This window comes from Shewanella nanhaiensis (genome assembly GCF_019457885.1).
GTDB lineage: Bacteria > Pseudomonadota > Gammaproteobacteria > Enterobacterales > Shewanellaceae > Shewanella > Shewanella nanhaiensis.
The window spans coordinates 1-57,671 of record NZ_JAHZST010000012.1 but is presented as its reverse complement, the minus strand read 5'-3'; the positions used below and the strand labels follow the sequence as shown (position 1 = coordinate 57,671).

The 57,671-nt window shown below is 43.0% G+C and carries 58 protein-coding genes and 1 tRNA gene; 7 read left to right on the top strand and 52 right to left on the bottom strand.

From position 1 onward, the window contains the following. Positions 1-28: 28 nt before the first annotated feature. From K0625_RS16120 to K0625_RS15875, 50 genes are all read right to left on the bottom strand, one after another. On the bottom strand, positions 29-433 hold the full coding sequence (locus K0625_RS16120; RefSeq protein WP_220110628.1) for a DUF2802 domain-containing protein: 405 nt from the start codon (positions 431-433) through the stop codon (positions 29-31). Positions 434-513: 80 nt separating this feature from the next. Beyond that, positions 514-999, bottom strand: coding sequence for a chemotaxis protein CheW (locus K0625_RS16115; protein ID WP_012324275.1), 486 nt, complete (start codon positions 997-999; stop codon positions 514-516). Positions 1,000-1,006: 7 nt separating this feature from the next. After that, positions 1,007-2,023: a chemotaxis protein CheW gene (locus K0625_RS16110; protein ID WP_220110627.1), complete on the bottom strand. Its 1,017-nt coding sequence runs from the start codon at positions 2,021-2,023 to the stop codon at positions 1,007-1,009. Then, positions 2,007-2,798, bottom strand: coding sequence for a ParA family protein (locus tag K0625_RS16105; RefSeq protein WP_220110626.1), 792 nt, complete (start codon positions 2,796-2,798; stop codon positions 2,007-2,009). Before K0625_RS16105 ends, K0625_RS16110 begins: the two co-directional genes overlap by 17 nt. A gap of 36 nt (positions 2,799-2,834) precedes the next feature. Further along, positions 2,835-3,461 carry a hypothetical protein gene (locus tag K0625_RS16100; protein ID WP_220110625.1) on the bottom strand — a complete coding sequence of 209 codons (627 nt, stop codon included), beginning with the start codon at positions 3,459-3,461 and terminating at the stop codon, positions 2,835-2,837. Next, positions 3,454-4,572: a protein-glutamate methylesterase/protein-glutamine glutaminase gene (locus K0625_RS16095; RefSeq protein WP_220110624.1), complete on the bottom strand. Its 1,119-nt coding sequence runs from the start codon at positions 4,570-4,572 to the stop codon at positions 3,454-3,456. Before K0625_RS16095 ends, K0625_RS16100 begins: the two co-directional genes overlap by 8 nt. 24 nt (positions 4,573-4,596) lie before the next feature. Continuing rightward, positions 4,597-6,798: a chemotaxis protein CheA gene (locus K0625_RS16090; protein ID WP_220110623.1), complete on the bottom strand. Its 2,202-nt coding sequence runs from the start codon at positions 6,796-6,798 to the stop codon at positions 4,597-4,599. A 15-nt stretch (positions 6,799-6,813) separates the two neighbouring features. Beyond that, complete coding sequence (locus tag K0625_RS16085; protein WP_220110622.1) at positions 6,814-7,551, bottom strand: protein phosphatase CheZ; 738 nt, start codon at positions 7,549-7,551, stop codon at positions 6,814-6,816. Between the two features lie 13 nt (positions 7,552-7,564). Next, positions 7,565-7,948, bottom strand: coding sequence for a chemotaxis response regulator CheY (gene cheY, locus K0625_RS16080; RefSeq protein ID WP_012324268.1), 384 nt, complete (start codon positions 7,946-7,948; stop codon positions 7,565-7,567). A 29-nt stretch (positions 7,949-7,977) separates the two neighbouring features. After that, positions 7,978-8,706, bottom strand: coding sequence for an RNA polymerase sigma factor FliA (locus K0625_RS16075; protein WP_012324267.1), 729 nt, complete (start codon positions 8,704-8,706; stop codon positions 7,978-7,980). Next, entirely contained in the window at positions 8,699-9,580 is an 882-nt protein-coding gene (locus tag K0625_RS16070; protein ID WP_012324266.1) for a MinD/ParA family protein, read from the bottom strand. Before K0625_RS16070 ends, K0625_RS16075 begins: the two co-directional genes overlap by 8 nt. 4 nt (positions 9,581-9,584) lie before the next feature. After that, positions 9,585-10,988, bottom strand: coding sequence for a flagellar biosynthesis GTPase FlhF (gene flhF / locus K0625_RS16065; protein ID WP_220110621.1), 1,404 nt, complete (start codon positions 10,986-10,988; stop codon positions 9,585-9,587). 11 nt (positions 10,989-10,999) lie between these two features. Then, positions 11,000-13,099, bottom strand: a complete 2,100-nt coding sequence (flhA, locus tag K0625_RS16060) for a flagellar biosynthesis protein FlhA (protein ID WP_220110705.1) — start codon at positions 13,097-13,099, stop codon at positions 11,000-11,002. Between the two features lie 190 nt (positions 13,100-13,289). Beyond that, positions 13,290-14,423, bottom strand: a complete 1,134-nt coding sequence (gene flhB, locus K0625_RS16055) for a flagellar biosynthesis protein FlhB (protein ID WP_220110620.1) — start codon at positions 14,421-14,423, stop codon at positions 13,290-13,292. 3 nt (positions 14,424-14,426) lie between these two features. Continuing rightward, positions 14,427-15,224, bottom strand: a complete 798-nt coding sequence (fliR, locus tag K0625_RS16050; protein ID WP_220110619.1) for a flagellar biosynthetic protein FliR — start codon at positions 15,222-15,224, stop codon at positions 14,427-14,429. A 76-nt stretch (positions 15,225-15,300) separates the two neighbouring features. After that, a complete protein-coding gene (locus tag K0625_RS16045) occupies positions 15,301-15,570 on the bottom strand; it encodes a flagellar biosynthetic protein FliQ (protein WP_012324261.1) in 270 nt (89 codons plus the stop codon). Between the two features lie 8 nt (positions 15,571-15,578). Then, positions 15,579-16,325: a flagellar type III secretion system pore protein FliP gene (gene fliP, locus K0625_RS16040; protein ID WP_012324260.1), complete on the bottom strand. Its 747-nt coding sequence runs from the start codon at positions 16,323-16,325 to the stop codon at positions 15,579-15,581. Further along, a complete protein-coding gene (gene fliO / locus K0625_RS16035; RefSeq protein WP_220110618.1) occupies positions 16,322-16,696 on the bottom strand; it encodes a flagellar biosynthetic protein FliO in 375 nt (124 codons plus the stop codon). Before fliO ends, fliP begins: the two co-directional genes overlap by 4 nt. Positions 16,697-16,706: 10 nt before the next feature. Continuing rightward, entirely contained in the window at positions 16,707-17,096 is a 390-nt protein-coding gene (gene fliN, locus K0625_RS16030) for a flagellar motor switch protein FliN (protein ID WP_220110617.1), read from the bottom strand. A 77-nt stretch (positions 17,097-17,173) separates the two neighbouring features. Then, entirely contained in the window at positions 17,174-18,202 is a 1,029-nt protein-coding gene (gene fliM / locus K0625_RS16025) for a flagellar motor switch protein FliM (RefSeq protein WP_220110616.1), read from the bottom strand. A 145-nt stretch (positions 18,203-18,347) separates the two neighbouring features. Continuing rightward, entirely contained in the window at positions 18,348-18,866 is a 519-nt protein-coding gene (gene fliL / locus K0625_RS16020) for a flagellar basal body-associated protein FliL (RefSeq protein ID WP_220110615.1), read from the bottom strand. A gap of 117 nt (positions 18,867-18,983) precedes the next feature. Continuing rightward, the gene (locus K0625_RS16015; protein WP_220110614.1) at positions 18,984-20,621 is read right to left on the bottom strand and encodes a flagellar hook-length control protein FliK; all 1,638 of its coding nucleotides are present in this window, start codon (positions 20,619-20,621) and stop codon (positions 18,984-18,986) included. 144 nt (positions 20,622-20,765) lie between these two features. Continuing rightward, positions 20,766-21,212, bottom strand: coding sequence for a flagellar export protein FliJ (gene fliJ, locus K0625_RS16010; RefSeq protein ID WP_220110613.1), 447 nt, complete (start codon positions 21,210-21,212; stop codon positions 20,766-20,768). Positions 21,213-21,249: 37 nt separating this feature from the next. Further along, positions 21,250-22,590 carry a flagellar protein export ATPase FliI gene (fliI, locus tag K0625_RS16005; protein ID WP_220110612.1) on the bottom strand — a complete coding sequence of 447 codons (1,341 nt, stop codon included), beginning with the start codon at positions 22,588-22,590 and terminating at the stop codon, positions 21,250-21,252. Positions 22,591-22,667: 77 nt separating this feature from the next. After that, on the bottom strand, positions 22,668-23,648 hold the full coding sequence (fliH, locus tag K0625_RS16000; RefSeq protein WP_220110611.1) for a flagellar assembly protein FliH: 981 nt from the start codon (positions 23,646-23,648) through the stop codon (positions 22,668-22,670). Continuing rightward, the gene (gene fliG, locus K0625_RS15995) at positions 23,648-24,697 is read right to left on the bottom strand and encodes a flagellar motor switch protein FliG (protein WP_220110610.1); all 1,050 of its coding nucleotides are present in this window, start codon (positions 24,695-24,697) and stop codon (positions 23,648-23,650) included. Before fliG ends, fliH begins: the two co-directional genes overlap by 1 nt. Beyond that, entirely contained in the window at positions 24,687-26,393 is a 1,707-nt protein-coding gene (gene fliF, locus K0625_RS15990) for a flagellar basal-body MS-ring/collar protein FliF (protein ID WP_220110704.1), read from the bottom strand. Before fliF ends, fliG begins: the two co-directional genes overlap by 11 nt. Positions 26,394-26,485: 92 nt before the next feature. After that, positions 26,486-26,818 (bottom strand): flagellar hook-basal body complex protein FliE, encoded by a 333-nt coding sequence (fliE, locus tag K0625_RS15985; protein WP_220110609.1) that lies wholly within the window; start codon positions 26,816-26,818, stop codon positions 26,486-26,488. A 212-nt stretch (positions 26,819-27,030) separates the two neighbouring features. Continuing rightward, a complete protein-coding gene (locus K0625_RS15980; protein ID WP_220110608.1) occupies positions 27,031-28,389 on the bottom strand; it encodes a sigma-54-dependent transcriptional regulator in 1,359 nt (452 codons plus the stop codon). After that, positions 28,382-29,494, bottom strand: a complete 1,113-nt coding sequence (locus K0625_RS15975; RefSeq protein ID WP_220110607.1) for a sensor histidine kinase — start codon at positions 29,492-29,494, stop codon at positions 28,382-28,384. Before K0625_RS15975 ends, K0625_RS15980 begins: the two co-directional genes overlap by 8 nt. Positions 29,495-29,735: 241 nt before the next feature. Further along, complete coding sequence (locus K0625_RS15970; protein WP_269902808.1) at positions 29,736-31,169, bottom strand: sigma-54 dependent transcriptional regulator; 1,434 nt, start codon at positions 31,167-31,169, stop codon at positions 29,736-29,738. 314 nt (positions 31,170-31,483) lie between these two features. Then, entirely contained in the window at positions 31,484-31,894 is a 411-nt protein-coding gene (gene fliS / locus K0625_RS15965) for a flagellar export chaperone FliS (RefSeq protein WP_220110606.1), read from the bottom strand. Positions 31,895-31,904: 10 nt separating this feature from the next. Next, the gene (locus K0625_RS15960) at positions 31,905-32,231 is read right to left on the bottom strand and encodes a hypothetical protein (RefSeq protein ID WP_220110605.1); all 327 of its coding nucleotides are present in this window, start codon (positions 32,229-32,231) and stop codon (positions 31,905-31,907) included. A 25-nt stretch (positions 32,232-32,256) separates the two neighbouring features. Beyond that, positions 32,257-33,627 (bottom strand): flagellar filament capping protein FliD, encoded by a 1,371-nt coding sequence (gene fliD / locus K0625_RS15955; protein WP_220110604.1) that lies wholly within the window; start codon positions 33,625-33,627, stop codon positions 32,257-32,259. A 49-nt stretch (positions 33,628-33,676) separates the two neighbouring features. Next, on the bottom strand, positions 33,677-34,066 hold the full coding sequence (locus K0625_RS15950) for a flagellar protein FlaG (protein WP_220110603.1): 390 nt from the start codon (positions 34,064-34,066) through the stop codon (positions 33,677-33,679). A 113-nt stretch (positions 34,067-34,179) separates the two neighbouring features. Beyond that, positions 34,180-34,998 carry a flagellin N-terminal helical domain-containing protein gene (locus K0625_RS15945; protein ID WP_220110602.1) on the bottom strand — a complete coding sequence of 273 codons (819 nt, stop codon included), beginning with the start codon at positions 34,996-34,998 and terminating at the stop codon, positions 34,180-34,182. 239 nt (positions 34,999-35,237) lie between these two features. Continuing rightward, positions 35,238-36,059 (bottom strand): flagellin N-terminal helical domain-containing protein, encoded by an 822-nt coding sequence (locus K0625_RS15940; RefSeq protein WP_220110601.1) that lies wholly within the window; start codon positions 36,057-36,059, stop codon positions 35,238-35,240. Between the two features lie 79 nt (positions 36,060-36,138). Beyond that, complete coding sequence (gene flgL, locus K0625_RS15935; protein ID WP_220110600.1) at positions 36,139-37,329, bottom strand: flagellar hook-associated protein FlgL; 1,191 nt, start codon at positions 37,327-37,329, stop codon at positions 36,139-36,141. Positions 37,330-37,340: 11 nt separating this feature from the next. Then, on the bottom strand, positions 37,341-39,254 hold the full coding sequence (flgK, locus tag K0625_RS15930; RefSeq protein ID WP_220110599.1) for a flagellar hook-associated protein FlgK: 1,914 nt from the start codon (positions 39,252-39,254) through the stop codon (positions 37,341-37,343). A gap of 46 nt (positions 39,255-39,300) precedes the next feature. Beyond that, entirely contained in the window at positions 39,301-40,311 is a 1,011-nt protein-coding gene (flgJ, locus tag K0625_RS15925) for a flagellar assembly peptidoglycan hydrolase FlgJ (RefSeq protein ID WP_220110598.1), read from the bottom strand. Between the two features lie 195 nt (positions 40,312-40,506). Then, positions 40,507-41,598, bottom strand: a complete 1,092-nt coding sequence (locus tag K0625_RS15920; protein ID WP_064791826.1) for a flagellar basal body P-ring protein FlgI — start codon at positions 41,596-41,598, stop codon at positions 40,507-40,509. A gap of 10 nt (positions 41,599-41,608) precedes the next feature. After that, on the bottom strand, positions 41,609-42,298 hold the full coding sequence (flgH, locus tag K0625_RS15915; protein ID WP_220110597.1) for a flagellar basal body L-ring protein FlgH: 690 nt from the start codon (positions 42,296-42,298) through the stop codon (positions 41,609-41,611). 10 nt (positions 42,299-42,308) lie between these two features. After that, the gene (flgG, locus tag K0625_RS15910) at positions 42,309-43,097 is read right to left on the bottom strand and encodes a flagellar basal-body rod protein FlgG (RefSeq protein ID WP_012324234.1); all 789 of its coding nucleotides are present in this window, start codon (positions 43,095-43,097) and stop codon (positions 42,309-42,311) included. A gap of 11 nt (positions 43,098-43,108) precedes the next feature. Further along, positions 43,109-43,852, bottom strand: a complete 744-nt coding sequence (gene flgF, locus K0625_RS15905) for a flagellar basal-body rod protein FlgF (protein WP_220110596.1) — start codon at positions 43,850-43,852, stop codon at positions 43,109-43,111. Between the two features lie 185 nt (positions 43,853-44,037). Then, positions 44,038-45,399, bottom strand: a complete 1,362-nt coding sequence (gene flgE / locus K0625_RS15900; protein ID WP_220110595.1) for a flagellar hook protein FlgE — start codon at positions 45,397-45,399, stop codon at positions 44,038-44,040. Positions 45,400-45,541: 142 nt separating this feature from the next. Beyond that, entirely contained in the window at positions 45,542-46,285 is a 744-nt protein-coding gene (gene flgD, locus K0625_RS15895) for a flagellar hook assembly protein FlgD (protein ID WP_333473864.1), read from the bottom strand. An 81-nt stretch (positions 46,286-46,366) separates the two neighbouring features. Next, positions 46,367-46,783: a flagellar basal body rod protein FlgC gene (gene flgC / locus K0625_RS15890; RefSeq protein ID WP_041417547.1), complete on the bottom strand. Its 417-nt coding sequence runs from the start codon at positions 46,781-46,783 to the stop codon at positions 46,367-46,369. A gap of 2 nt (positions 46,784-46,785) precedes the next feature. Continuing rightward, complete coding sequence (gene flgB / locus K0625_RS15885) at positions 46,786-47,184, bottom strand: flagellar basal body rod protein FlgB (RefSeq protein ID WP_220110593.1); 399 nt, start codon at positions 47,182-47,184, stop codon at positions 46,786-46,788. A gap of 274 nt (positions 47,185-47,458) precedes the next feature. Further along, positions 47,459-48,292: a CheR family methyltransferase gene (locus K0625_RS15880; protein ID WP_220110592.1), complete on the bottom strand. Its 834-nt coding sequence runs from the start codon at positions 48,290-48,292 to the stop codon at positions 47,459-47,461. A 123-nt stretch (positions 48,293-48,415) separates the two neighbouring features. Beyond that, on the bottom strand, positions 48,416-49,339 hold the full coding sequence (locus tag K0625_RS15875) for a chemotaxis protein CheV (protein ID WP_220110591.1): 924 nt from the start codon (positions 49,337-49,339) through the stop codon (positions 48,416-48,418). Positions 49,340-49,550: 211 nt separating this feature from the next. Between K0625_RS15875 and flgA the strand changes: the two genes are divergently transcribed. The 3 genes from flgA (at position 49,551) to K0625_RS15860 (ending at position 51,100) form a co-directional block, all read left to right on the top strand. Next, entirely contained in the window at positions 49,551-50,258 is a 708-nt protein-coding gene (flgA, locus tag K0625_RS15870) for a flagellar basal body P-ring formation chaperone FlgA (RefSeq protein WP_220110590.1), read from the top strand. Positions 50,259-50,342: 84 nt separating this feature from the next. Further along, on the top strand, positions 50,343-50,669 hold the full coding sequence (flgM, locus tag K0625_RS15865) for a flagellar biosynthesis anti-sigma factor FlgM (RefSeq protein WP_220110702.1): 327 nt from the start codon (positions 50,343-50,345) through the stop codon (positions 50,667-50,669). A 5-nt stretch (positions 50,670-50,674) separates the two neighbouring features. After that, complete coding sequence (locus tag K0625_RS15860) at positions 50,675-51,100, top strand: flagella synthesis protein FlgN (RefSeq protein WP_220110589.1); 426 nt, start codon at positions 50,675-50,677, stop codon at positions 51,098-51,100. A 267-nt stretch (positions 51,101-51,367) separates the two neighbouring features. Here K0625_RS15860 and K0625_RS15855 read toward each other — a convergent pair whose 3' ends face one another. Both K0625_RS15855 and K0625_RS15850 read right to left on the bottom strand, forming a co-directional pair. After that, on the bottom strand, positions 51,368-51,814 hold the full coding sequence (locus tag K0625_RS15855) for an LPP20 family lipoprotein (protein WP_220110588.1): 447 nt from the start codon (positions 51,812-51,814) through the stop codon (positions 51,368-51,370). Next, positions 51,811-52,437, bottom strand: a complete 627-nt coding sequence (locus K0625_RS15850) for a FlgO family outer membrane protein (protein WP_220110587.1) — start codon at positions 52,435-52,437, stop codon at positions 51,811-51,813. The genes K0625_RS15855 and K0625_RS15850 overlap by 4 nt, the downstream gene beginning before the upstream one ends. A gap of 343 nt (positions 52,438-52,780) precedes the next feature. On the opposite strand from K0625_RS15850, the gene K0625_RS15845 reads away from it, so the two are divergent. The 4 genes from K0625_RS15845 (at position 52,781) to K0625_RS15830 (ending at position 57,181) form a co-directional block, all read left to right on the top strand. Then, entirely contained in the window at positions 52,781-54,547 is a 1,767-nt protein-coding gene (locus K0625_RS15845) for a GSCFA domain-containing protein (RefSeq protein WP_220110586.1), read from the top strand. Between the two features lie 206 nt (positions 54,548-54,753). Beyond that, a complete protein-coding gene (locus K0625_RS15840) occupies positions 54,754-55,920 on the top strand; it encodes a flagellar assembly protein FlgT (protein WP_220110585.1) in 1,167 nt (388 codons plus the stop codon). Positions 55,921-56,011: 91 nt separating this feature from the next. Then, a tRNA-Arg gene (locus tag K0625_RS15835) sits at positions 56,012-56,087 on the top strand. A 647-nt stretch (positions 56,088-56,734) separates the two neighbouring features. Continuing rightward, the gene (locus K0625_RS15830; RefSeq protein ID WP_220110584.1) at positions 56,735-57,181 is read left to right on the top strand and encodes a hypothetical protein; all 447 of its coding nucleotides are present in this window, start codon (positions 56,735-56,737) and stop codon (positions 57,179-57,181) included. Positions 57,182-57,671 lie beyond the last annotated feature (490 nt).

Genomic DNA, 57,671 nt, shown 5'->3' with positions numbered 1-57,671 from the left:
TCGCAGGGCGAAGCCCCTCCTTCTCTGCTTACCCTTTGCCATGAAGGCGGATTAACAATTCAGCCTCAGCTTTAGGGATCTCACATTCATGTACTAGCTCCTCAATACCAGCGCCTAAATCGACCATTTTCATCGCACGGGTATAGAGCTTAGCTTGAGGGTCTTGTTGGTTCGCTTCATCTAATCTCGCATCATGCTGAGAAGCTCTCTTTTCAAGCTCCAACATACGCCTACCGACACCAATAGTACCACTCCTTAGCTCCTGCAGTTCACGCTTAACGCTCTCACGTTGGCGATCACTCTCCTTCACTAAAAGGGTTAACGCATCAACCTTACTCTTTAACTTTTTTGTTTGAATATGCTGATAAAGTAATAAACCTAAACAGGCAATTACACACACAAGTGCAGCGATTAAAATTTCATCACCAATCATGGCTATTAAAACTCTTATAAAGCAGAAACAAGAAATCAGCCCCTAATAGCTAGGGACTAAAATTCAGGATTAGGTGGCGTTTAGACTTGTGTTAACTCCATCCACTCTTCATCGGACAATAATTTATCCAAATCAACGAGAATTAATAACTCATTATCTCTATTGCTAACGCCTTGAATAAACTTAGCACTCTCTTCAGTACCGACATTTGGTGCATTGTCAATCTCAGAGCCACGTAAGTAAACGACTTCAGCAACACTATCAACCAAAATGCCGATCACTTGCTTCTCTGCTTCAATAATCACGATTCGAGTAGAATCATCCAGCTCTGAAGATGCCAAGCCAAAACGTGATCGCGTATCGATCACTGTAACCACATTACCTCGAAGGTTAATGATCCCCAACACATAGTGAGGAGCGCCAGGTACAGGGGCTATTTCCGTATACCTTAACACTTCTTGAACCTGCATGACATTGATGCCATAGGTTTCATTGTCGAGCCTAAAGGTTACCCATTGCAACACTTCGTCGTCTTTACTTACCGCTACTTGATTTGCGTCTGTCATATTTACCTCAGCCAACAGGATCCTGACTACCTAAACCTGAATTTAATAACTCAATGAGTGAATGCACATGCAATATGCCACACATCTGCTCTTTTACAACTCCAGCCAACCAGGGGCGCTTACCCGACCTGCTTCTCCAGTTGACATCCGATTTCATTATTTTTACCGAATTCACTAAGGATTCACACGTTAATCCCCAGTTACTATCTTCTAATAATACAACATATTGATAGTTTACGGATTCAGCTAATGCATCATCATACTTCTCAGGCATAACCCAAGCACAAGTATCGACCACATTTAACTGCGAATCTCTATGAGTTTGAACCCCTTTATACCACGAAGGCCTTCCCATAATATGGTTGAGCCTATCAAGTTTAACAATCCCACCTAAGCTAACTAACGGCACAGCCAATGTTAAGCCTGCCACTTTAAAGAATAGTACTTGAAACTCATCATCGAGAGTTTCAAGTAGATCTTTTGTTACTTTAGGCGGAATTTCTCCCGTTTTTGTCTCAAGCTTTGTTTCTACAGCTTGTTTTTGCTCATCAAGCACCTGCTCTCGAACTTCAGGCTTAGCTTTTCTCGCCTCAGAAGTCCCCTTATGCTTGCTATCTGTTTTAGCTACGGCAACATCTTTTACTTTTTCCTGTGTAGCTTCTTTTAATTCAGGCTTAAATAAAGGCTCAAGTAGCTGCTCTAATGCTAACTTATTAAGAAATGGATCTTGCTCTTTTGTATTAACGAAGCTCTCTGTTTTTAATTTAGCTTGTTTCTGAATTTGCAGGGCCTCTTCACAGACGCTATTTTTTAACGCTTCAAATTTGTCTATATCTGCTAAGTCACTCTTTTCTTCCTGTTCACAGATTTTAGCAACGTTGCTTTTAGACTCTTTCTGCAGAATTTGAACTGTTTTTTGCGATTTAGCCGTTTCAACAGGTAAATCAGTATTTGCTCTGCTCTCTTCATCTTCCAATAATAGCGAGAAGTAATCTAAAACCGCATCATCAACTGAGTTTGACATGAGGTGATGCTCCTGCAAGTAGATAATCTAACAGCCTTGCATATGCTTTTACACCACGGCTAGTCGCAGCAAAATGTGATGCCGGAAGATGAGCTAAACTTGCATCTCTAAACTTAGTGTCCACTGGTATTACATCCATCCATAACTGCTCCCCATAATCTTGACTTAATTGCTGTAATGCCGCAGATGAGGCTTTTGTTCGACGATCATACATAGTTGGTACTATGGTGTAGCCGTATTTGATATTTTTAGAACGCCCCATCAAAATCATGGTTTTAAGCATTCTATCTAACCCCTTAATAGCAAGAAACTCAGTCTGAACAGGGACTATGATATGTTGGCTCGCTGCCAAAGCATTCACCATCAACACGCCTAACACTGGTGGACAATCAATTAACGCAATATCGTAGCTCTCTTCAACCAACAATAGTATCTTTTTGAGTATCAGCCCCATACCGCCTTGGTGCCCTAATGAGCGGTCTAGCGTTGCCAATGCCATTGTTGATGGGAGTAGATCTATCCCCTCAACTTGAGTAGAAACTATATGCTCTTTTACTAACTCTGTAGTCAGTTGCCTATGCTCTAAAAAAAGATCGTAAAGAGATGAATTAACATCTTCAGAGTCAATACCAAGGTAGTAGCCTAAAGAAGCATGGGGATCGGTATCGATCATCAACACCCTCAAGCCGCGTTTAGCTAAGGTACCAGCTAAACTCGCTACAGTCGTTGTTTTACCAACTCCCCCTTTTTGATTCGCTATTGTCCAGATTTTCAAAGAAATCCCCTCAACTGCTATCCTTAAGTTGTCTGACTAATCATTTTCTCGGGTTGTCACTCTAATTCCACCATGTGGCAAAACGATGACTTTTACACCTTGTTCATCTTCTGAAATAGTTCTAGGGGCAACCAGTCTACTCTCATCCCCTTTGTCAGTACTTATTTTATTCTTTATCGTTTCTTGAAAAGGTACAACTGCTTCTTTAGGTTTAGGCAATACTTCACTCATATCGTCAATCGTATTTTCTGTTCGTTTTTCCTGCGGCAGATTTTCAGAAACAAATTGAGCTTCATCAACATGTTCATCACTCATCTCTAGTGCAGCCGTTTTACTATTCTTGTCAAAAGCGGGTGTGTTCACAACTGAATCAACGACTCCTGGCCCAACACTGACTTTCACTTCCTGTTTTGGCTTGGCTTGCTCTAACAGGGCTTTTGTTGCTTCTGGGTTTTCAGACATCCACTTAGCAACAACTTCAGCTTGCTCATCAGGAACCATAAGTAATACTTGACTACTTTCCAGCCGTTGAACCTCTAATACTAAGAGCTCATTTTTATGCCGGGTTTCAAGGTACAAGGAGGCAAATACGAATACTGCAACTGAAAGTAGAAAGATGATCAAAATAGAGAAAGTACTAAACTTTCCCTTAGACTTAGCCATTTGATGACTCTCGTAAAATAGCATCTGCCATCTGTTCAAGCCCTATAGACTGACTTGAAAGGCCAGCAGCAGTTACAGCTTGCGGCATACCATACACAATACATGAAGCCTCATCTTGTGCCCAAATTGTCGCTCCAGAGGTTTTCAACATACGTGAACCTTCTCTACCATCGGCTCCCATCCCAGTTAAAATAACAGCTAATGTATCTTTGCCTAGTACTTTAGACACTGAAGCAAAAGTGATATCCACTGATGGTTTGTAATTCATATCTTCACTTCCAGCAACAATCTTCAAGCGACCATGAGTACCGGCACGTTCTAGCATCATCTGCATTCCACCTGGGGCTAAATAGGCGTGACCAGCTTTTAATTGATCTCCTGACACAGCTTCCTTTACCTCTATTTTACATAAGGCATTTAAGCGAGAAGCAAAAGCAGGCGTAAAGGCTGCAGGCATATGCTGGATCAACAAGATGGGATGAGGGTAATTTTGCGGAAATTTAGTCAATATCTTTTGCAGCGCAACAGGACCACCTGTTGATGTACCTATCAATAATATTCTATATTTTTTACCGGAGGCACGATTAATAATACTAGGTTTAGGAGATGCTGCCGAACCACTTACAGCTCTTGGTGCGACAGATGTTGTCAAAGGCCTTGACACAGGTGTTGGCGCTGATTTAGTTACAGAAGGAGTAATTGGCTTATAAACCCTTCTACGCCCAATGGTTTTAATCCTTTGCTGTAATAGCCGTATTGCTTCATCTTTATTGGTTGCAATATCCTCGAAACGTTTTGGCAAAAAATCTAGCGCCCCCGCTTCTAAAGCGTCCAACGTTGCTTTTGCGCCATCATGTGTCAGAGAGGAAAACATCAAAATAGGAACTGGGGTATTTGCCATTATCTCCCGCACAGCAGAAATACCATCCATTACCGGCATCTCTATATCCATGGTAATGACATTAGGTTTTAACTCTGCCGCCATTTTTACTGCTTCAGCTCCATTAACTGCAGTGCCAATGACTTCTAAATCAGGGTCTTTAGAAACAATTTCACTCACCCTTCGACGAAAAAAACTTGAATCGTCAACAACGAGAACTTTAATGCTCATTCAATTTCCTATCCGCATTTAGTTTTATTTTTTTGCGTAATTACTTAATAAACCAGGAATATCAAGAATAAGAGCTATTCCGCCATCGGATGTAATTGTTGCACCAGCCATTCCTGGAGTGCCATGCAACAGGGTACCTAGTGGCTTAATCACCACCTCTTCTTGGCCGATCAAAGAGTCAACCACAAAACCTATCTGTCTGGTACCTAACTGAACAATAACAACATGTCCGTGCTCTTTATCTCCATGCACCAATGCGCTTGGGTCTCGGCTCAACCAGTGTTCTAAATAAAATAGTGGCACCGCTTTTTGCCTAACAATGACGGTCAACTGACCATCAACAATATTTGTTTTGGTTAAATCTAAATGGAAGATCTCACTCACACTCGATAAAGGCAAGGCGAAAACCTGAGTAGCAACCTCAACCATTAACGTAGGCATAATAGCCAGAGTAAGTGGAACCTTGATCTCTAATACCGTGCCTTTCCCTTTCATGGAATCGATATGAATCGTACCATTGAGTTGGGCAATACGTGTTTTAACCACGTCCATGCCAACACCACGACCTGAGATATCTGAGATCTCAACCTTGGTAGAGAAACCAGGAGCAAAAATCAAATTATAAGCTTCAGTATCGGACATACGCGATGCAGCATCTTCATCCAGCACCCCACGACTGATAGCGATCTCTTTCAGCTTTACGGGGTCCATTCCAGCGCCATCATCCTCAATTTTAAGCAAGATATGATCGCCTTCCTGACTTGCAGACAAGGTAATTGTACCGGTTCTGGACTTTCCTGTTTCCTCTCGCACATCCGGCATCTCAATACCATGGTCAACTGAGTTTCTCACTAAGTGGACTAGTGGATCTGCCAGTGCTTCTACAAGGTTTTTATCTAGATCGGTATCTTCACCAATCATATTAAGATCGATCTCTTTTTTCAGTGTACGAGCCAAATCTCTGACAACACGTGGGAAGCGGCCAAACACCTTCTTGATTGGCTGCATACGAGTCTTCATGACTGCACCCTGTAGATCGGCTGTCACTAGGTCGAGATTTGCCAAAGCTTTAGACATCTCCTCATCATCACGAGCGATGCCAAGGCTAAGCAATCTATTTCTCACCAAAACAAGCTCACCAACCATGTTCATAATCTGATCGAGACGAGCAGTATCAACCCTCACCGTCGTTTCAGCCTGAGGCATATTGGTAGCTGCAGGTTTAGCTCCTGCTGCTTTAGGTGCTGCATTAGCTTTAGGAGCTGGTGCAGCTTTGGGAACAGGTACATCTTTAGGAACAGGCTCAGTAGGTACAACTTTCTCAGGCTTAGCTTTCTTTTCTACCGCTGCTGGGGCTGGCTCACTGACATTTTTGGGTGAACCAGAACCATGTAATTCATCAAGCAACTTTTCAAACTCATCATCCGAAATGTCATCAGAATCGACCGGAGGTGGCGGAGTTTCCTCCACTTTAGCAGCTTGTTCATTAGCTTTAAATTTGCCAGAGCCATGGAGATTATCCAGTAACGATTCAAATTCATCATCAGTAATATCATCATTTGAACTTGATTCGCTAGTTTGCTCTGTTGAAGATTTATCCGCACCATTTGCGCTTCCATGAAGAGCATCAAGCAGTGCTTCAAACTCAGACTCATCAATTTCATCAATACTACTATCACCATCGCCTGAGGCTGGCTCTTCATCAAATAGATCAATGCCTTGATCTGAGTCTACTTCAGCTTCATCTTGAGCTGGCTCCTCAAATATTTCCGCAGCTGAGTTATCTGTTTCAGAACTCTCTTCAACGGCATCTGCTCCACCTTCATTAGGTAATAACTTACCTGCACTGAGAAGTTTCAAATTAGCAAGAAGATCAGGATCGGCAGAATCTTGTTCCTCACCCGCCTGCGTTTGAGCAAACATTGAGTTGATGGCATCGACAGCATGCAAAATAATATCCATCAATTCCGCAGAAACATCACGCTTACCTGTACGAAGTAGGTCAAACGTATTTTCAGCTTCATGGCATATATCGACCATAGGGTTCAAACTGAGAAAACCAGCCCCCCCTTTGACCGTATGAAACCCACGGAAAATGGCATTTAGCAGTTCCGTATCCTCTGGATTATTCTCCAAAGTGACCAACTGTTCTGATAAAAGCTCTAAAATCTCACCCGCTTCTATCAAAAAGTCCTGCAGTATCTCTTCATCAACATCAAATGACATTAATTTGACTCCTAATTAGAAACCTAGACTCGATAGCAGATCATCAACTTCATCTTGACCAGCTACGACATCTTCTCGTTCCTCTGCGTTCACTATCGGTCCTTCAGCTTCAATGCCTGTTTCCGACGTAGGTAAACTATCGACAACAGATTGCTCACCAAATACGGTCAACATCGAAACTAAATTACTCTCTACTTCTCGAACTAAATCGATCACCCTGCGGATAATCTGCCCCGTCAAATCCTGAAAATCTTGGGCCAACAATATTTGATTTAATAGCTCTTTGAGGCGTATAGAATCTTGCTCACTCTGCTCAACAAATTGCTCAACATCGTGACATAGTTTTTTAAATTCAGTCAGTTCAATATCTCGCTTCATCAGTTTCGCCCATTTAGGCTTAACCGACTGAATATTTGTAGTTAGCACATCAGCAAGAGGCAAACACTCTTCAACAGCATCCATGGTTTTATTAGCAGCTTGCTCTGTCATATCGATGACATAATTTAAGCGCTCTTTAGCATCTGGGATCTCAGTGCTTGCTAAAGTCACCAGTCTGTCATCAACTTGAAAATCAACAATAGCGCTGTGTAGCTGTCGAGTTAGTCTTCCAACCTCATCGAATAGTTCTTTTTGGATAGGTGTTGCAATTTCTCTGACCAAGTCATCAGCTTGCTCCTGCTCACCCTGAGTAAGCAGGTCTACAAGTTTGCTAGCTTGTTCTAGTGAGATTAACCCCGAAGTAGTAGCCTGCATAACACAACCTTGATTAACCGAGTCGTTCGAAAATTTTGTCTAACTTCTCTTTCAATGTTGCAGCTGTAAACGGCTTGACAACATAACCATTAACACCAGCCTGAGCCGCTGCAATGATCTGCTCTCTCTTAGCTTCAGCAGTCACCATTAATACAGGAATATTCTTTAATTCATCGTCAGCACGAATGGCTTTCAATAGATCAATACCTTGCATTCCTGGCATATTCCAATCGGTAACGACAAAATCAAAATCGCCTTTTTGCAGCATAGGTAATGCTGTGGAACCGTCATCAGCTTCCTGAGTGTTGTTAAAACCCAAGTCCCTTAACAAGTTCTTGATGATACGCCTCATTGTTGAGAAGTCGTCAACAACGAGAATCTTCATATTCTTGTCCAAAGTGTCCTCCGCGGAGCTCTAATTATTACTTACGTGATCTTATTATTTGTCCAATGCTTAAGTTTAGCTTTTAGTCTGAGCATTGCCTGACTTAGTATCTGGCTAACTCGTGACTCACTAACTTCAAGAATGGACCCAATCTCTTTTAAATTTAACGCTTCATCATAGTAAAGCGACAAAACTAATCCATCTCTTTCTGGTAAAAGCTTAATCGCTTCAACCAAGGCTGTATGAAACTCAACATCAGCAATCGATTCAAAAGTGTCATCCTTTCGCTCCTCTGCTTGACCAACAACATCAAGTGACACGCCTAAATCTTCAATTCCAACCACCTTTCCAACTGAAACATCATTAAGAATATGGTGGTACTCATTTAGCGATATATCAAGTCTTTGAGCAATTTCAGTGTCTTTTGCATCTCTTCCTAGCTCTTGTTCTAACTCATCGATAACTTGAGCAACACGCCTCTGATTTCGATGTACCGACCTTGGAACCCAGTCTCCACGGCGTATCTCATCAAGCATAGAGCCACGGATCCGTATTCCAGCAAAGGTTTCAAATTTTGCGCCTTTACTGCCATCAAAATTTGTAGAAGCTTCGAGTAACCCCATCATCCCTGCCTGTAACAGGTCATCAATTTGAACTGACGCTGGTAAGCGCGCTAAAAGATGGTGAGCAATCTTTTTAACCAATGGAGCATACTGTTCAACGATTGAAGCTTTATTATCTAAACAAGTATACGCAGCGGTTTTACTCACTCGCTCTGTCCTCTTGATACTCTGGCTTCTGTACTAATCGCTCAACAAAGAACTCTAAATGTCCTCCTGGTTGTTGAGGAATAGGCCAGCTAATAATCTTATTTGCTAAGCCATGGTAAGCGATGGTGGCAGGCGACTTTGGAAACGCTTCTACAACCAATTTTTGCTTACGTACAGATTTTCGCAAGTTTTCATCGAAAGGAATTGTAGCGACCAATTCTAATGCGACATCTAAGAAACGATCTGTAACTTTACTAAGCTTAGCAAAGAGTTCCATACCTTCCCGTAAACTTCGCACCATATTTGCAACTATTTTAAAGCGAAAGACGCCATGCTCTCTACTTAATATTTTTATAAGCGCATAGGCATCAGTGATAGAGGTAGGTTCATCGCACACAACGACCAATACATCTTGCGATGCACGGGAGAAGCTCAGCACCATATCTGAAATCCCAGCTGCTGTATCAACAATCAAGACATCAAACTGAGTGCGCATCTCACTAAATGCACGAATAAGCCCAGCATGCTGAGCAGAAGAGAGTTCCACCATTGCTTGAGTACCGGAGGTCGCAGGAATGATTCCAATGCCTTTAGGACCACGCACAATGATATCATCCAGTTCAACATCACCGGATAATACATGAGACAAGTTACGCTCAGCACGAAGCCCAAGCATAATATCAACGTTGGCTAGTCCTAAATCCGCATCTAAAACTAAAACCCGCTTACCTTTCTCTGCCAATGCAACAGCTGTGTTAATTGACACACTGGTTTTACCAACGCCACCCTTACCACCAGAAACCGCTATTACTTTTACTTTATCGTTATATGGTTGATTCATCATACGTAAACCACTTGCTTGATCCCGAGTCATCACTTTACTCAAATGCATAGGCCCTTTCTTCAGAGCGCTCACTGTTTTGTTCTATTGCTTGTTCTTTCCTGTTTAACACTGACAGCGCTTTGTTTGCTAATGCTAATGTATCAGCAACTTGCATATCTTCAGGAACCCTTTGACCATCAGTAACATAACTTAATGGTAACCCACTTTGTATCAATACGCTTAACGCTGGCGCTAAAGAAACTGACTCATCAAGTTTAGTTAACACGGCCCCCGAAAGCGGAATTCGCTTAAATTGTGCGACAGCATCTTCTAATACTCTTCTCTGTCCTGTTGCTGACAGTACCAGATAACTCCTGATAGGTAATCTGCTATTTGCAGCTAAATTATCTAGTTGTTGAAAAAGTCTTAGATCTCTTTGTCCCATACCCGCTGTATCTATCAATACTAGCTTGCGATTACGGAACTGATAAAGAATTTGTTCCAACTCATTGAGATCATGAGCCTGCTTAACTGGGCACCCCATTATTTTGCCATAGGTTGCCAATTGCTCAAAGGCTCCAATACGATAATGATCTGTTGTTATCAGTGCAACTTGATCTGAACCATGGTGTGCAGCAAATCGAGCGGCTAACTTTGCCACTGTGGTTGTTTTACCTACTCCAGTTGGACCGACAAAAGCAACAACACCACCTTGACGAACAATATCATCTCCCTGATTATCGAGCATATTTGCTAAGCAACGAGGCAAAGCTTTGACTAATTCAGCAGGCTGATAGTGTTCACTTAAATCTGATAGTTTTGTCGCTACCATTGGAGAAAACTCAGCTTCTAACAGCTTACTTTCTAACATGGCGCCCACTGGGTTTGTACGGCTTTTCTGCTCAGATAATAGAGAGGTCACTTGATGTGTCAGTAAATTACGTAGCGATGCCAGCTCTTCACGCATGGCATCCATCTCTTGATTAGACCCTGAATTAGCTTTCGAATTCCCATGGTTTCTTTGCGTATATTGCTGGGGTTCAACCTCAGGAGCTACTTTCTTTACCTCAGGAGCTTGTAACCCTTTCGCCCAGTCAGGCATCTCCAGCTCAGCACTTTTATTGCTAGCTTGTTGGTTCACTCTACTTTGCTGTCGCTCAAGTAATGCTTGTAAGGAGTCTGCAGCCGGGGCAGGATTTGCCTTAGTTTCGGTTCTTACTGGTCTTTTAAAACCCAGCGATATCTTCTCTTCAGCCAGATCCATGAAGCTTGGCGTCGCCGGTGCCTTTGGAGCTTTCTGTAAATTGGGCTTAGGTTCGTCATAATCAACTGCCGCCACAATTTCAATGCCACCTGTCACTTTTTTATTTGACATAATGACAGCATCAGAGCCTAGAGTCTCTTTGACTTGAGCTAGGGCTGTGCGCATATCTTTTGCTAAAAATCGTTTAATCTTCACTTACACACCCTCTACTGGCCAACTGCAGACACTATTCTTATCTGCTTTTCATCGGGTACTTCCTGATAGGAGATAACCCTTAGATTCGGGATTGTATGCTTAACAAACCTAGATAGGGTTGAACGTAGCATACCTGAAGTAAGCAATATTGCGGGCTGCCCTATCATCTCTTGCCTTTGTGATGCATCTTCTAAAGACTTCTGCATTCGTTCAGCAAGACTCGGTTCGATATTCGGACCTTCCCCCCCTGTCGCTTGCATAGACTGATGCAACATCTGTTCCAACTCTGGCGCCAAAGTTATGACAGGGATTTCAGTTTCAGGCCCGCTGATCTCCTGAACAATCATACGTTTTAGCGAAATTCGAACCGCTGCAGTAAGCACTTCTGTATCTGCACTCTTTGGCCCATACTCTAACAAAGTTTGTACTATCGTCTTAAGGTCGCGGATCGACACTCCTTCATTAAGTAGATTCTGCATCACTTTCACCACAGTACCTAAGGGCATAACATCAGGAATAAATCCATCAACAAGCTTAGGAGAGTGCTTCTTCAGCATATCCATCAACTGCTGAACCTCTTCATAGCCAAGTAACTTGGCCGCATTATTCGTCAATAGTTGGCTTAAATGAGTAGCAACAACCGTGGCAGCATCTACAACGGTGTAACCTAATGATTGCGCATGTTCTCTTAGCTCTGGGGCGATCCAAACGGCCTCTAAGCCAAAAGCAGGATCTGTGGTTTCAACTCCATCAAGTTTGCCGTACACCTGACCTGGGTTAATCGCTAACTCACAATCGTGTCTGATATCAGCTTCACCGGAGGCAACTCCCATTAAAGAGATTCGATAGCTGTTTGGAGAGAGGTCTAAATTATCGCGTATATGCACAGCCGGCACTAAAAAGCCCAGTTCTTGAGAAAGCTTCTTACGCACCCCCTTTATTCGACCAAGCAGTTCACCGCCTTGGCCTTTATCAACAAGAGGAATTAAACGGTACCCCACCTCTAAACCAATAGTGTCAACATGTTGTACATCATCCCAACTTAACTCTTTTGGTTTAGCGTCAGCAGTTTCAGCAGGAGACTTCTGCGCAAGTTCTAATGCATGCGCTCGCTTACTCTCTTGTTTTCGATGAAGAAAATAAGCGATAGAAGCCGTGATTATGCCGAAAGAGATAAAAGCAAAATGGGGCATGCCTGGTACAATCCCCATAATCAATAACACACCTGATGCGATAGCAATTGACTTAGGACTGTCAAACATCTGGCTCATCATCATCTGGCCCATGTCACCAGACTCGTTTTGACGTGTCACCATTAATGCAGCGGCGATTGAAAGTAGCAAACCAGGAATTTGAGCCACTAGGCCGTCACCAATGGTAAGCAGAGTGTAGATCTCAACCGCAGTTGAAAAATCAAGATCGTGCTGAACCATACCAATGACAAAGCCACCTAGTATATTAATCACTAAGATCATTATTCCCGCTATGGCATCACCTTTTACAAATTTAGAAGCACCATCCATCGCACCATAGAAGTCGGCTTCTTTTGTCACTTCAGCCCGTCGTATTCTAGCTTGGTCTTGATTGAGCACCCCCGCATTTAGATCGGCATCAATGGCCATCTGCTTGCCCGGCATAGCATCCAAGGTAAAGCGAGCGCTCACCTCTGAAATTCGACCAGCACCTTTTGTTACAACGGCAAAGTTGATAATAATGAGGATTAAAAATACAACCAAACCCACGGCGTAGTTACCGCCAATGACCACTGAGCCAAAGGCTTCAATCACTTTACCAGCAGCATCGCCGCCATTATGCCCTTCAAGTAATACCACTCGAGTCGAAGCGACATTAAGTGCTAACCGCAAGAGAGTCGCAACCAACAGAACACTAGGGAAAGCAGCAAAATCTAATGGTCTATCCGTATAGATAGCCACAAGTAAAATAACTAATGCTAATGAGATATTAAAAGAAAACAGGATATCAAGCAGAAATGCAGGTATTGGCAGCACAATCATCGCCAAGGCTGCCAGTACAAGTAGTGGAGTCCCCACCCCTTTAAAATGAGCAGGTTTAATATTTTTAAACTGACCTAGGCTTGCTTTAACATCCATTAAAAAGAGTCCAAACTTTGACATCTAGCTCTGATACAGCAAGATTTAAGCCAATATACTTCATTAATTAATAGCGGTTGATTTAATTAATATTTTCCAAGTTTGTCACTATACTCCTTAAATCCCGTTAAATGAATGTTTCAGCTTTCCAACTGAACAAATTAACAGCGAAAGTATAATTAAACATGACTTAATGCTTTAACTCATCAGGAATGGGCTGGTTGACGGGAATGGGAGTCGGCTTTCTTCCCCCTTTTTGTTGATATTGACGAAGCTGAAATACATAAGCTAACACCTGAGCAACAGCGGTAAATAACCCTTCAGGGATCTCTTGGTCAATTTTCGTCGTATGATAAATCGCACGAGCTAAAGGGGGAGCAGAAACAATAGCAACCTCATGCTCTCGTGCTATCTCTCTAATTTTAAATGCAACATCATCAACCCCTTTGGCTAACACATAAGGCGCGGTGGACTTCATTGCATCATATTTTACAGCCACAGCGTAATGCTCAGGGTTGACCACGATAACATCAGCGTTAGGCACTTCACTCATCATTCGCCTTTGCGCCATCTCCCTCTGCATCTGCCTTACTTTTCCTTTAACCTCAGGCTTCCCTTCGGTGTCTTTGTACTCATCTTTAATCTCCTGTTTGGTCATTTTTAACTGCTTATTATGATTCCAGATCTGAAATGGAACATCGATAACCACAATGAGCAAGGTAGAGGAGCAAAGCAGTATAAACATCCATGCAAGTAAATCTAAAGAGTGATAAACATTACCAGGAAGATGCTCACGAGAGAGGGCTAAAATATCATCGAAATAGAAACTGAGCAGAAAGTAAGCCGCTAAGGCAACGACCGAAAACTTAGCGATACCTTTAGTTAATTCAACCAAGGCTTGTACACCAAACATTCTCTTAAAACCTTTGATAGGGCTCATCTTATCAGGCTTGGGCATAAATGCTTTAACCGAAAAAGTGATCCCACCGAGGACGATGTTACCAATAAATGATACAACCGCTAGAAAGGCTATCAAACTTAAAATAGGAAATGCTAACTCAAGCCCAATAAACTTCCATATAAGAAACATCTCATTTGTATCAAATACTTGTGCTCTATCAATGGTAAATAGATTCGTCATAATTGACGCTAATGCTTTTGCAATGCCAGGACCTGCCATGACAAAGCCGACTGCTGAAGCGAGGAGAACCGCAGAGGTACCTAACTCTTTTGAACGGGCAACCTGACCTTTTTCTCGCGCTTGCTCCCTGCGTCTGGGGGTTGCCTCTTCGGTTTTCTCTTGGCTACTGTCGTTTTCAGCCATACATTAAAACCTTCCATCGACATTACATTGAAGTTCAACGATGTCACATAAAAGCAGCTGTGCATCGCGCCATACCGCGCCAAAATGCTCCATAATCGGGGTTAAGGTTAACCATAGAATGAATAGCCCTGTAACCATAGTAACCGGGAAACCAATGGCAAAGATGTTCAATTGAGGGGATGCCCGTGTCATGACACCAAATGAAAGGTTAATCATAAGCAGGGCAACAATGGCTGTCATTGACATAGTCAAGGCAGCACCAAACATATATGCCCCCCACTCCGCTAATAGCTTATAACTTGCAATGCTGATCCCTTGGTCGGAAATTGGAATGGTATCAAAGCTAACAACCAACATACGAATTAATACTAAATGACCATCGACAGCTAAAAATATCATGGTGGTGAGCAGCAAAAAGAAGTTACCGATCACAGGTGTTTGCTGACCGGATGAGGGATCAACCATTGACGCAAAACCTAAGCTTGTCTGCATACCAATAATTTGACCCGTTAGGACAAAAGTTTGCATAACCAGTAAAGTAACAAACCCCATTGCCACGCCAATGATTATCTGCTGAAAAATAATAAAGCCTGATGAGATAGAAAATAGATCAACGTTTTCCATGGGAGGAAGTACGGGGGCGATGGCAAATGTAATGGTCATCGAGAGCAGCAGTCGTATTCTAACTGGGGTTGTATTGGCACCGACAATCGCCATCGCCATCAACATACTGGCGACACGGAATAATGGCCACATATAGGATGCAATAGCATCCATTAAGGTCCCCATTAATATCTCCATGGTTATCGACTCAGACTAACCATGCTCTGCTCTCTAAGCAGACATATATTCAAAAAAAATGCATCACAGACACTCATTAGCCAATCACCTGCGGGATCATATTCACCATTTCAAAGAAGAACTCCATCATGGTTTGAATCAATGTATGTCCCAGAAACATAAGCGCAAATAGTGTCGTTAATAGACGAGGTAAAAAACTTAAGGTTTGCTCATTGATAGAGGTTGCAGCCTGAAAAACCGCCACAATAAGACCAATCACTAGGCCAGGTAAGATGATCAACGAAACAATAGTAACGATGACGGATAAGGCTTCACGGAAAATATCAACCAGTGATTCTGGACTCATATAGCCCCCTAAGTCCCAAAACTATTTGCCAAAGTACCCATAACCAAGCTCCAGCCATCGACAAGTACAAACAACATAATTTTAAAGGGCAAAGAGACAATCATAGGAGATAACATCATCATACCCATGGCCATCAAAATACTAGCAACCACAAGGTCGAGTACCAGAAATGGGACAAATAGCATAAAGCCTATCTGAAAGGCTGTTTTTAACTCACTGGTGATAAATGCTGGAATGATGACGCTCATAGGAGCTTCATCTACTGAGTTAATATTTTGATAACCAGAGATCTCTACAAAGGTTTCCAGATCTGTTACCCGGGTTTGCGCCAACATAAACTCTTTAATGGGCTCTTTTCCAACATGAAATGCCTGCTCTATGTTCATGCTTTCATTCATGTAAGGCTTTACCGCGCTATCATAAACCTTGTCAAAAACCGGTGACATAATGAAAAAAGTAAGAAACATGCTCATGCCAATCAAGACCTGATTGGAGGGGGTTTGTTGTAAACCAATGGCTTGGCGAAGAATAGATAAAACAATGATAATACGTGTAAACGATGTCAACATAATGAGCATGGCAGGCAGGAAGCTCAACGCCGTCATCAGCAGCAATATCTGCATTGTGACCGAATATTGAGTATCGCCATCGGCGCCAGTTGACACGGTCACGGCAGGTAATATGCCATCCTGTGCAAAAATATCAGGAGAGAAAAGCAGTAACGTGAAGGTAATTAATAGCAACAATCGATTCATAGTTGTTTTGTCTTAGCTTGACGCAGTCGATTTGCGAAGGAGTCAGGATCTGTTTTGACAGCAGTGTCGAGCTTATCGATCAAGTTTACCTGCTGAGCGGTAACCCCTAGCAAGTATTGCTGCCCCTCAACTTCTATCAACACCACTTTCTCTCTTTGTCCAAGTGGTGTTGCCGCCACCATCTTCAACACACCATTGCTAGCTGGCACTAAGTTAAGCCGTTTAACGATATAGGCTAATACAAATATCAACACGAGGACCATAATCAGTCCTCCCATCATATTTAATAACGCGTCCATCCCAGTGCCTTTCTCCACGGGGGGCGCTAACTCAGAGGCGGCTGTAGCACCGCCAACTAGCAATGAGAGCATTTTAGGGCCTTTATTTAAGCTTTTTAATACGTTCCGTTTGACTTATCACATCAGTCAAACGAATACCAAATTTATCGTTAACCACCACAACTTCGCCATGAGCGATAAGCGTGCCATTAACCATGACGTCCAAAGGCTCACCTGCAACGCGGTCCAGCTCAACAACCGAACCTTGGTTAAGTTGTAGCAAGTTACGAATATTGATAAAGCTACGTCCCACTTCCATAGAGATGGTCACTGGGATATCCATAATCGCATCTAATTTGGCAACATCCTCCTCTGACAGATCCGCTGCTGTGCTATTATCAGTCAGCTCGTCAAGTTCAACAGCTTCGGCCTCTTCTAACGCCTGCTCAGCCATTGCATTTGCCCAATCATCACCAGTATCTTCAGTACTCATCTTTTACACCTTAATATTTCATCATCAAACAACGTGTTAAACCATGATATTTATTGGGAAACACGCTATTTAGCATGTTATAACTCTTTCACTTCCCGAACTTTCGCTTTACGGGTAATCAAATGAAGCTCAGATTTGGCTGTTTCAGGTCGAGGAATTTTCTGGATCACTCTAAGCGCGAGGTTATCCCGAGCTTTACCTAATTTACACCTAAAAGTTGGCAGGTCTTCAACACGCAAAATGATATGCTCAGGAAGCTCAACAGGAATAATATCCCCCTGCTTCAACTCCATCACATCTTTAAGTGTGATCTCATGTTCAACAACCGTTGCATCTAGGCCAACATTAACATCCATGATCTCGTCTTTTAATGCCTGAGACCAACGCATATCGGTATCTTGCGTATCACTTTGTACACCGGCATCGAGAAGCTCTCGTATCGGCTCAATCATGGAGTAAGGCATAGTGATGTGGAAATCACCGCCACCACCATCGACCTCAATATGGAACGAGCTGATAACAACAACCTCTGTCGGACTTACAATATTGGCCATTGCAGGGTTAACTTCTGAGTCCAGATAATCAAACTCTACATCCATGACTGGTGCCCAAGCATCTTTATAATCTTCAAAGATAATCTTCAGCAGCAGTTGCACAATTCGTCTTTCTGTCGGAGTAAACTCACGCCCCTCAATTTTAGCGTGAAAGCGTCCATCGCCACCAAAGAAGTTATCCACCAAAATAAAAACTAATCTAGCTTCCATGGTGATAAGCGCAGTTCCTTTAAGCGGGTTAAAGCGCACCATATTTAGGCTGGTTGGAACAAATAGCGTGTGTACGTACTCACCAAACTTAAGCATCTGTACACCGTTGATGGAAACCTCGGCTGCACGACGCATCATATTGAACATACTGATACGCAGGTGGCGAGCAAAACGCTCATTGACAATCTCAAGCGTAGGCATACGTCCGCGCACAATACGATCTTGGGAGGAGAAGTCATAGGAGCGAGCATCCACTCCCCCCTCATCAACTTCCTCTTCCTCTACGTCATCTACCCCGTGAAGTAGCGCGTCAATTTCGTCTTGGCTTAATAGATCACTCACAATATAGCCTTATTAAACTAAAAAGGGACGATTCATCATACAAACGTTTTGATACTCATTGCTTTAAGGTAAGAGTTTCTACCCAAAAGCAATAACATCATATAGTTAATCTGAATCGGAAAAACTTAATAAATTCAGTCACCAGTTACTGCATCACAAAGCCAGTAAACAGTACTTTCTCGACAACTTTTCGCCCTGTAACAGGCTGGAGCGTGTTTTGAACGTTTAACAGTGCTAATTGGCGTAATTCATCTTTCCCAGCCAAAGAGCTCATTTTTTGAACATCCGCACTGCTAAAAGTGGTCAGCAGTGCATCTTCAATTAACGGGATATGTTTTTTAATTAAGACATCATCGTCACCACCACGAACCATCAGTTGGACTTTAATCTCAACTAACCTTGAACGGGCAGCACCTGGCAAGTTAAACAGAAATGGCCTAGGCATACCGACATAGAAAGCCTCTCCGGTATTCACCTCTTCAACCACTTCAGCCGCTTCACCTTCAACAACAGCCTCATCACTAGGTTCGCTTGAGCCTAAGAAAAACCAAACTCCCCCCCCAATCGCCAATAATAAAACGAGGCCAATGACACCAAAAATTAGCTTCTTCTTACTTTTCGGTTCGCCATTCTCTTCAAGTTCTAATGATTCTTCATCAGCCATTTTATTTCCTTTTTTAAAATGCCTCTAGATGTTAACGCTAGATCTGCAATGTATTCATAATAAGGATTGTAGCTAAAATTGGCGCGATCCTCACATTGATCTCTATAGGTTACCTGCTTATGCGTAATAATCTATACCCGAACGGTAACTAGTTGCTTGTTTTGAGCTTATTAATGATTCTTCTGCTGAGATTTCATCCAGTTCAGAGGTAAATTGATCTCCATTATCCTCGCTTGCCTGCTCACCTTCACCATTGTTCGAGTTTTCTTGAGAAACGTGACTGTCAGTCAATTGCATCCCCTGCTCAGATAAGAGATCTTTCAATCGTGGAATAGCCTGCTCAATAAGATCTCGGGTTTGATGCTGCGCCACCTGAAACTGCACTTGAGTTTGATCGCCCTGCACTTGAATTCTTACCATTAACTGGCCTAACTCAGGTGGATCTAACCTAATCTCAGCATGTTGAACCCCTTGGCTCACCATGGTAACCAACTGCTGCTTCATCACTGGAGCAAATCGCTGGATCATATCTTGTAACTGAACCTGCTGTTCATTGCTTTGTCTTAATGACACTTGTATCTGAGCGATATCTGTTCGTTGAGGTTGAGGCGATAACAGGGAACTTGTTTGTTGCAACTTAGACTCTCCCCCCTGTAACGATTCACTTAATACAATGGATTGCTCAACTCCTGCTTTGACAGGCTGCAGTTTTACCGTTAATTCAGCTCCTTTAAGTTGCTGCTCGGCAATAACTTGACCATCTGTTTTATTCGCCTTAGATGCAGCTTCAGATTGGGCTAAGGTTTTCTCTCCTAAAATGTTACTGAACTTGTCGTTATCAAATTTTGGCTTTGACGCTAGCTCTTGCCCTTGAAGCTGATTGACTTTAGGCTCTTCTCCTTTAACTAAATGCCCCTCTTTAGCAGTTTCTACTTGTCTTAACTGTTCACCTGTTAATGGCTTTGTCTCACTATTGCTCGGTGAACCTTGCCCTTTTTTCATCTCTTTCTCTGCAGTGATACCAGCCAATGCTTGCATGTTATGCGGCAACTCGGCATCGGAGAGTTCAGCTTCTTGTCCGGTTATGGCTACATCATCAGGCAAGATTTTATCACTCTCAATGGCATCCAGCATCGCTTGATAATCACCACCACTGTTAACGAGTACAACGAGCTGATTCAAGACCTCAGGTGAAAGTGCTTGTAACTCCTCTTTTGTAAGACCGCTTTGCCTTTGTAATTCAGCCAACAGCTTTTCATCAAGAGGTTCTAACGTTTCTGCATCGACAATATCGAGGTCTTGTTCGGTCTCTCCATCAATTTTGGCCATTAAGGTTTCAATGGATTGCTCATCAATGAGCATTTCATCAAGCGGCAAACTATCGCCGCTAATCTTACTCTCTGACTCTAAGGTACTTTTACTTAACTCTGAGGCCAGATTGATTTGCGCCAATACATGGGATACATCAATCAAGTCACCATCTTGCTCAGCTGCCTCTTCAGCCACAATACTGCCTTCAGCTTTAGCTTGAAGTTCAGGATCTTGAGCACGAGTTTGCTTACTTTCGCTGTTTGAAGTTTCTTTGGATGCAGATTTAACCTGTTGTTTTGCTTCAACACTTGCTTGCTGTAATGCAGTGGAGAAATCACTATCCTTAGTCGTTTTTCCATCACTTTGGGTGACTTGTTTACTCTCTGTACTTGGCTTACTTTCAGCTTTGTTATTGGCTAAAAGTACATTGGTCATCTTCTGCATAAAGCCTCCAAAAAAACACTGCCTGTCAATAATATAAAGGCTCACAGTCAGCGTCAAAATGTCGACCGACTAGGCCGACAAGATCTATATCTATAAGCGAAGCAATTTCAATGCCAAGAAGAGGTTAGAGGGAAAAGAAATGGGTTAACGAGTACGTTGACGGTAAAACAGTTGAGATGCGAACTCATCGGTCATTTTTTGTTCGCGCCTTAGTTCAGCTTGTTGGGCTTTATCTGCTTTATGAGAGAGTAGCAATTCAACAGCTTTCCTTTTTTGTTGCATCTCCTGCCAATATTTCTGTCTGTGCTCTCTCTGGGAATCAGCCTCTTGAATAGAGGTGATCTGTTTAGTAATGGCTTCATCTACCTGCCTGACAAATTGATGAAACTGATGGTAATAACTGGCACTGATATTTTTACCGTGATGACTTTCCATCTGTTTCATATAATCGAGACGGTAATTCCTCAGCGCTTCAAGCTGACTCTGGCACTTTTGCAACATCAATTGCGCCGACTTAAGCTGCAAGCCCGCCTGCTCTTCAGCTTCTTTTGCAAGTTTTAACACTGTATCTAACGGATCATGCTTCGCCATTAAACCACCAACTCTTGCTGTTTAAAAACACTTGTCATTAAACTTTACACTGAGCGCCTAACTGGCTCAGCATAAGCTCACTGCTGTCAAATCGAATTGCTTCCTTCATGGTTTGCCTTAAAAAAGCGTTCATGGCTGGTTGCAAGCGAATAGCATTATCTATTCTTGGATCGCTCCCTTGGGTGTAGGCACCGATAGAGATAAGATCCTTGTTCTGCTGATAGAGGGAGTAAACTTGCTTAACTCGGCGCATCGCTTCTAAATGCTCAGGGTTAATGACCATAGGCGCAACACGGCTTATTGACGCTTCAATATCGATTGCTGGATAATGTCCAGAATCAGCCAGTTGTCTCGAGAGGACTATATGCCCATCCAAGATTGCCCTAGCAGCATCAGCAATAGGATCTTGCAGGTCATCCCCCTCAGTTAACACAGTATAAAATGCTGTGATGGAACCTTGTCCAGGCCCTCCATTACCCGCCCTTTCAACTAACTTAGGAAGCTTTGCAAATACCGAAGGTGGATAACCTTTAGTTGCAGGAGGCTCGCCAACCGCCAATGCAATCTCCCTTTGTGCCTGTGCGTAGCGAGTCAAACTGTCCATCAATAGAAGTACGTTATAGCCTAGATCCCGAAAATACTCCGCGATACGCGTCGATGTTTCACAAGCTCGTAATCGCATAAGTGGTGATGTATCTGCAGGTGCCGCAACAACGACAGAGCGAGCTCGCCCTTCATCGCCCAATATCTCTTCAATAAACTCTTTAACCTCTCGGCCACGCTCACCGACCAAGCCCACCACAATGACATCGGCAGTGGTTCCACGAGTCATCATGCCAAGCAAGACACTTTTACCGACACCTGATCCCGCAAAAAGCCCCATTCTTTGTCCTTTACCCACAGTCAACATGGCATTGATAGCCCTCACGCCGACATCTAAAGGCTCAGTGATTGCTCTGCGCGACAGGGGGTTAATAGACTGGGCATGTCTTGGAGCCTTTTGATCAGTTTGTAATCGGCCTAGACCGTCCAAAGGTAAACCATTACCGTCAAGTACTCTTCCCAACAGAGAAAGGCCCACATTCAAGCCACTCTGTTCACCAAGAGGGGTAACTTTAGCGCCAGGTAACACGCCTCTAAGTTCCTCAATGGGCATGAGATACAGGAGCTCATCGTCAAAACCGATCACCTCGGCAACAAGCTCTCCCGCTAATGTCTCTATACTGCAAAGGCTACCGATAGGCGCGCGGCAGCCGGTAGCTTCTAACGTTAAACCAACCACACGCACTAGTTGGCCACTCGCTTCTGCGATGAAAGGGTGTACTTTTCCAGACTGTTGCTTGATTCTATTCAGCAGTTGGTTTTGGCGGCTATGCATCTTTGTATTCGCCTTTTGCTCTGAAATAAATACCTAGAATGAGGATCATAAATCGTCAGTTATATAGGAATAAAGGGTTAATCCGCTTTATCTGGAGAAGCATCATCAGTGTTTTGAGCTTTGCCATTTTCAACATGATGATTTGGCTCATCAGTTACTTCACCAGCGCTCTCCTGTTGAGCCTCAACATTGAGCTCCTCTTCAGGCACAGCCTCTACCGCTTTACTCGGCTCAGAGGCGATATCTAAGGCCTGTTTTTGATGCTCAACAGTTTGGCTTAAATTCTGCTCGTGACTCTCTAGTTCCTGCAATACAGTACTCATTCGACTCTCAAGTCGCATATCGACACTGCTTCGCTGACTTAGAATAATACAATCACCAGGAGTCAAACTTGGATCACTCTCTAGATCCCAACGATTTTTCTCTAATTGATTGGCACTGTATAACGAGTCGACTAACTCATGGTCTTCTGGGTGCAAGCGGATCACAACCCCTTGCTCTTTCAAAGGCAGCGAGTCAACACCTTGCCTCAATGCTGATAATATATGTTCTGGGTGGGTTTTAATCTCATGGCCAATCACAGCGCGAGATAGCTTTAATGTCAATGATACAAGCTCCTGCTCTATCTCATTATCAAGCAGTTCAAGGGGCTTTTCAAACTGCTCAAGCAAACCTTCAAACCGTTTAATGAGCTCTAGTGCTTTCTCAGCCCCCTCTTGATAACCTTGCTCTTTTCCCTGCTCGAATCCCTCATCATGGCCCTGCTTTAGTCCCTCTAAACGCCCAGTTTCGAGGCCAGCTTGATACCCCTCCTCTTTTCCCTGTGCAAAACCTTCATTTTCAGCTTCCTGCCTAATCTCCTCTATCTGCCCTAAGGTCGGAGGTAAAATTGAGTCAGGCTCCTCCGTGACCGGTTTTTGAGCCGATTTTCGTCCAAAAAGGTTAGAGACATCTTCGGGAACTGCTGTCGTTACATCCGGGATATGCCAATGGCTAAACTCAATATCAGTTTCAGGTGGGTGAACTTCGCCTGGGCCTTCAGGTTTATTGGACTTCATTATAAGAACTCTTCACCGCCACCACCGCCCAGCATAATTTCACCACTGTCACTTAGACGACGAGCGATGGATAAGATCTCTTTCTGCGCCACTTCCACCTCACTGATCCTAATAGGCCCCATGGCTTCGAGATCATCGGCCAGTAACTCTGCAGCACGTTTAGACATGTTACCCAATATTTTCTCTTTGAGCTGATCATCTGCGCCTTTGAGCGCTTTCATCAAGACATCCTGTTGAACTTCTCTTAGCAGTGCTTGAATCCCTAAGTCATCAACATCAATAAGGTTTTCAAATACAAACATTAAGTCTTGGATCTGTTGCGCCATCTCTTCATCAGACTCTCGCATCGTCTCCATCAACTGACTTTCAACACCTGTATCTAAGTAGTTCATGATGTTAGCCGCAGCTTTCAAACCACCCATCTTGGCAGCCTGAGCACCACCTTGACCAGCAAACTGTTTCTCCATAATATCATTCAGCTCCTGCAAGGCCGCAGGTTGAACCTCTTCCAAATTAGCGATACGCATCATCAGATCCAGACGGGTATTCTCAGGAGACTGTGCAAAAATTTCAGCCGCCTGATCAGGTTCTAAATAGGAGAGAACAATGGTTTGGATCTGTGGATGCTCGTTTTGAATAATCGTCGCAACTTGGCGAGAATCCATCCATTTTAACGACTCCAATCCCTTCGCACCGCTTCCCATAATAATCTGTTCGATCAGGTTGCCTGCTTTATCTTCACCTAATGCAGCTGTCAGAGCTTTACGCACAAACTCCTCACTGTTAAAGCCAATTGAGGAGTATTTTTGTACTTCATCAAGAAACAACTGATGTACAGCAATAACTTTTTCCTGGCCAAAGTCTTCCATGGCCGCCATCACCATACCCACTTTCTGTACCTGCTTCGGCTCTAAGTGTTTAAGAATTGATGCGGCATCCGCTTCACTTAAACTTAGCAGTAAGATCGCTGTTTTTTCGACACCTGTAAGGTCATCGATTACCGATGTGCCTTTTCCCCCGGCCTCAGCCACTTCTGTATTATTGCTCATTGTCTTGTAACCAACCCTTAACGACCTGTGTAGACAGTTCCGGCTCATTAGCCACAAGTGCCCTAATCGCCTTAATCATATCATCATCTTTATGCAGATCTGGTATCAAAATAGAGCCATCATCATTATAGCTATACTCAGCTTCAGGACGGTTTAACATCCCCAAGGTATCCGATGCATATTGATCTTCAATTTCTGCTAACTCATCTCCAAATTTTGGCTCATCAGGGAGATTGCTGCTATCTGGGTAGATAAGTTTCTTCAGCATAGGTCGGACGATAAACAGGATCAGCGCGAGGATCACTAGGCCACCCATGGCAAGTTTAATGGCACGCCAGAACCAAGGTTGCTCCCATAATTCAGGTGCCGGTGCTTCTTCGATCAATTGATCCATAAAGGGGACTGTTACCACCTCAATCACATCACCACGCTGGGTACTAAAACCAACCGCCCCTTCAAGTAGGCGACGAATGTTGGCCATCTCTTGATCTGTTCTTGGTACTCGATTGACCTGTCCATCTTCACCTGCGGGACCTGGCTTAAAATCGACAGCCACAGAGACGCTAACACGTCTAACGACACCTATCTGTTGTCTGGTATGGCTGATGGTGGTGTCTAATTCAAAATTACGAGTTGCTTCTTTATGAGAAGAGCCTGGGTTCTTACTTGCTTCACTCTGTTCACCCTCTAATGCATTTTGAGGAATGTTCGCTTCCATTGGAGGCTGATTACTCAAAGCACCAGGTATACCGCCTATCGCTCCCGAGTTAGAGCTATTCTCAACTGTCATCTCGCTGCGAAGTGCTGGTAAATCTGGGTTAAAGCGCTTTGCGGTTTGCTCAACAGCGGTAAAGTCCATGCTCACATCAACTTGAGATGTAAAGTTTTCTGGACCGAGGATCGGCATTAATATGGATTCAACTTTATTGCGGTATTCAGACTCTTTCTGCTGAACCAACTCAAGCTCTCGTCTAGCTCGAGCCGACACACCATCTTGGCTGCCTGAATTTAACAAACGACCATTGGAGTCGGTAACGGTGACACGAGTTGGCTCTAACCCCTGCACCGCAGAAGCCACGATATCGACTATCGAATCGACCTCCTCCTGACCTAAACCTGCACGGCGTGCACTAATCACTACGGTAGCACTAGGCTTCGAGCGATTTCTTGCAAATACATTCTCCTTTGGAATGGCCAATATCACTTTTGCACGAGTAACACTTCTTAGTTCTTCAATCGCTCTAGCTAAATTTTGCTCTTGGCTGTGTTTAAGCCTCGCTTGTTCCATCCGTTGACTTACACCAAAGCCACTATCTTGGCTCAGGTAGTCAGTGCTGCTTGACGCGCTATCCACCCCTTCACGACTAAGCATCAATTTGACCTCTTGATACTTCTCCTCAGGCACTTTAACAACATCACCCTCTATTTTATAAGCAACCTTATTCTTATCCAACACATCGAGTACTTGGATCATATCTTCAGTTGCCATTTTACCCAATGGTCGAAACTCTGGCTCTTGGGCCCACAACATGACAAAGACAGCCACAGCAAGACAGATAGCAAGTGCAAGCACCATTGTCACTTGGCGTAACATATCAACCCCACCAAATGAGCCAAGTCCACCTGATTTATTCTCTTCCTGAACGCCACCGGCAATATCATCACTTGCCAATGTGGAATTTGTACCTACAACCATATCTGTACTCAAAATAGATCCCTGCTTGTCTATTAATCATTTGTGGTCAAAATACCAACTAAAAATAGATAAACCCTAAGTAATGCAACGTATTATACAGGCATACTCATGATTTCTTTATAGGCTTCCACCAGTTTATTTCTCACTTGAACTGTCGCTTCAAATGCTACGCTGGCTTTCTCACGCGCAATAACTGTGTCAGACAAGGTAACCCTTGTGTCTCCCATGTCGAGCCGAGAAGCTAACTCCCCAGAGTTAGCTTGTAGCTCACCGACACTGGTAACAGCCTGTGATAACAACTCACCAAAATCGCTACCTGAAGTGCTTCTTACCTGCTGCGTTATCTGGGGAGTGATACTGCCTGTAGGGATCTCTCCACTCAGTGACTTCATCTCTTGCAATAAAGAGTTTGCTCCGATTTGCATAGGTTTCTCCCAAACAGTCGACTAACAGTAGAAATGACGGATAGTTGACGAAAATGATTCTTGGTAAGAACTAATGCAATTTGTTTGCCATAAAGATGAGTTGTGGTGAAATACAAAAAAGAGAGATAAAATTGTATATGTAGGGGGTAATACTAAAAAGGCACTAAAGTTAGTGCCTTTAAGCTATAAAATGAAATCAAAAAAGTGTCGCTTTATGCTGGGATTTGAATACCTGCATCTCTCATCTTGGCCATCTTATACCTAAGCGTTCTGGCGCTAATACCTAGCTTCTCAGCTACAAGCTTGCGACTACCTTGACACTGGGTCAAAGTTTCTAGAATGATCACGTGCTCTTGAGCCTTTAACTCATCTCCAAGTGCATCCAACTCAAGCGAACTCTCTTGAGTGCTAGTATGACACTTCACATCCTGAGTGAGCATCACTTCGTCCGCATCAATTATGATCTCATTGGCTGTAATATTCCCGCCAGTGAAGAGAATTAGGGCTCGCTGAATCACATTATCTAACTCTCGGACATTACCTGGCCATCGGTGAGTCAGCAGGCGGCGAGAAGCACTCTCTTCAAAATCAGGGATCTCCGACATCCCCGATGTCGTTGCATGCCTAAGTAACAGATGACGAGCCAGTGGTAATATATCCACAGGCCTTTGGTTTAACGAAGGCCAGACTAAAGGAAACACATTTATTCTGTAGTAGAGATCTTCTCTAAAATCACCTGATGCTGCCATAGATTTAAGATCGCGGTTAGAGGTTGCCAATACCCTCACATCTAACTTGATATTCTTGCGGCCGCCAATTCGCTCCACCTCTCTCTCTTGAAGTACCCTTAATAACTTAGCCTGAAGGCCTAGCTCCATTTCAGAGATCTCATCAAGTAGTAAGGTTCCTCCCTGCGCCTGTTCAAATTTACCAGGACAAGCCTGATAAGCACCGGTGAAAGCCCCTTTCTCATAGCCAAATAGGGTCGCTTCGAGCATATTTTCAGGAATTGCAGCACAATTAATCGCGACAAAAGGTTGCTCAGCACGAGGGCTATTTTGGTGAATAAACCTAGCCAGAACCTCTTTACCAGAACCGCTTGGCCCCATGATCATCACTGAAGCATCTGAAGCTGCCACTTTCTGTGCTAAAGAGAGTAGCGCCAGACTCTTTTCGTCTGCAACAACAGGTTGCGTTTGACACAGTTTTGGCTTGAGATAACGAGATACTTGATTTAACAAAACCTCTGGAGCAAAGGGCTTCGCTAAATAATCAACAGCCCCAAGCTTAATGGCATTCACAGCATTATCTATCGTTGCATATGCCGTCATAAGTAACATAGGTAGCTGTGGGTGATGTTGTTGAAGGTAATTTAGTAAGCCTAAACCGCCCACGCCCTCCATCTGCACATCACTTATCACCATATCAAATGATTCGTGTTTAAGCTTTACAATCGCATCTTCTGCAGAAGCAACATCAACACATTCATAGTGAGCGATCAAAAGAGTGTCTAATAGGGCTTCACGAAGAGAGTGATCATCTTCGACCAATAACAGTTTACCTTCAGACATATTTAGCTCCTTCATCGACTTCTTTTACCAAGGGGTTATCTAAGGTTTCAGAGTCTTGGCCCAATAATTTGGGGAAAACCAATGAAGCCGTACACCCTTTTGTTTTTTCACATCTCAGTTGCAATTTTCCACTATGATTTGCCACAACAGATTGAACAACCGCTAAACCTAAACCAGTACCTTGTGCTTTAGTGGTAAAAAATGGTTCAAGCACCTTCTGCTGCATCGCCTTGTCTAAACCTTTACCATTATCAATAATGTCGATATGTAGATTGCTCTGTGTTTCATATCCACAAATTTTCACCTTGGTTGAGCCAGCTTCAATACTGTTAACGACCAGATTATTAATCGCTGAGCTTAACGCACTCGAATTAGCCAGAAATAGACTCTTCGAGCTATCTACAAATTCAAGTTCACACAGGTGCTGATCAGCAATCGGTTCACAATTGGCGAGAACGCTTTCCATGATCGTTGAGATACACTCCGCTTCGCCTTGCTCCTGCTGACGACCTTTAGCCATCAAGAGCATATCATTCACCTGATGCTCTAACTCATTAAGCCTATCGACTAGCTTTCCCTGAAACCTTTTTCTGGAAACATCCGTCAATTTAGGGCTAGCTAAATTGGAAGCATATAAAAGCGCTGCAGTTAGTGGTGTCCTAACTTGGTGAGCCAAAGTAGCCACCATTTTACCTAGGGCAGAGAGACGCTGAAGATGCGATAGATTTTTCTGTAAGATACGCGTTTCAGTCAAATCCGTTAAAACAATTAATTGACCAGATTCAGGTGTTAGTGGAGTGATTGCTAACTTCACCCTGCGGCCATTACGAAGTGATACTTCATGTCCATCATCGTCTTGAGGAGAAAAGGCGCGATTGATAACCTGAATCCACTTTAATCCCTCTAAGGGTAAGCCTAATAGCTTCACCGCAACAGGGTTTGTGTCCGTAACAACACCATCACCATTTATGATAACAATGCCCGATGGCATAGCTTGCAGAATATGCTCCATTCGATTGGACATATTCGCTGCTGGCGCAATATCCAACCACTTATGAGAGTGTTGAGATATCGTATCCTGTTGTATTTGAGGACTTACGGACATATTTACTCCGTCAAAAAATTGCTGCTAACAGGCTACATGCAGAATTTACGCCACAAAATCAAAGAGGAGGGAATAAGGAGGCTATTGATATATAAGTATCAGTTATCTATGGAAAAATAACCGGTAGTGGAAGTAAGCTTAACTAATAAAGGTTGACTAAAAATAATAGATTAGCCCTTATAGCTAACAGAAACTGGCAGATTTAAGGGCTCAATTTATTGGGAAAGTAATTTACTCGGTATTACTCTTTTCCCATTCCATATTTTCTCATCTTCTCAACTAAGGTTGTTCGCCTAATGCCCAACATCTCAGCGGCTCTGGCAACCACATTATCTTGTTGCTCTAACGCCTGCCTAATCATATCGATTTCGAGCTCAGCTAATAGATCTTTAAGATTCACACCTTCAGGCGGAAGCTCGCTAGGAAAACGTGTCTCAGGAATATCGACAGGCTCATCACTGTTGAATATGGAAGCGAGCGCATCACGCTCTTGCTCCTCTTCACTGACCTCAACACAGTATTCAGGCACATCGATATGACGATACTTTATTGGCAGATCATTAACGTCAACCAGCCCACCAGGATAAAGGATCGTTAAACGCTCAACCAAGTTAGACAGCTCACGGACATTACCTGACCATGCATGTTCTTTTAATGACTCGATTGCTCTTTGAGTAAAACGAACTTTTCCACGCCCTTCGTTATACACTCGGCTAACAAGCTCTTGTAAAAGCAGTGGGATATCATCCTTACGCTCGCATAAAGCAGGCATTTCGATAGGAAAGACATTCAAACGGTAATAGAGATCTTCCCTAAACTCCCCCTCTAGAATCATTGACTCTAGTTGACGGTGCGTCGCCGCAACAACACGCACATCAGTAGTAATCGATTTAGAGCCACCGACTCTTTCAAACACTTTTTCCTGAAGAACTCGAAGCAATTTCACCTGCATCTGTAGAGGCATATCACCAATTTCATCTAAGAAAAGCGTTCCTTTCTCGGCAAGTTCAAAGCGCCCTTTTCGTGCACTTATCGCTCCAGTAAATGAGCCCTTTTCATGACCAAAGAGTTCACTCTCAAGAAGCTCAGGAGGGATTGCACCACAGTTAACCGGTATAAAAGGCCCATCACGGCGATCTGAAATATAGTGGATGTTCCTCGCCACAACCTCTTTACCTGTACCTGATTGGCCAAGGACAAGCACTGTCGCATCAGAGGGAGCAACTTGATTAATCAAATGACGAACCTGAGCTATGCCATCGCTTCTACCAACCATACTTCTAAACAGTTTGGTTTGATTAACACTAGTAGGGATGTCAGGACGTTTAGCTTGTCCGAAAACCTGACAGAAGTGAAGAAGTTCTGTCAGCTGAGGATAATTTAAAGGCTCCTCAATATGGCCGAGTATATTAGACGCAACAGCGCCATCCATCTCGCCAAGCAATAATATCGGCTGCCAAGGCAAGGTAGCTGCAAGAGTTTGTAGTAACTCTTTAGACTGTATGTCGGATGAGATGATTAAAGCTCGAAATCGAGTGTTATGAACTCGCAGTTCGAGTTTATCGACTGCGACTAACTCAACTTGTTCACCTAAAAACTCAAATACACAAGATAAGCGATTCATTCGCTCAGACTGGTTACCGACAAGTAGAATTCGTTGATCTGTTTGCATCATTCAAAAAGCCGTAAAGCGCTGGTTATTATTCGCATTAATTATTAGTGTTTGTTGCTGTAAAAGCGGAGTAGCATTTCCATAATAGTATGTAAGAAATCACTACCATGAGGAATAGTGTATTATCAGCAGGCTATTAGCAAGTACCTGATGCATTTAATGCTCCACTGAATTGATTTTAGCAGAACTAATTTTTTTTTTGATGAAATACTCAACAAATTAGAGTGTCGATGTCAACTTTTTGACTAGTGCCGACTTTATTTGGAATGAATAAGGGGCTGATTAGCCCCTTGAAGATATGTGTGAAGATTATTGAATTACATTGCTTCTGAATGAGACGCCATATGATGCTTCTCTGGCGGAATAGCATCCCAGCCCTCTTTAATTGTTTTTAAGATATCACTGACATCATCAAGAGCCTGTATGTCATTATTCATATTGGCTTCTGAAATGCGTCGTAACATAAAATCGTAGAGATCTGAAAGGTTACTTGCGATATCGCCACCAGCCTCCATATTAAGGCTGTTGTTTAAACCTGTGATAAGGCCAACGGCTTTACCAATATAGATGCCTTTGTTAGCAATATCATTGTTTTCTATTGCGTAACGGCTTTGTGCCAAACGCTGTAAAGCACCTTCAAACATCATCTGTATAATTCTGTGGGGGGAAGCAACTGAGATCTCACTCTCAACAGATACTTTACGATATGATTGCAGTGACTTTCTCATATATACCTACCTATTTAGCACCGATTGACTTGTAAACGTTTATTTGTCGCTTACTTTTACTGCTCAGATGCATCAACTCTTGTCTATGTCGCATTATAACTTTAGCTTGTTGCTCAAAACGTTGAGTCAGCTCTAATTGTTTGAGCCACATAGTTTTATCTTCAAGCTTAATTGCTGCAAGTAACTCATTGAGCAAAAGTTGACGCTTACCAACCAGTACTTGCAATTCTGATACCAACTCATCAGCAAGTTCACTTTCAGCAGGTTCTTTATCCAGTTTTGCTAGTAACTGTTCAAGAGCTTGATTTAGCTCCTCCAACGCATGAAAGTCTTGCACTATTTACTCCAGTAACAAATTTGGGTTAACTTTGGGCTTTAACTACACCTGGGAGCGAATTAAGTCCACTGATAATACCACCAGCTTGTTGGTTAAGATTCCCAACTACAAGATCCATGGCATTAAACTGCTTAAACAATCTAGCCTGCAGTTGCTCCATCTTTAATGAAAATGCTTCACGCTGATCATCTAATCTCTGCTTGTCACTGGTATAGGCATTATTACGAGAATCGATTAAGCCGCCCGTTTTAACATAGCCCTCAACAAGCTCATCCAATTGAACTGCTATACCGGTAGTATCCGTAGCAAACAGTCCTTCAATACTAGCAATATCTTCATCGATCACTTTATCAAGTTTTGTGCTATCAACAGACAACTTACCATAGCGATCTGCCGTTATCCCAATATCGTAAAGGGCAACAGTTTCACCATCAACTGTAACTCTTGAACTGATTAGGTTACGTGCCTGAGACTCTATCGAGCGGATCATTGAGTCCCCTTGAAGCGCCGCAGCCGTTTTCTTCTCAGTATCATAAGCACTAAGCTTATCAATGGACTCAATAAGGCTGTTATAAGCATCAACAAAGCCGGTAATATTCTCTTTAATACCCTCTTTATCCAGCTCAACTTTAACAGTACTAGTCGTATTGATATCCGCATCAGTTAGATTTAGAGTAACGCCAGTGATAGCCCCTTTAACATCGTTGGTTTGAGAGGTTATCTTTTGACCATCCACATGGATAATTGAAGGCTTCGCTTCTTGAAGTTCGGTGAGATTAACTCCACCAAACATATCGTTTAAACCGGTACCAACCGTATCAGTCGCAGCAACCGTTATCTGGCTATCTGGTCCTTCGACATCAGAACTAAGCACTAATCGGCTGCCTGCATCACTGGTAATAATCGTTGCAGTCACGCCCACATTATCTGTGGCATCATTGATGCTTTTAGCAATATCTTCTAGGGAATCACCAGCATCAACATCAACAGAAAAGCTATTTCCATTAACCGTTAAGTCTAAACTGCCCTCACCGACTGCTGCAGCGGGATCAGCAACATTAATACCAGCCACTTTATGAGCTGTGGCTAACTGCTCAACCTTAATGTTGTAACTTCCAGTTTGTGCTGTTTTATCGGCCGTTGCCGTTAAAAACTCACTGTCACCAGTCGAAACTGATTTTTGATTGATGTTATTGCCATCTTTTAGTTTTTCAAGCGCATCTTGAAACGTCGACAATGCACTTTTCAGTGTACCGATGGCTGACACTTTCGCATCGATGGTCTTCTCTGTTTTATCAAAGATAGCTTCTTTGGGCACTTTCTCAGCATCAACTAAAACACCGACAATAGTGTTAATATCAAGCCCAGAACCTATTCCCGTCGCTGTTAATGCCATAAAAACCTCATAAAACTATAATGTTAAAACTAAATATAAAACTGATTGCTTAAGCTTCAGTCTTCATCAAGAGACCTGTCACTTCAGACAGTTTCTGCGCTAATTTTAGCGCCTCTTCATTAGGTATTTGCCTAATAATGTCACCCGAATCAACATCCATGACACTGACAATATTCTTGCCTGAACTCTCATCGATCTTAAAGGCTAAGCCTTTACGCATAACCGACATCATATCAGATAGATCTTCAACGAGTTGTTGCATCTCAGCTTGACTGGTTTTTGACTGAACTTCAGTTTCTTTTTCAGTCTCTTCTACTGCTTGAATTGTGGCACGACGTTCAAGATCTGAACTCTCTGCAGCAGTTGATTTAACCGGCGTAGTACTGATCTCAATTTTAGCAGTTGCTGTGCTGGATGAGTTTGTAAAATTGATATCCATAACTGTACTCTCCTCCCACTATATAACTTCACAATCTTAGAACCAACAAAGGGAGATCCGTGACCGAACCTCCCTTTCAACTATATCATCTATCAACTAACCTTTAGTTGATATTATAGTAGTGATAGAGCAACTTGAGGTAGCTGGTTAGCCTGAGCTAGCATCGCTGAACCTGTTTGTTGAAGTACCTGGTTCTTAGTCATTGCTGATGTTTCTTTCGCGAAATCCACATCTACGATACGACTCTTAGCGTCGGCAACGTTTGCCTGAGTGTTCGCACTGTTACTAATGTTGTGAGCAAGACGGTTTTGAATCGCACCCAAATCAGCTCGTTGCGTATCAATAGTCTTAATCGCTTTATCGATAGCACCTAATGCTGATGCGCGGTTGGCTGAGGTAGCTAAAGCTAATGAGCCAACAGAAAGTGATGTTTTATCGGTTTTCTTTACAGTAACTTTAACATCCTCTCCATCTTGATGGCCCACTTGGAAGTTTTTACCTGCAGAGAAACCACCAGTCATCAGTTTAGTATTACCAAATGCTGTGCTAGTACCGATTGCATCAATTTCAGTTGCTAATTGATCCATCTCAGCTTTAAGTGCAGCTATATCATCAGCACTGTTTGCACCGTTTTCTGCTTGAACAGTCAAATCACGCATACGTTGTAGCATGTTAGTCTGCTCTTGCATTGCACCTTCTGCAATTTGAGCAATAGAGATAGCATCGTTTGCGTTACGCATACCGACTTCGAGGCCACGAACCTGGCTATTAAGACGGTTTGAAATCGCTAGACCTGCCGCATCATCTTTTGCGCTGTTAATACGCAAACCACTTGATAGACGCTCCATAGAGGTAGCTAGATTACCACTGGAGTGATTCAGGTTTTTCTGAGCCTTCAATGATGTAACGTTCGTATTTACTGTAATAGCCATAATTTGTTTCCTCTTTAATACCTGGCTTGAAACTTTGCCTGTCTTCTTAGCCAGGCGGAGCATATCGGTTACAGTATATTTAACGGCAGAGGATTTTTTATCTTTAATCTTTTTTTTCAATAAAACTTAAAGATAAATAAATATGATGAAAAACAATAAGAAACAAACATTAAAAATATTGATAGCTAAAAGCGACTCTACACTAAATGCGCATGAGTCGCTTTCTGGCATAACCATTTTTATCCTAGAAGAGAGAGTGCAACTTGTGGCAATTGATTTGCCTGAGCCAGCATAGCTGAGCCTGTTTGTTGCAGTACCTGATTCTTAGTCATAGTAGCAGTCTCTTTGGCAAAATCCACATCCACAATACGGCTCTTCGCATCAGCAACGTTAGCTTGGGTATTAGCACTGTTACTGATATTGTGAGCGAGACGGTTCTGCACCGCACCGAGATCTGCTCTTTGGGTATCAATGGTCTTAATTGCTTTATCGATAGCTGCTAATGATGAGGCTCTATTTGCAGAAGTTGCATTATTCAACGCGGCAACAGATAAAGAAGCTTTGTCTGTTTTCTTAACAACAACCTTGACATCCTCACCCTCTTGGTGACCAACCTGGAAAATCTTACCAGCTGAAAAACCGCCTTGTAGCAACTTAGTATTACCAAATGCCGTACTAGTACCAATATTATCAATTTCTGTTGCAAGTTGATCCATCTCAGCTTTTAACGCTGCTAAATCTTCAGTGCTGTTTGCACCGTTTTCAGACTGAATGGTCAAATCACGCATACGCTGAAGCATGTTTGTTTGCTCCTGCATCGCACCTTCTGCGATTTGTGCAATTGATATCGCATCATTAGCATTTCGCATGCCCACTTCCAAACCACGTACCTGTGAATTCAGGCGGTTAGAGATAGCAAGACCGGCCGCATCATCTTTTGCACTGTTAATCTTTAAACCACTGGATAAACGCTCCATGGAGGTCGCTAGATTACCACTAGATGTGTTCAGGTTTTTCTGCGCTTTCAGTGATGTCACGTTAGTATTAACTGTAATAGCCATTTTGACTTCCTCTTTCTTAGTACAAGGCCAAGATTGCGACCTTGGCTAAAATTAGATTGATTTTTTACTCAAACAGGGTCTATATGTAATCGAACAGTGAAACAGACCCTACCTTGCTAAATACACTTGAAACCGCATTTAATGCTAACTGCTGCTTCTCAAACTCTGTAATTGCCGATGCATAATCAAGATCTTCCAACATAGATAGAGTTGAGCTATTCACTAACTTCTCATCTACATGGTGAGTACTGTAGCTTTCGATGCTTTTAAGGCTGTTGCCTGTTTCACTTCGAGCAATACTTATTTGATTGACACCACTATCAATATTATTCAATATCTGTGCCAATTCAGAAACACCTTGTGGGGTATTCACCTTATTAGGATCTTCAAGTAGAGAGATTGCTTGATTAATCGTGTCAAAAATACTGACCTCTGACTGAGGGGTAATTGAGAAGCTATCCCCTGCAGCAGGCATTCCGTCTAGCTTTACTTCCATCCCGTTAAAGGAGATAGGATTAGTGGGATCAAAGCCAACTTCTGTTGTCACTAATGTGGCACTTGAATCTCTAACCTCCAGATTCGCTCCCACCATAGTAAAGGTGTAGGTATCTTCAACATAGGTACCTGGGTTAGTTATTTTGGCACTATCAACGGAGAATTCACCTACTTGACTCGCCAGATAATTGGCACTGTAATCGCCTAAGCCACTAGGAGCATTCATAAAAGCGTTATCACCTGGGATATTAGTGGCAATCGTAACACCCGAAGCGATAACCGCTTCCCGCGCTCCGCTATCACCGCTATATATCATGTTTCCAGTACTATCAAAGGCAAAAGGCTGCTTGCCAGTTTCAAAGCCTGCGAAGATATAGTTACCAGATTCATCCTTAGTATTTGCAACCGCAAGCAGTTCCTCTAACGTTCCCTTAAGCTCATCGGCAATCATTTGCCGCTCAGACTCTGACAGGCCACCATTTATTGCACGGATCACTTGCTCTCGCGTTGAAGCAACTAATGTTTCTGCCGTGCCAAGCTTACTTTCACTCAAACCAAGGCGATTTTTGGCATAGTCAATATTCTTCATAAACTGATCAACAAGGGCATTTTGCTGATTTAAATTATCAATGCCTACCGACGCTACTGGATCATCACCCGCAGTATTGACCTTCTTACCACTCGATAGTTGATCTAATATTTTGCTAGTAGCAGTCTGTTTATCCAGAACACTGTTGATGCTTTGATTAAACATCTGCGAAGTAGAAATTCTCATATTCGCTTCCCCTATCGAACAGAACTAAATAAGGTGTCAAAGATCTCTGAAGCCGTTGTCATTATCCTTGCGGACGCTTGATAGGCTTGTTGAAATCGAATTAAGTTACCGGCTTCTTCATCAAGGTTTACCCCTGATTCACTCTGAACTCGGTTATAGGCTTGGGTGAAAACTGCTTCGGCAGAGCCAACAGCAACGGCTGCCGCTTTCGCCTTACCGCCAACAACTAACTTAGTGCCTTCATAGACGTCGGTTAATGTAGATCCGCCACTATTCATCAACTTAGCTTCGCTAAGCTGTGCCATTGCAACAGCATTACTGTTATCGCCCTCAGCAAAGGTAAAATCGAAAGTAAAACTCTCTGTCGATGTAGATGTCGTATTTACATCAAAACTAAAACCATTGCTGGTAATGGTAGGTGGTGTATATGGAGCGGCGGCACTCACTAACGTTCCCGATGCATCAAACACTGTGAAGGTATTTGCAACAGGATCTATCTGATAAGTCAGTTCAGATCCCGTTAAAGGTAAGTTCACATTGTTTCTATCTATGCTAAGGATCTCAATTTGGGTATTACCGGAATTAGCCGTCCCCGCTGTAATTTTCGGCCCAGCTGCTGCAATGCCCTTGGGATCGGTCATCTCAACTTTAATACCTGCTGCGGCACCAGCTGACGGGCGGATCTCAAATTTGTCACCATCAACAAATGCGCCAGAGTCAATATGAATAGAGAAGCCCTCTCCACCATCAAGTTGAGAGCCATTTAAGGTTAAGGGGGTAACCACTCCGGTATTGATGTCTGTTAGCTCATAAGTACCGGGCGCAGTGAACGTTAAATCATAGCTTCCACCAGTTAAGGCAGAAGTATCATCAATGTTAACTCTTAAATTGGCATTACCAGCATTAGTACCAAACTCACCAACTCGGCCCACAGCCATGTTAGGGTCATTAATATCAGTAAAGATATTCTGTCCAAGTGCGCCTGAAAGATCGAAGCCTTGTGACTGGGCCTGATTAAAAGCATCAGCAACGCCTAAAGCAAGCTGCCCAACTTCTAACTGGGCTTGAACTAAGGTTTCATTGCGAAACTCATATAGAGCACCAAGTTGCCCTCCCATCTGCGACGGGTCGATAATCAAAGTCTGAGCCCCTGCAGAACTAGTCACTCTCGATTCATTCGGGAAGGGGTCGCCAGCAGTCGTACCAATTGACATAGAGACTTCGCCAGACACCAACATCACAGCACCACCTAACATGATGCTTTTTGCCCCTGTATCTAATGGGATCACATTAACTTGGGAGTACTGGCTCAGTTCCTGAATAAGCGCATCTTGCTTGTCCAGTAGCGACATATCTTCGCCCTGTGACTTCATCAGCTCCCGGTTAATGTGACCTAACTCATTACCTATCTCATTAATTCTGTCGGTAATACCTGCTATCTGATCATTGGTCTGCTTCATCTGCCCGTCTAGGTGTGCTTGCATCTGATTCAAGCTACTGGCTAGCTGACCTGCCGAACCTAATACATTATTTCTAATCCCGATATCGTCAGGTAGATCGGCTAAACTATTCAATCCCGCAAAAAGATCGTTCAACCCCTGAGGAATAGATTTGCCTATTTGAGAAAATAGCTGATCCAGCTCCCCCATCTTAATTTGAGTGGCTTGCGCCTCACTAACACTGGTTTGGCCTATCCTTAGCTCTCTTGCCGCGTAATCGTTATAAATACGTTTTACATCTGAGATATAAGTACCAGAGCCGAAAAAGTTACCGCCCAGACGTTGGTTATCCAAGCTCGATTGCTCAGCGACCTGCCTGTGATAGCCTTGGGTATTGGCATTGGCAATATTATTACTGGTAACAGCCAGTTGTGACTGAGAGGCCAAAACACCTGTTCTTGCAATATTAAGAAGATCCATACCCATTACTAGGCACTCCTAAATTGTTCGATACTGATAAGCTGATAGCTCATTACTTATCTCCCGATATAACTGTCTGAAGCTCAGATGAGAGTGACTTCATCACCTTAATCACCTTGTTGGCATATTCAGGATCGGTTGCATAACCTGCATCTTGTAAGGCTTTAATAAACTCATTCGGATTAGCCGCTTTCTTCATCGCTTCTTGATATCTTGGTCCATCGGAAATGAAACTGATAAAATCATCAAAGCTCTGCTTAATCCCATCATAAACTCGAAAATCAGCTCTTTGCTGTACTGCAACCCCCTGTTCAAACTCAAGGGTTCTCACTGCTGTTTTATCCCCTTGCCAACGATTACCTGCCTTGATGTTAAATAGGTTATTACTCGAGTCGCCACCCTGACGCTTAACCATCTTCTGTCCCCAGCCGGTTTCTAACGCGGATTGGGCAATCAAGACCTCAGGTTGTGTACCTAAGCTGTCAGCAGCTTTTTTAGCATGGGGATAGAGCTTGGCAATAAAGTCATTACGATCTGCAAATGTCATATTTGATCTGGTCGCTTCAGACGGCAATTGCTTGCCAGACAACACAGCTTGAAGCGGAGCCATTGCCGCTTCAGCCTCTAGTGCTGATTGAGAAACAGGCTGCGTAATGGCTTCCCCACGAGTTGCACGACTCATCACCATCACCTGCTCAACACCTCCACCTAAATTAGCATTGCCTCTAAGTACTGATGCGGGGGTGACATTGCTTGTCTCTGGCGAGAGCTGCTGCACCATAAGGTCCGCAAGGCCCAACATCCCTTTATCAGAAAGATTTACAGACATCTGCTGATCATGCATCTGCTCATAAAACTTGGTGTATTGGCTATTCATTGGACTGTCAGACTCAAACGCTGCATTAGCATCACGCATACTCTTCATTAGCATCTGAACAAAAATACCTTCAAACTGCTGAGCAACCTCTTTTAAAGCAGCTTTGTCATCTTTTTTGGCTTGAGCCCTAAGTGAATCTAGGCCTCCTAGATCCAAAAAGTGAGATGAGTTTGAAAGCTTTTCCATAAAGTGTTCCAACAGTAGCGACAATAATCAGACGTTGATGTCTATTTGGTGCAAATGGCATACCAAATATACTGAGTGGCAGTAAGAAGCTGAATATATTTGTGACTTCTATTTGATTGAAAAGGCTTAACTGAATTGAAAAAGGCTTAGCTGTTTAGCTAAGCCTTTCTTATTGATAAACAGAGGTAATGAAAATTAAATAATAATAAGTTCGCCGTGCAGTGCACCAGCCATCTTTAACGCTTCAAGAATAGCCAACACATCTGATGGTGCAGCGCCAACAAGATTAACAGCTCTAACTAACTCATCCAATGTCGTTCCAGGGTTAAACAGAAACATACGGCTATCCTCCTCCGCTACATCGATAGTGGTATCGGCCGTCACTACGGTTTGACCACCAGCAAGAGGATTCGGTTGTGAAACCTGTGTCGCTTCCGCAATCGTTACCGTTAAGCCACCGTGGGTCACCGCAGCAGGAAGCAAGCGAACTTCTCTTCCAACAACAATGGTACCGGTTCGAGAGTTAACTATCACCTTGGCTGACTCTGACGCTGGTTCTACTTGAATATTCTCAAGTGTTGCCAAAAAAGAGACACGCTGGGAAACATCCCTAGGTGCACTCACCTGCACCGATGCAGCATCGAGCGGTCTAGCCATGCCAGGGCCAAGCAACTCATTGATCGCATCTGCGAGTCGCTTAGCAGTTGAGAAGTCGGCGCGGCGTAGGTTAAATGTTAAGTGATCGCCTGTTGAAAACGGAGTTGTCACCGTTCTTTCAACAATACCGCCATTTGGGATACGTCCCACTGTCGGTGTATTTTGGATAACTTTAGAACCATCGAGTCCCTCAGCACTAAAGCCACTGACCACCATGCTCCCTTGCGCAATGGCATAAACATTACCATCTACCCCTTTGAGGAAGGTCTGCAACAAGGTGCCACCACGTAAACTTTTTGCCTCACCTAAGCTTGAAACCGTCACGTCAAGAGTTTGACCAGGTTTAATAAAAGCTGGCATCTCAGCATGTACGGCAACCACAGCAACGTTTTTAATCTTGGGCCTTAAGTTATCAGGCAGATTGATACCAAAGTTTTTCAACATGGTTTTGAAGGTTTGTTCTGTATAGGTTGTCTTCTCACCAGTACCTGGCAAACCAACAACCAAACCATAGCCAATCAGTTGGTTACTTCGCACGCCTTGCACATTGGCAATATCCTTGATCCTCTGAGCCTGACTAGGTCCTGAAACTAACAGCAAAACAGATAGAAGAAATAGTTTAAGTTTCATGTTTACCTCCTTAGAAAGGCCACCAGCTGCCCATAAAGAATGAGCTTAACCAACCCACCTTTTGCACATCAGCAAAAGTGCCTGTACCACTGTACTGTATCCTTGCATTCGCCACACGTGGAGAGTCGATGGTGTTGTCAGGACGAATATCCTGAGAGCGAACAATGCCCGTCAAACGAACAAACTCATCACCATTATTGATACTGATCCATTTTTCACCACGGATAACCAAGTTGCCGTTATTTAGCACCTGCATCACGTTTGCAGAGATACTGCCTGATAAGCTATTACTTTGATCGGCTCCAGATTCACGTTTGGTATTCATACTGTCTGAATATCTAAGATCGATTGGCTGACCTCCAATACTGATATTGCCGCCGCCTGCATAAATAGGGTCCAAGGACAAATCCGTGCCTTTTTTAATCTCATTATTAGCGCTTTTCTTGGCTTGAGTCTGCTCCATCAAGATAACAGTAATAATATCGCCAACTTTCAGTGCTTTAATATCAGAATAAAGACTGGAAGCTTGACTGTCCTGATACATGGAGCCCGTTGCCGCGATTTTAGTCGGTGGCGCTTCTGGATAGACTGGCGCATAGTAAGGATCGTCTGCAATCGGCTTTCCTCCCGTTGAAGCACAACCAGCTAACACAGGTAGAAGTACCAAGCTTGATACAGCCCATAACCAATATTTATTCATGGCGAAGCCTCTATAGGTTCTGGTTCACGTATGACAACATCTGATCAACAGCCGAGATAACTTTAGAGTTCATCTCATAGATACGCTGACTCTCAATCAAGTTCACCAACTCTTCGGTTACATTCACATTCGATGTTTCCAAAGCGCCCTGACGCACAGCCCCCATGCCATCAAGAGATGCAGTTCCCTGAATAGGAGTACCACTGGCGCCCGTTTCCGTATATAAGTTCTGTCCCATGGGATCTAACCCACTTGGATTGATAAAGTCTGACATGGTTAGCTGACCAACCACCTGACTCTCAGCAGTGCCAGCTGTTTTTACCGACACTTCGCCTTCAGCGGAAACTGTAATACCAGTGGCATTCTCAGGAATAGTAATCGCGGGTTGAACCACATACCCAGAGCCAGATGTCACTATCTGCCCAGTGTCATCCAGTGTAAATTGACCATTTCGGGTGTAAGCAGCAGTGCCGTCCGGCAGCTGAATTTCAAAAAATCCAGGTCCTTCAACCATCAGATCTAATGAATTATCGGTAGTCAGCATGTTGCCTTGAGTAAATACCTTTTGAGTGGCAACGACTTTTGTTCCCGCACCAACGTTTAATCCATTAGGCAGTTTAGTGTTTGATGCACTCACGCCACCCGCTTGATTGACAGTTTGATATAGAAGGTCTTCAAAAACTGCGCGGCTCTTTTTATAACCAACGGTGCTGGCATTAGCCACATTATTGGAGATAACTGAAATATCGGTTTGCTGAGCATCTAACCCAGTCTTACTTATCCATAACGCCGGATGCATAATATAATCTCCTAGCTAATACGCATTAATGAAGAGGATGCTTGATCCATCTCTTCTGCGGTTTTCATCATCTTGACCTGCATCTCAAACTGACGTTGTATATCAATCAAAGACACCATCTCATCGACAGCATTCACATTACTGCCCTCTACCGCACCACTTTCAACGGCAACACGTGGATCAGCAGGAGCAATTTCACCTGACATCTGTCGAAACAAACCATCAGCTCCTCGCATCATATTTCCATCGCCAGGATTGACTAACTTAATCCTGCCGACCTCTTCAATCACTTCAGCTGTCGCCCCTAAGGGACGCACTGAGATAATCCCATCTTGAGCTATCTCAACTTTCTCTATCGGCAGTGGTAAAACAATAGGACCAGAGTCCCCCATAATAGGGTTTCCTCTGTCATTACGCAGTAAACCTGAAGTGTCGAAACTTAAGCTCCCAGAGCGAGTATAAGCTTCACCACCATCAGCACCTTGAACGGCTATCCAGCCACTACCATTAATCGCAATATCAAGATCTCGCCCGGTTGTTTTAAGTGGACCTGAGGAGAAATTTGCCGATGGATTTTCCGTCATTGCAAATACGCGCGTCGGCAAACCTTCGCCGAAAGCCTGCATAGAACGCGCCTGCTCCATGTCCGCTTTAAAGCCATCGGTATTAGCATTAGCTAAGTTATTCGCACGTACCGCCAGAGCGTTCATATTCTGCTTAGCGCCACTCATTGCGACGTAGAGTAATTTATCCACCAGCTCCTCCGTCAATCTTTCGCATAAAACTTTATATGAATAATATGCAGCAAGTTACATGCCACAATAGGAACAAATTATTGGCGGTGGTAGAAATAGGACTAGAGAATATAAAGGGTGAGCAGCAAGAAGATTTAGAGAAAATAAGAGGAGCGGTGTAGACCGCTCCTCTTATTTTAATGGAGCTATCGGATCTGAAGTACCGTTTGTTGCAAAGTGTTGTTCACTTCCAAGGTTCTTGAGTTTGCCTGGAAGTTTCTTTGGGCAGAGATAAGGTCGACCAACTCTGTGGTCAAATCGACATTCGACTGCTCAAGAGCCGATGAACGAATACTACCAAACGTCCCGCTGTTTGCCTCACCGGCAAGGGCAAGGCCTGAATCTAAACTGGCTTTCCATGAAGTATTACCGACTTGAGTCAAGCCTTGTTCATTGGCAAAACGAGCCAAAGCGACTCTCGCCAACGGAACCGTCGAGCCGTTACTGTAGCTGGCATTAATTAGACCGTCGGCCCCTACTTCAACATTGGTTAAACGACCAACAGTTGTACCATCTTGAGTGAGTTCAGTGACCTCAAATGTTGAAGCATATTGAGTTGGATTATTATATTTAACTGCCAAAGTTTGGGTACCATCAGCGCCTGGGCCTAGTACCCCAGCACCATTAACACCAAGCTCCTCTGTTGTCACAACCGCAGGATCACTACCAATATATGCACCAGTATCGTTATAGGTCAAAACCGACCCTTTCCATCCACCAGCCGTTGTTGCAGAGCCAGTACCATCGGCAGTACCATCGTTATTCGTGTCAGTTTGATACGTACCAGCGGGACCTGCTAAATCAACTTGCTTTCCATCAACGGCGTAGAAAGCCACCCAGTTACTTGCGCCAGTGTATGCTGCTTGAGGAGGACGAACAAAGTAGGTAGTCATAATATGAGGCTCACCTAAAGAGTCATATAAGGTCACCGCAGTTGAGTTGTTATAAGTATCACGATCGTTTGGATCAAATGCTGCTGGGTCTAAGGTGTCATCGCCCGCATTTAGGTTCATCTGTATCCCAATTTCATCTGTCATCTTTGGACTACCTGCGGTATCAGGAATGACCACTGGACTCGTCGTCGTTAGACTCACCGATGTTGAGTTACCATCTTTATCGACACCAAATGTCTGTAGGAAATTACCTTGCGAGTCCACCAAATAGTTATTTGAATCGACTTTAAACGCCCCAGCTCTAGTGAAGGTATGATCTTGTGAATCTAAGCTGCTTGATGTAACGAAAAAGCCGCCACCATTAATCGCCATATCTAGGGCATTGTTGGTGAATTGTAAGCTACCTTGATGGAACTGCTGAGCTACTTGACTCGTTGTCGCACCTCCACCAACCGCAGTCTTACTGTTCGCAAAAATGGAGTTTGCGTATACATCGGCGAATTCAGCTCGAGATTCCTTAAAGCCAATGCTGTTAACGTTAGCGATGTTATTCGCTGTGGTATTTAGATCTTTCTGGGCAGCGGAAATACCACTCAATGCAATGTTAAACGACATAATTCACCTCGATTTCGATTCATTTCTGAATGATGACAATCCTGTCATCACTTCATTGTTTGAACTGATATCCAGTCCCCTAAGGTTCAGGATAATTTATTACTTAAACCCATCCACTTCGCAGATAAGCTTGTTATTTTAGCTAGCTTTCAGCGACGGCTAATACATCTCCAATCTTAATACCACCTACACCACGTAAGTTAAGAATGGCACCTGTACTTGCCGTACCCAGTGAAACACTGGTCACGTGGGCATAGGTTGATACGGCTAAATCTTCACTCTTACCATCGACTTTGCCGGATGCCTTGATAGAGTAGTTACCGTCGGCAACTGGCTCACCATTTTTATCAAGTCCGTCCCATGCCACATCCACGTTGCCGCCGGCACTGCCGTCAACAGTAAACGACTTGATTAACTGACCTTTTTCATCCTCAACACGCACAGTAATGCTTTCAATAGCTTCTGGGGTACTGATGATCCCTTTAAGTTCTCGCCCTTCAGCGGAAACATGCCCTGTATCAGATGGGATCAACACCTTCTGTCCTACTAAGCCAGATGCCTGCAGCGCCTGGCTCGATGTCATCACTGTATTAAGGTTAACAATCTCATCATTAAGGTTATTAATGCCGTCTACCGTAGAAAATGATGCCATCTGAGCGATCATCTGATCATTATCAACAGGCTTGAACGGGTCCTGCATAGACAACTGCTGACTTAATAGAGAGAAGAAATCTTCTTGGGTCAACTCCTGATTATTCGGCTCAGGTATCGATGATTCATCCGGTAAGCGAATCGCATCAATAAATGGATTTCCCGTTGTCGACGTCTGTTCAGTATTTTGCGTAGCAGCTTGTGCTGCCGAAGCCGTTTGCTGCGCCGGCGCCACAGATTGATTCGGTGTCTGAGAAGCACCGCCCACATTTTGGGCACTATTTAGCGGATTAATGAGGCTCACTGCTTAGCTCCTCTATTTGCCAATTCTTAAGGTTTGCTGAAGCATAGATTTAGCCGCTTCAGCAACCTGCACATTCATCTGATATGAGCGAGACGCTGAGATCATATCCGCCATCTCCTCCATCACGTTCACATTCGGTTTATAGATAAAGCCATCTGTATCAGCCATTGGGTGATTCGGAGAGTACTCCTTCTGCAAAGGCGCATCACTCTCAACAATGCCCTTAACGGCAACGGATTGTGATGATTGCTGCTGATGACTGGCTTTAGCCATCTCAGCTTCAAAAATGGGATGCCTTGCTCGGTATGTCTCATCAATGCTACTGGAGACTGAATCGGCATTGGCAATATTACTGGCAGTGGTGTTCAATCTCACTGATTGAGCCGACATACCTGAGCCTGAAACGTTAAAAATATTGAATAAACTCATCATTAATTTCCTTTCAGTGCTTTCTTAAGTCCAGAGAACTTACTGTCTAAAAATCCCAGCGACATCTGATACTCAAGGGCATTTTGCATAAACTCTGATTGCTCTTGCTGGATATCGACGGTATTACCATCACCGGTATCTGGTTGATTAGGCACTCTATAACCATAATGTTGTTCAGAGAGGGCTGCTAAATCAAAATGTTTACTGTCACTGCCAGTCATCGCCAGTCCACGCTGTTGACTCCTTGCTGATTGCAGTGCTTTATCAAAATCGATATCACGCGCTTTATAGTGAGGAGTGTCTGCATTGGCTATGTTTGAAGAGATAACCTCAGCACGCTGGGAGCGGATCCCTAGTGTATATTGGTGAACTCCTAACGCCTTATCAAAACTAATCGCCATAAAACTGCCTCCTAAACTCAATGTCAATAACAAAGCAATAGTCATGCCAGAAAATACAATATCAATCGGTATATGAGGAGGTTTGAGCTTGAGAACGTTAAAGGCAAGTAAGAAAAGATTGAAGCACTTAATAAACAGATTTAATTAGAATGGCTTAACGAAGAGGTAACAGAGAATATAATGAGGATAGATGCCCTATCAGAGCATGAAACTAACCCAGAAACCACTGGCGCTTAGTTTCAAACTCAATATAGACGATAGTTTAGATAATCATTTAAATTTTCTTTTGATAATAAATACCTGGATTACAGCGGATCATATCAAACTCCTCTGTTAATCCGGCAATTGACTCAGACGCGCCAAGAAAGAGTATCCCTTTCGGGTTCAAAGCGGCAGCAAATTGCCGCAGGATTTTGGCCTTTGCCTCTGGAGAGAAATAGATAAGCACATTACGACAAAATATAATGTCAAACTTACCTAGCAAGGTGTAACTTTCAAGTAGATTATGGGCTCTAAAGTTAACTAGGCGCTTAACATTGTCCTTGATCACCATAGTGCCGTCATTGGTCGCCGTAAAAAACTGACGCTTGCGCTCTTCAGACAAGCCTCTGCCTAATGCCAAATTGTCATACTCAGCATTTTTACACCTTTCAAGCATAGAGGGAGATAGATCCGTTGCTAAAATAGAGGCGTTACCCGGCAAGGTTCCTGGCTTTTTCTGTTGATACTCTAAGATAGTCATTGCAAGTGAATAGGGTTCTTGACCTGAGGAGCAGGCTGCCGACCATATTTTAAGTGGTCTACCAAGCTTGCCATATTCGGGCAATAACTTATTAGACAGCAACTCAAAAGGGTACCTATCTCTAAACCATAAGGTTTCATTCGTGGTCATCGCATCAATCACCGACGCTCTCAACTGCCGCTCTGTCGGCTTCATGGAGTGTTTGACCACTTCTGACAAGGATGGAAGATTATACTGTCCCATTAAAGGTGCTAAGCGACTGCGTACTAAATACTGCTTATTATCACCCAGCACAATACCACTGTGTTGTTCCAGAAATAATCTAAATTGTGTGTATTCAGTTTCAGCAAGTGATTTATTTGGCACCTAGATATCCTAATATCAGTAAAACAGGCTATTACAGCATCATTTCGTATAGAGCGCTGGGTTATACATTAGCAAGTATAAAGAAACAAGCATAATATAAAAACCGCAGCCCTCAATCTTCTATCATTCTAGACTTAAATGCTTATTCACTGCCGCAGCAAGCTCATCGGGATTAAATTTAGCAATAAAATCATTCGCCCCAACTTTCTCGACCATGGCCTGATTAAATACTCCACTCAAGGAGGTGTGCAGTACAATTTTAATATCTTTCAGTTTTGGATTATCCCTAATCTCTGCAGTTAGAGTATAGCCATCCATCTCTGGCATCTCGATATCTGAGATGATGAGCGGGATCTCCTTGGAGACATTGTCCATCTCTTCGGCCATTTTGGTCAATTTATCAAGCGCATCTTTACCATCAATAGCCGTATCAATCTGCAGCCCCAATGCTTCAAGAGCACGAATGATCTGTTTTCTTGCCACTGCAGAATCATCGATAACCATGATATGAAAATTATCATCTTTATCTACGGTTAACTGTTCACTTAACTCTTGGCTAATTTCAGTTTTAACAGGAGATATCTCATCAAGAATTTTTTCAACATCAAGGATCTCAACGAGTTCACCCTCTATCTCTGTCACAGCGGTCAGATAAGAGTAGCGTCCAGATCCCTGTGGTGGTGGCATTATCGCCTCCCAATTCATATTAATTATCCGCTCTACTGACTTTACCAAAAAGCCCTGAATACTTCGGTTGTATTCAGAAATAATGATAAAACAGCCGTCGATATCTTCAATTGGGCGGCCACCAGTTGCCGCGCTGAGATCAATCACAGATATTGTCGCACCGCGAATATGCGCAACCCCTTTAACAAATGCACTTAATTTAGGCAAACTGGTTAAGGGTGGACATTGGAGCACTTCCTTAACTTTGAACACGTTGATTCCGAACCTTTGACGGCCGTTAAGCTTAAAAAGTAAAAGCTCTAAGCGGTTCGCCCCAACTAGCTGGGTTCGTTTGTTAACTGACTCAAGAATACTTGACATAATACGCTTGCCTTGTCGTCTTTAGGATGCTGACCTACATTTCATAACTTAACTGAGTATAGGCATATTAATTGCTTGAATAGATATATCTCACAACCAGAACGTGAATTAGTCAAGTTTATGACTCCTTCCCTTAGATTTGAGAAGTGCAAAATCACGTTCTTTACGAAAGTATAGGTGTAATCTAGCGGTTCAAGCTAGTCTATTCATTATGAAAGTAAAAAATGTACTCATTTTCTTCACATTATTATTCTCAACACACGCCTTAAGTGTTACTCAGGCTAGTGTGCCCTCTTTATCGACCATATCAAATTTAGCTATAGAGACCATAGAAAAAAAAATAGATGTCTCCGGTGATGCTAAAGTAAAGATCACCCCTCAAAGTCTAGATACACGAATTACACCACCTGCGTGTTTCCCCCCCGTTAAAGCAGAGCTTGCGACAAACAGGGCCATTAAGCGAACCAATACAGTAAAAATAAGCTGCGATAGTCCACAGCTGGACTATCCTTGGCAAATTTTTCTCTCAGTGCGCGTAGACATACTCTATCCAGTTGTCGTTGCAAGGGAGACATTAGGCCCAGGAGACTTGCTTTCCAATGATGATGTGATCATCGAATATGTCGATAGAACCAATCTTAGAGGCCAGCAGTTTGATGACATTAAGCAGGTGGTCGGCACTCGAGTTAAGAGACGCATTCCCCCTAATCAGCCTATATTTAGTGGTAACCTCTGCTTTGTATGCAAAGGCGATACAGTCTCCATATACGCCCGTTCGGCAAATGTCGTAATAAAAACTGTCGGTGAAGCGCTGCGAGATGGTAATTTAGGTGATAGAATCCGAATTAAGAATACACATTCCAATAAAAGTCTACATGCTACCGTCACGGGTGTAGGTGAAGTTGAAGTTAGAATGTAAAAAACGTAAAAATATACTAAAGCTCTACTTATCCTTGCCGATACACGAGTATGTTCTTCTTTTTTTTACTGCTGGAGCCTGATGATGGCTATTGATATTAAACAAGTAAACTCCGCTGCTAACGCCCATGTAAACAAGGCATCAGCGAACAAAACCAACACTCAAACGAGTCAAGCTGGCAATAACGCGAGTTCAATCAGCACGCCTCCTAAAAGTGACTCTGTATCGATCACTTCTCAAGCTCAACAGCTGCAAAGCATCCAAGCCAAGTTGAGTGACATTCCAGAAGTGGATAAACAGAAAGTTGCAGAAATTAAGCTTGCGATTGCCGAGGGACGCTATAAAGTCGATCCTGAAAAGCTTGCTAGCAATATCGCTATGTTTGAGAATGAACTCAAGGATCTCAATTAGTTTTTATGAGCCAACTATCCAGCATCATTGAAAAGCAACATCAGCTATTACAAGAGCTGAAAGTAACGATATCTGAAGAAAAAAGCGCATTGGTTGATCAAGATGCCGAGCTTTTACTTACACTGGCTTCCAGCAAAGCTAAGTTACTTGACGCCTTAAAGGCCAATGATGGTGTTCTATCCGCTCAACCGGACATTGCAGCGCTTTCGACTGAACCAGCTCTCATCAATCAAGTGAAGATTGCCAAAGAGCAGCTTGCAGAGTGTCAGCAGCTTAATATGGAAAATGCCAGCTTAATTGAGCTCAACTTGGCCAGTGTCAATCGTTTCGCCCAAGCCCTTCAGGCCAGTAGAAATGCATCAAGCCTTACTTACAACGGCAAAGGTAAGACATCGACGATATCGACCTTAGGAAATAACTTAAAAGCTTAATCGGCAGCTAACGTCTGCTAATCTCCTCTAAGCTTGCTCCCTGCTCTCTCAGTACACAGCACACTTGTATCCGAATCTTTCTCGCCTCGTCAGTACAACTCCCATCCCTCATCGTTAACTGATAATTAATAGGATCCAATAAGGTGTGTTTAATGAAGAAGAGAAACCATCTGTTTTGCTCGGGGGTACCAATAACTAGGAGTAGAAATATGACATTAAAAAAGTTGAGGGATAATCCTCAACTTTTTACTTGTTGCTTCTTAAGAGTTAAAAATAGGTCACACTCTTAATTGTTTGCGGCCTATTGTTTTGTTGATAAAGCGCCCAAACTTGTGAGAAATCCAGTTCCAATTCAGTGACGTAGTGCTCTCCCGCTGGATAACTCTTGACCACTTTAGCCCCTCTAATAATGCCTGTAACAGATGCTTGTATTGCATCATCAGTTAGCATCCAGTCGTTAACCTTACTGGTCGCAGAGAGCTCTTGGCCATAAACCTGCTCAGCTAACTCACGGTAAGCGGCAATTTTAGATGCTTGCATCGCCATCAAAACCTGCTGAGACTTACTCTTCGAGGGTTGGGCATCTAAAGTTGCATAGCCTATAGCGGTCAGCTTTGGAAAGCTCTCAGGTTTTTGCGTCTCCCACTCTACGTATCGATCTTGGGATGCACACCCAGATAGTAAGAATATCGTCAAGATTAAATACTTATTCATTTCAAACCTCCAATCACTCTCACCTCTTTCTCTCCCATGCCGCTGTCTCGGTACAGTAACCCATCTTGAGAGACCACCTGTTCTGACACCCTTAAATAACCGGGTAACTGCTCAAGTCCAAAACTCGCTTGAGAGGCTGAAACAACACGATTATTGGTAATATTAACGATTCTGGCATTAATCACCATCCCTTCGCTGCTCATGCTCATGGTCGACACCAATACATGCTCAACAGCAATATCTGTTGGCAGCTGTTTCCAGTTTCGTGTCAATAAAAAATCACCTTGAGGGGTAACTCGAATATTCTCGCCCACATTGATATCGACCAAACTAAATTGATGATCGTGCATTGCCGCAGTCAACCCCTCCTGAAGCTGAAGTCCTACAGCATTGGTCTGATTTAAATCAGCTAACAAAACTGGTGTAGCAACCAGCAAAGGCTGATTAGCACGTAAAGCATCATTTTGCCTTACCAACTCATTCGCGATCTGTTGTGACACATGATTAATGGCCGACGTTGACGGCAACCTATTGCCGTCGGCAAGCGGTGACTTGGTTGTGTGTACCTGCTGAGCACACCCGCTAAGGAGTAATGTAACTAAAACAAGCTGTAGGGTACGCATGGCTAAACCTTAAAATAAACAAACAATTCAATGAATCGACAGAGCTAATATAAAAACAAACATCCCAAATTAGGCAAACTAACACTGACAAGCTCACTTAATAACCTTATAGAGAAAGCAAGTATCAAGCCAAAAGGACTTTAACTACACTGTAATACACGCACTCTCTGAGCTAATACAGCTCTACTAGCCCTTCATCGGCCTTTTAGCACATAACTTTAATCTATTTATCTAACGCTGTCTTAGAGGCACACTAATTGCTTTAATCAGCAAAGAAGAACGTAAACCGCCATAACTATGGCACTTTTTCGTTTTAAGTTATTAAAGATCTGGAGCTAACATTATGCAAAAAACAGGATTTACACCTTATAGTCATCAAGGCGATAGCTCCTTTTGGCGTACTGGTGTTGCTGATATTAAACTTGGACACGAGATCTTTCCCAAACTTCATAACATTCATTTAAATCAGCGTACACCTAGGATCTCATCCATAGGATCCTGCTTTGCACAGCATGTTGGTAAGTGGCTAAACGCAGGTAGTTATCTATTTAATCAAAGTAAGCTTGAATCCAACCAAGTTTCCAGTTTTGCATTTGGTAACCTCTATACACCAAGGGGCTTTCTGCAATGGTTTGATATTGAGGATAAGGGCAGTCAACTCGATATTAATTGCGCCACTTATTGTAAGGACAACAGGTATTACGATCTATTAAGGCCCAATTTTAATCCTGCAGGTTTTGACTCACTAGCTGATTTAGTGACAGCTCGCAGCGAGGCCTCGGCAGAAATGCGCGCAACAATCACAACCACAGATGTACTGGTTTTTACCTTAGGGTTGACTGAGGCCTGGAGAGATAATGAAGGTGTATTCTATCCCAGTTGCCCAGGGATCATCTCTGGCAAATTTGATGATTCTATTTATCAGTTCCATAACTTCAGCTATGAAGAGTTATGTGCAGATCTTAAAGCGATTTCCGCCAGAGTGAAATCCATCAACCCGGCGATTCAGATCATTTTAACGGTATCACCAGTACCTTTAACTGCTACCATGACTGATAAACATATCTTAGTTGCCAATCAAGGTTCAAAATCATTATTGCGGACCGTTGCAGGCTTCATGAGCGATCATTACTCCGAATTTTCTTATTTCCCCTCATACGAACTAATAACCGTTCCCAATGCTGGCGACTTTAGATTTGAAAGCAACCTAAGATCTGTCACTCCACAGGCTGTCAACTATGTTATGCAGCATTTCAAATCTGTGATTGATAAACAGAGTTCCCCTAAAACAGTTCAAGATGAAACAGCTCAAACCACCATAGAGCAACCGGACACTAATGAAGTCGTTTGCGAAGATGAGTTACTCGAAGCCACAAAAAAGCTTCAAGGGAGCCAACAACAAGCCCAAAAAGTGAACCTCACTCTTTTTGGTGACAGCCATATGGGCAAACTATCACGCTCACTAAACCAAATGGATATCCCCCATTGTGGCGGTATGGTTATGAACGGTTCAGGGTTCTCACAAAAGAAATTTGCCATGTGTGATGCCGAGTATTTTGTTCCCCTCGAGAGTGCCATTTCGAGGAAGCTTTGGTCTGAGATACTTGTTAACTTAAATACTCATCAGCAAGATAAAACCTTAGCGAATTCCACCATCATCACCAATCTAGGAATGCAGACACATCAGAATATCTCACGATTTTCCACATGGTTAGACCAAACCTACCCAGAAGGCGTTGATGAAATCACCACAAAAGAGTTTGTCGACTATTTTAATGATGATCTCACCGATCAACTCTCTATCTTGTTGAAGCTTCACAATCAGGGACACAAAGTGATAGTGGTATCCGATCCACCATTTTGTCAGTACTTTAAAGAGTCAAAATCGATGACAAACCTCATCTACTCATATTTCTATGCAGTGGAATATGTATGGAGTCAATTTGGTCTTACCTTCTTTAATGCAGCGACCACGTTCGATCAAGAGGTCACAGATCCTGAAACTTATCTGTCCGAGATACAATACGCTGACGGTAATCATGATTGGATCCACGGCAATGATAAATACTACAGCTGGCTTACTACAAAGCTAATGACTTTAATCGACTAATTTCAGTTTTCACTGTCACATTAACGGTATAGCTAGATAACATGCCTAGAGGGTAATGCCACTCAATGAGTCTCCCTCTCAGAGTATTCGATAGAGGCATGATAATTGCTTCACCTTAAACATATGGCTGACAGTCGCTGTTACTGTCATTTTTATGTCGATAGCGCCACTCATCACAGATATCGACGGCAATAGATGGATATAAAATGAAATTTGTAACCTTGCTTCTGCTTACCTTAATATCGCTCTACTCCCACTTAGCTGTGGCTGCTTGGGTCGTCGTCAAAGGGGAGTCTAATATTGTTGATGGCAATGTCACCAAAGCTCGCGAAGATGCCATTCATCAAGCCCTGACCTATGCCACACTTCAAAATGGCGCCAGCTTTACCAGTACTCAAACGGTTAATAATGGCCAATTAACACAGGACAGTTTTTCACTACAAAAACAGTCTCAAGCCGCTAAAGTTGAGCTCATCAACGAGCTAGTAGAGGGCAGTAAGCTCACTGTCATGGTAAGAGTTGATGTTATCGGAGCCAGCGCTCACCAAGCCCAATGTGACAGTCAATCACTAAAAGCCGCAGTATTGGTGCCCCAGTCGATGATAAGAGACAGAGCACAACTGCGTTACGGCAATATCGGCGCCTTTGAAAAAGCCCTCTCTGTTCGCATTGGTAATGCATTAACCCAATCCTCAAATAGCAGTTTCTCCCATATCCATGCCAATGAGCGACTCGATATAGAACAAGCCTTAGTGGATATCAGAGGTTACAGATTACCTAGCTGGCTCAGCGAAATAACCGACAGCCAATATGTGCTGCTTCCAGAGATAATCGATATCTCAACCGATCCAGCAGAAGGTCATATGCTTGGCTTATGGAGCAGCGATCCCATTCGACAATTTCAACTCAGACTCTCCCTTTACCACGGGATCAGTGGCGAGCAGATCTGGAGTCAAGATTTCACCTCATCGGCGCCCTGGGAGTTTGAACGTCAGGAAACGGTTCCCTCGAATCAAAATCGATTCTGGAATTCAGCCTACGGAAAAAATATCGACAAGGTGCTAGCCCAAGCAGTACAAGAGATTGATACCAGTCTAACCTGCAGACCCATTCTTGGTCAGGTGGTCGCTAAGCAACATGACAGAGTGATCATTAATCTAGGTCGCCGCCATGGGATCCGCGTCGGAGACACCTTCCAACTGGTCCTTCAAGAGAACATTCCTGACCGTTTTGACAAGATGCGTGCCGTAGCCAGTGAGAGTAAAGCGACCATTAAGATAGACCAAGTTACTCAAGACACTGCCACAGCAATGTTAGTGAACCAAAAAGCCGCCTACAATGTACAGATTAACGACATCGCGATAAAGATGTGAGCCATGAAGAGTATAAGAAATAATCAACTAAATTAATTAGCTTTTCATCCCCTCTTTTCATTAAGGAGAAAACCAGTATAATCACTCCCGTCTCCCTATAGCTCAACAGGATAGAGCAGTCGCCTCCTAAGCGATCGATCGGGGTTCGAGTCCCTGTGGGGAGACCATAATTGCTTTCAAGTGCCTACTGGCACTTGATGAGCAGTTCCTTCTTAGTTAGCTCTGATACATCAACTTTCATTGTTATCTGTTTCGTTTCTTTAGTTCAACTAAGTTCAAAGTAATCTATTGCTTGCCGCAGGCTGATGTGCAGCTACTTCTGTGAGACGCTATAAATATGTCCCTATACGCTCTACGATTTCATCCTTGAAATCGAAGCTCACAGCTGCATCTACACTGTTATTCTAAAACACCACATATCTTCGGTTTAAGGTTCGAGTTATTTAAAATAATCAACAACACTGGAATCCTAATTCAATAACTATAGGCAGAGAGTGAGCAAGTGTAATTAATGGGGGAATTTTAGTTGATTGTAACCCTATCAAACAGCTCTCTTCTTTCCTCCTCTGAGAGCTGTTGTATCTCTGCTTTTTACACAATCTTAGTAACTTATCCACTCTGGCTCGCCTAAACTACCTTGAAAACACCACCTCCGCTAAAAACTCATCAAAGATTTAAGCTAAGTGAAAAAATTGAATAGCCATCGAAACTTCGATACTGTCACTGTATTGTGTTAAAAATTAATCAAAAACGAGTAATTCTACGGTCTCGTTATATTCTTTGAGTAGTTTTGAAATGGAGCTAGTTTCATATTATGAAAAATTGGATTGTTTTGACTCTAATTTTGTTTTTCTTACTTCATGGGAATCTGTATGCAAAAACAGACAACCTTAGTTGGGGAAGGCTTGCTTCACTTAATGTCGAATTACTTGAAGAAAAAGCACGGGCTTACATAAAAGAAAGAATGCCAGAGCTAGAAGGTGTTGAAGTTAAGTTGGTTCAGGCAAATGTAGGGTATTATAAAAAGAGTAAGCCTAGTTTAGATATTTCATTTATCCATTCAAATTCGTTCAAACCTATGGATCAAAACCAGACATTAGGGGACCATAATCAATATTTTATCAACTATTACATGGAATTTATTTTTGTGGAATTCTCACAAAATGGTGAACCTATAAAGATTGAATTGAATGAAGTTTTACTTGGTGAAGATGAAACTCATTCAAAAGAACGCTTTTTAGATACTTATAACTCATTCTAAATATTGATTTTAAAATTAATCGGGTCAGTATTAATTTCAGTTGATTGAAACCCTATCAAACAGCTCTCTTCTTTCCTCCTCTGAGATCTGTTGTATCTCGACTTTTTTCACAATCAGTAGCTTATCCACCTTCGACTCTTTCACAATCACAGTCACATTCAGCCCATCAGTTCTGCTGTGGTGCTCCCAAGCTCTGCCCTACTCCCTTTGTACAAGAAAGCTCAACATCTAAGCGTGAACTTCAATAATCTCTCGTAACCCGCTAACTTTTATAGTAAAGTTAGTTAAACGTTATAAAAAGGATTTTTATGGAGAAGCTTACCAAATTCCTAATCACTCTAATACTGTTACTTTCTTCTACAGTGTGGTAAGCCCCTAGTTTTCTAGACACTTCCTAGTTTCTCAAAATACTGCTTCTCGAACTTCATCGGAGACAGTCCGTTATTACTACCATGATGTCGCACTGGATTATAGAAATATTCGATATAGT

Excerpts from the sequence above, each read along its gene's own strand:
- K0625_RS16120 (WP_220110628.1), bottom strand. The coding sequence starts at position 433 with ATGATTGGTGATGAAATTTTAATCGCTGCACTTGTGTGTGTAATTGCC.
- K0625_RS16115 (WP_012324275.1), bottom strand. The coding sequence starts at position 999 with ATGACAGACGCAAATCAAGTAGCGGTAAGTAAAGACGACGAAGTGTTG.
- K0625_RS16110 (WP_220110627.1), bottom strand. The coding sequence starts at position 2,023 with ATGTCAAACTCAGTTGATGATGCGGTTTTAGATTACTTCTCGCTATTA.
- K0625_RS16100 (WP_220110625.1), bottom strand. The coding sequence starts at position 3,461 with ATGGCTAAGTCTAAGGGAAAGTTTAGTACTTTCTCTATTTTGATCATC.
- K0625_RS16095 (WP_220110624.1), bottom strand. The coding sequence starts at position 4,572 with ATGAGCATTAAAGTTCTCGTTGTTGACGATTCAAGTTTTTTTCGTCGA.
- K0625_RS16090 (WP_220110623.1), bottom strand. The coding sequence starts at position 6,798 with ATGTCATTTGATGTTGATGAAGAGATACTGCAGGACTTTTTGATAGAA.
- K0625_RS16085 (WP_220110622.1), bottom strand. The coding sequence starts at position 7,551 with ATGCAGGCTACTACTTCGGGGTTAATCTCACTAGAACAAGCTAGCAAA.
- K0625_RS16070 (WP_012324266.1), bottom strand. The coding sequence starts at position 9,580 with ATGACTCGGGATCAAGCAAGTGGTTTACGTATGATGAATCAACCATAT.
- flhA (WP_220110705.1), bottom strand. The coding sequence starts at position 13,099 with ATGGATGTTAAAGCAAGCCTAGGTCAGTTTAAAAATATTAAACCTGCT.
- flhB (WP_220110620.1), bottom strand. The coding sequence starts at position 14,423 with ATGGCTGAAAACGACAGTAGCCAAGAGAAAACCGAAGAGGCAACCCCC.
- fliR (WP_220110619.1), bottom strand. The coding sequence starts at position 15,224 with ATGGAGATATTAATGGGGACCTTAATGGATGCTATTGCATCCTATATG.
- K0625_RS16045 (WP_012324261.1), bottom strand. The coding sequence starts at position 15,570 with ATGAGTCCAGAATCACTGGTTGATATTTTCCGTGAAGCCTTATCCGTC.
- fliP (WP_012324260.1), bottom strand. The coding sequence starts at position 16,325 with ATGAATCGATTGTTGCTATTAATTACCTTCACGTTACTGCTTTTCTCT.
- fliO (WP_220110618.1), bottom strand. The coding sequence starts at position 16,696 with ATGCTCTCATTGCTAGTTGGCGGTGCTACAGCCGCCTCTGAGTTAGCG.
- fliN (WP_220110617.1), bottom strand. The coding sequence starts at position 17,096 with ATGAGTACTGAAGATACTGGTGATGATTGGGCAAATGCAATGGCTGAG.
- fliL (WP_220110615.1), bottom strand. The coding sequence starts at position 18,866 with ATGGCTGATGAAGAATCATTAGAACTTGAAGAGAATGGCGAACCGAAA.
- K0625_RS16015 (WP_220110614.1), bottom strand. The coding sequence starts at position 20,621 with ATGCAGAAGATGACCAATGTACTTTTAGCCAATAACAAAGCTGAAAGT.
- fliJ (WP_220110613.1), bottom strand. The coding sequence starts at position 21,212 with ATGGCGAAGCATGATCCGTTAGATACAGTGTTAAAACTTGCAAAAGAA.
- fliI (WP_220110612.1), bottom strand. The coding sequence starts at position 22,590 with ATGCATAGCCGCCAAAACCAACTGCTGAATAGAATCAAGCAACAGTCT.
- fliH (WP_220110611.1), bottom strand. The coding sequence starts at position 23,648 with ATGAAGTCCAATAAACCTGAAGGCCCAGGCGAAGTTCACCCACCTGAA.
- fliG (WP_220110610.1), bottom strand. The coding sequence starts at position 24,697 with ATGAGCAATAATACAGAAGTGGCTGAGGCCGGGGGAAAAGGCACATCG.
- fliF (WP_220110704.1), bottom strand. The coding sequence starts at position 26,393 with ATGGTTGTAGGTACAAATTCCACATTGGCAAGTGATGATATTGCCGGT.
- fliE (WP_220110609.1), bottom strand. The coding sequence starts at position 26,818 with ATGCAAATCGGAGCAAACTCTTTATTGCAAGAGATGAAGTCACTGAGT.
- K0625_RS15980 (WP_220110608.1), bottom strand. The coding sequence starts at position 28,389 with ATGTCTGAAGGTAAACTGTTATTGGTCGAAGATGATCACTCTCTTCGT.
- K0625_RS15975 (WP_220110607.1), bottom strand. The coding sequence starts at position 29,494 with ATGTCCGTAAGTCCTCAAATACAACAGGATACGATATCTCAACACTCT.
- K0625_RS15970 (WP_269902808.1), bottom strand. The coding sequence starts at position 31,169 with ATGATGCAAACAGATCAACGAATTCTACTTGTCGGTAACCAGTCTGAG.
- fliS (WP_220110606.1), bottom strand. The coding sequence starts at position 31,894 with ATGAGAAAGTCACTGCAATCATATCGTAAAGTATCTGTTGAGAGTGAG.
- fliD (WP_220110604.1), bottom strand. The coding sequence starts at position 33,627 with ATGGCATTAACAGCGACGGGAATAGGTTCTGGGCTTGATATTAACACT.
- K0625_RS15950 (WP_220110603.1), bottom strand. The coding sequence starts at position 34,066 with ATGGATATCAATTTTACAAACTCATCCAGCACAGCAACTGCTAAAATT.
- K0625_RS15945 (WP_220110602.1), bottom strand. The coding sequence starts at position 34,998 with ATGGCTATTACAGTAAATACGAACGTTACATCATTGAAGGCTCAGAAA.
- K0625_RS15940 (WP_220110601.1), bottom strand. The coding sequence starts at position 36,059 with ATGGCTATTACAGTTAATACTAACGTGACATCACTGAAAGCGCAGAAA.
- flgL (WP_220110600.1), bottom strand. The coding sequence starts at position 37,329 with ATGAGAATTTCTACTTCGCAGATGTTTAATCAAAGCATCAACAGTGTT.
- flgK (WP_220110599.1), bottom strand. The coding sequence starts at position 39,254 with ATGGGTATGGATCTTCTTAATATTGCAAGAACAGGTGTTTTGGCCTCT.
- flgJ (WP_220110598.1), bottom strand. The coding sequence starts at position 40,311 with ATGGAAAAGCTTTCAAACTCATCTCACTTTTTGGATCTAGGAGGCCTA.
- K0625_RS15920 (WP_064791826.1), bottom strand. The coding sequence starts at position 41,598 with ATGAAACTTAAACTATTTCTTCTATCTGTTTTGCTGTTAGTTTCAGGA.
- flgH (WP_220110597.1), bottom strand. The coding sequence starts at position 42,298 with ATGAATAAATATTGGTTATGGGCTGTATCAAGCTTGGTACTTCTACCT.
- flgG (WP_012324234.1), bottom strand. The coding sequence starts at position 43,097 with ATGCATCCGGCGTTATGGATAAGTAAGACTGGGTTAGATGCTCAGCAA.
- flgE (WP_220110595.1), bottom strand. The coding sequence starts at position 45,399 with ATGTCGTTTAACATTGCATTGAGTGGTATTTCCGCTGCCCAGAAAGAT.
- flgC (WP_041417547.1), bottom strand. The coding sequence starts at position 46,783 with ATGAGTTTATTCAATATTTTTAACGTTTCAGGCTCAGGTATGTCGGCT.
- flgB (WP_220110593.1), bottom strand. The coding sequence starts at position 47,184 with ATGGCGATTAGTTTTGATAAGGCGTTAGGAGTTCACCAATATACACTA.
- K0625_RS15875 (WP_220110591.1), bottom strand. The coding sequence starts at position 49,339 with ATGTCAAGTATTCTTGAGTCAGTTAACAAACGAACCCAGCTAGTTGGG.
- flgA (WP_220110590.1), top strand. The coding sequence starts at position 49,551 with ATGAAAGTAAAAAATGTACTCATTTTCTTCACATTATTATTCTCAACA.
- flgM (WP_220110702.1), top strand. The coding sequence starts at position 50,343 with ATGGCTATTGATATTAAACAAGTAAACTCCGCTGCTAACGCCCATGTA.
- K0625_RS15860 (WP_220110589.1), top strand. The coding sequence starts at position 50,675 with ATGAGCCAACTATCCAGCATCATTGAAAAGCAACATCAGCTATTACAA.
- K0625_RS15855 (WP_220110588.1), bottom strand. The coding sequence starts at position 51,814 with ATGAATAAGTATTTAATCTTGACGATATTCTTACTATCTGGGTGTGCA.
- K0625_RS15850 (WP_220110587.1), bottom strand. The coding sequence starts at position 52,437 with ATGCGTACCCTACAGCTTGTTTTAGTTACATTACTCCTTAGCGGGTGT.
- K0625_RS15845 (WP_220110586.1), top strand. The coding sequence starts at position 52,781 with ATGCAAAAAACAGGATTTACACCTTATAGTCATCAAGGCGATAGCTCC.
- K0625_RS15840 (WP_220110585.1), top strand. The coding sequence starts at position 54,754 with ATGAAATTTGTAACCTTGCTTCTGCTTACCTTAATATCGCTCTACTCC.
- K0625_RS15830 (WP_220110584.1), top strand. The coding sequence starts at position 56,735 with ATGAAAAATTGGATTGTTTTGACTCTAATTTTGTTTTTCTTACTTCAT.